The sequence below is a fragment of the Pseudonocardia thermophila genome, from assembly GCF_900142365.1.
Taxonomy (GTDB): Bacteria; Actinomycetota; Actinomycetes; order Mycobacteriales; family Pseudonocardiaceae; genus Pseudonocardia; species Pseudonocardia thermophila.
The window spans coordinates 115343-173013 of the sequence record NZ_FRAP01000005.1; the positions used below are offsets into that span (position 1 = coordinate 115343).

Below are 57671 nucleotides of genomic sequence, written 5' to 3' on the forward strand. Positions count from 1 at the left end.
CTCGACGACGGCGATGCGGCCGGTCGAGGGCTCCTCGGCCGCCGGAATGGGCTCGACGAGCGGGAGCTCACCGGTCTGGGCGGCCGGGTCGACGCCCGGCGGATCGAGCACGGGCAGCCCGGTCGTCACCGCCGCGACCGACACGGCGACCGTCTGGCCCGAGGGGGCGAAGAACTCGGCGCCCCGCACGCCCGCGTCGATCTCGGGCAGCCGGGCGTCCCAGGCGCGGTGCAGGCCGGTGTGGCCGGACGGGGCGAACAGGTCGCCGCCGGGCAGCACGGGCAGCGCGGCGGTGCGGTCGGTGTCCGCCTCGGGGGTGAACAGCGGAGCGGAGGCAACGGGGAGCTCGGAGGCGAGCGCGAGCCTCATGCGCGCCTCGTGTCGCCGGGCGCGCGCGGAGATGTCGACCACGCGTCGGTCCTGACCTCGTCGGGCCCGGGGCGGGGAGGAGCGGTCGTCGGGGAGCGCTCCCCACCCCGGCTGGTGATCACGGAACAGTAACGGGAAGTGACCGTCGTGACCGCGTGGCGACACACCGTTGTCGCCGAACGGCCCATCCGCTGGGCCGAACGCGCCACTGATTCATACGTCCGTGACGCTCTGCGCCGAGAAGCCGAAGACCCTCTGGGCTGTTCGGTTGACGGCATCCGCGATGCGCTCTTCGGTGGTTCCGCGCAGCTCGGCGAGCGCCCGGACCGTCCACGGCAGGCAGTAGGGCTCGTTGCCCTTGCCGCGGTGCGGATGCGGGGTGAGGAACGGGGCGTCGGTCTCGACGAGCAGCTGGTCGTCGGGCACCAGCACCGCAGCCTCCTGCAGCGCCTCGGCGTTGCGGAAGGTCACCGGACCGGCGAACGACAGCACGTAACCGGCGTCGACGCAGGTGCGAGCCATGGCGGCGTCGCCGGAGAAGCAGTGGAAGACCACCGTCTCCGGGGCGCCCTCCTCGTCCAGGATGCGCAGGACGTCGTCGTGCGCGTCCCGGTCGTGGATCATGAGCGGCTTGCCGAGCCGCTTCGCCAGCGCGATGTGCCGGCGGAACGAGTCCTGCTGATCGGCGGGCGGCGCGTAGTCCCAGTAGTAGTCCAGACCGGTCTCGCCGATCGCGACGACCCGCGGATCAGCCGCCAGCCGCGCGATCTCCTCGTGCTCGGCCTCGCCGATCCCGGCAGTGCGGGTCGGATGCAGCGCGACCGCCGCGACCACCCGCTCGTCCCAGTGGGCCGCCTGCACCACCCAGCGGGCCGAGGGGAGATCGTCGGCCACGGTGACCGCACCGACGATCCCCACCGCGGCCGCGCGGTCCATCGCCGCACGCACCCCCTCGGCGTCGGTGGCGCCGGTGGCGTCGAGGTGGGTGTGCGCGTCGATCGTCGGAGCGGTCAGCGGCTCGGGTGGCGGAGGCGGGGCGCCGCGGCCGTGGCTCACCGCTGGATCGGGGCCCACTCCGGGCCCGTCTCCGCCAGCTCCGGCTGCAGCTTCGCGATGATCGGGGTCGGCTTCCGCAGCGGCCTGCCGACCTCGATCGGGGTGGACTCCCAGCGCGCGGCCTCGGCCGAGTAGTCCCCGGTCAGCACCGGGTAGGCCGGGCCGTCGCCGAGGTCGTCGACCTCCTTGATCTCCGGCTGCGCCGCCCAGACCCCGGTGCCGCCCAACGCCTCGTGCACCTTCTGCGCCGCGTGCGGTAGGAACGGGGTGAGCAGCGTGTTCGCGTCCTGCACGACCTGCAGGGCGGTGTGCAGGATCGTGTCGCGGCGGTCGGGGTCGTCCTTGCGCTTCCACGGCTCCTGCTCGGACAGGTACCGGTTCGCCGAGGTCACGACCCGCATCGCCTCGGTGACGGCCTGCTTGAACCGGCTGCGGGCGAGCAGATCGCCGACCGTCGTGAACGCGGCCTTCGACGTCTCCAGGAGGGCGACGTCGGCCTCGGTCGGCGCGGTCGGCTTCGGGATCGCGCCGACGTTCTTGTGCGCCATCGAGATCGCCCGGTTGACCAGGTTGCCCCACTCGTTGGCGAGCTCGAAGTTCGTCCGGCGGACGAACTCCTCCCAGGTGAAGTCGGTGTCCTGGTTCTCCGGGCCGGCCACCGCGATGAAGTAGCGCAGCGCGTCCGGACCGAACTCGCGCAGGAAGTCGCCGACGTAGATGACGGTGCCGCGGCTGGTGGAGAACTTCGAGCCGCTCATCGTCAGGTACTCCGACGACACGATCTCGCTGGGCAGGTTGAGCGTGCCGAACGCCCCCGGCTCGCCGCCGTGGTCGCCCTGACCGTTCTGCCCGAGCAGCAGGGCGGGCCAGATCACCGAGTGGAAGACGATGTTGTCCTTGCCCATGAAGTAGAAGCTCTGGGCGTCCGGATCGCACCACCACTGCTTCCACGCGTCCGGGTCCGGCCCGCGGCGGGCCCACTCCACCGACGCCGACAGGTAGCCGATCACCGCGTCGAACCACACGTAGAGCCGCTTCATCGGCTGATCGCGCCATCCGTCGAGCGGGACCGGCACGCCCCAGTCGAGGTCGCGGGTGATCGCCCGCGGCTTGAGGTCTTCGACCAGGTTGGCGGCGAACTTGAGCACGTTCGGGCGCCAATCGGTGCGCGTCTGCAGCCACGCGCCGAGCGACTCGGCGAACGCCGGCAGGTCGAGGAAGAAGTGCTCGGTCTCGACGAACTTCGGCGTCTCCCCGTTGATCCGCGACTTCGGGTTGATCAGGTCGGCCGGATCGAGCTGGTTGCCGCAGTTGTCGCACTGGTCCCCGCGCGCCTGCGGGTAGTCGCAGATCGGGCAGGTGCCCTCGATGTAGCGGTCGGGCAGCGTGCGGCCGGTCGACGGGCTGATCGCGCCCATCTGGGTGCGCGGCACCACGTACCCGTTCTTGTGCAGCGCGAGGAACATCTGCTGCGTGACCTCGTAGTGGTTCGAGGTCGTGGTGCGGGTGAACAGGTCGTAGTTCAGCCCGAGGCCCTGGAGGTCCTCGACGATCACGCGGTTGTACTTGTCCGCGAGCTCACGCGCCGTGAGCCCCTCGGCCTCGGCCTGGACCTGGATCGGCGTGCCGTGCTCGTCGGTGCCGCTGACCATCAGCACCTGGTCCCCGATCATTCGGCGGTACCGGGAGAAGACGTCGGAGGGCACACCGAAGCCGGAGACGTGGCCGATGTGCCTCGGTCCGTTGGCGTAGGGCCACGCCACCGCGGTCAGCACGCGCGAACTCATGTGACCAGCCTAGAGAGGTCCGGCCACCCGGATTCGAGCGGTGCCGGTCAGGTGCGGGCCTCGCCGCCGACCCAGGACAGGACCACCTCGTCGCGCTCGGCCTGACCGTGGCGGCGGTGCACATCGAGCGGCGCGTGAAGCGCGTCGCGCATGAGGACCCGCATGCAGGTCAGCGCATCGGCAGGTGAGCGGCCCCGGTCCTAAGCTGACGATCCGCTGTCGAGGAGGACCTCCATGCCCCTGATGCTGCCGGCCGACTCGATGTTCCTCATCGGTGAGTCGCGGGAGCACCCGCTGCACGTGGGCGGGCTGCAGCTGTTCCGCAAACCGCCCGGGGCGGGCCCCGACTACGTGGGCGAGCTGTTCCGCGAGCTGCTCACCCACACCGACGTGCGGCCGCTGCTGCGCCGCCGCCCGGCCGACCCGGTGAGCATCGCCGGGCAGCTGTGGTGGACCGACGACCGCGACATCGATCTCGAGTACCACGTGCGGCTGTCCGCGCTGCCCCGGCCGGGCAAGGTGCGCCAGCTGCTCGAGCTGGTCTCGCGGCTGCACGGCACGCTGCTCGACCGGCACCGGCCGCTGTGGGAGTTCACCCTCATCGACGGGCTGGAGGGCGACCGGTTCGCCACCTACACGAAGGTGCACCACGCGATCGTCGACGGCGTGGCGGCGATGGCGCTGCTCGCCGAGATGATGTCGCCGGACCCGGACGTGCGCGGCATCCCGCCGGTGTGGGCGGACCGGCCGGAGCGCCGCTCGACCGGCGGCCGGTCGAAGGGGGTCGCCGAGCTGCTCGCCACCGCGGTGAAGGCGCTGCCGGACACGGCGCGCGACGTCGCCGGCGTGGCCGGCGCGGCGGCCACGCTGTTCGGGCGGGCGATCCAGCAGGACACGGCCGGGCTGCCGTTCCGGGCCCCGCGGACCATGCTGAACGTGCCGATCACCGGTGGGCGCCGGTTCGCCGCCGACTCGTGGCCGATCGAGCGGCTGCGCGCGGTCGGCGACGCCGTCGGCGCCACGATCAACGACGTCGTGCTCGCGATGTGCTCCGGGGCGCTGCGCCGCTACCTGGCCGAGCACCAGCAACTGCCGGACCGCTCGCTCGTCGCGGCGGTGCCGGTGTCGGTGCGCGCCGAGGGGACCGGCACCCGCGGCGGCAACTCCATCGGGATGGTGCTCTGCCCGCTCGCGTCGGACCTCACCGATCCGGTCGCCCGGCTGGTGTCGATCAACCGGACGATGACCGAGACCAAGGAACAGCTCGCCGGGCTCTCCCCCGTCCAGGTGCAGATGCTCGCCGCGACCCAGGCGATCGTGCCGCTGCTGGTGAACATGACGCCCGGCTCGAACCACCTCGTCGCACCGACGTTCAACCTGTTCATCTCGAACGTGCCCGGCCCGCGGGAGCGGCTGTACTGGAACGGTGCCGAGCTGCTCGGCACCTACCCGGTGTCGATCCCGTTCGAGAACCAAGCGCTCAACATCACCGTCACCAGCTACGCGGGCTCGATGGAGTTCGGGCTCGTCGGGTGCCGGCGCAGCGTGCCGCGCCTGCAGCGGCTGCTCGGGCACCTCGAGGACAGCCTCGCGGAGCTGGAGAAGGAAGTCCTGGTCGACTGACCGCGTACGACCTTCGATCGACGCGCCGGTCGGTCCGGCGTGCTGCAATGGCCGCGTGCGCACCAGTGGGCTGACGGGCCGGCCGTGGCTCGACGAGCTGCTGCGCGGCGCCGCGTTCGCCGTGCTCGGGCTGCTGCTGTGGTGGGCGGCGCCGGAGGTCGCGGTGAAGTGGCGGCCCGACACGACGGATCTACCGCCCGTCGGCACGGCGGCCACGATCGTCGCCGCGGCCGCGGGCGTGGTGCTGCGGCGACGGCATCCGATGCTCGGGCTCGCCGTGACCGTCGGGGCACTGGCGGTCGGGATCCTCGGTACCGGGCACACTCCGCTCGGCGTGCTGCTGTGCTTCTGCGACGCGCTGTACCACGCGGTGCGGCTGGGCTCCCCGCGGGCGTCGTGGACGGTGGCCGGCCTGGCCGCTGCGGTGGCGGGGGTGACGTCGCTGGTCAGCCTGGTCAACGCCGGGGGCAGGGCCGCGCTGGTCACGTTCCTCAACCTGGTGCTGCTCCTGGCGGTGCCGGTGTTCTGGGCGCTCGAGGTGCGCCGGCACGCCGAGACCGCCGAGGCCGAGCGGGAGCGCGCCGAGCAGGCGCGGCGGCTCGCCGAGCTGGACCGGGCGGCAGCCGTCGGGGCGGAGCGCGCCCGCATGGCGCGGGACCTGCACGACGTCATCGCCGGGAAGCTGTCGGCGATCGCGATCCAGTCCGAGGCGGTGCTGTCCGTGCCCGATCCCGATCCCCCGATCCTGCGGAAGGTGCTGACGTCCGTGCGTGAGGAGAGCGTCGCCGCGCTGACGGAGATGCGCGCGATGATCGGGCTGCTGCGCGCCGACGGCTCCGGCGACGCCGATCCGCGCACCGCCCCGGCCGGGCTGGACCGGCTCGACGACCTCCTCGCGACGGCACGGTCGACCGGGCTCACCGTCACCGTCGAGGACCGGCGGGACGGTGGTGAGCTGCCGGCTGCGGTCGATCTCGCCGCGTACCGGATCGTGCAGGAGGCGCTGACCAACGCGGCCAAGCACGCCCCTGGCAGCGCCGTGTCCGTCACGCTGGCGCGGACCGAGGGCGGGCTCGTCGTCGAGGTGGCGAACCCGCTGGTCGCGGACGCCCCGCCGGGTGGGGGCACCGGCACCGGGCTGCTCGGGCTGCGCGAACGCGCCGCCGCCGTCGGCGGGACCGTCGAGGCGGGTCCCGAGGGCGATCGCTGGCGGCTGCGGGCCGAGCTGCCGGTCGCGACGAAGGTGGGGAGCCGGTCGTGACGATCCGAGTCCTCGTCGCCGATGACCAGGCCGCCATCCGGGCGGGTCTGGCGATGATCCTCGACGCGGCCCCGGACATCGAGGTCGTCGCGCAGGCGGGCGACGGGCTGTCCGCGGTCGCGCTGGCCGCGGAGCACAAACCCGACGTCGTGCTCATGGACATCCGCATGCCCGGCATCGACGGCATCGAGGCGACCCGCCGCGTCGTCGCCGCGGGCGACTGCGACGTGCTGGTGTTGACGACGTTCGATCTCGACGACTACGTCGACGGCGCGCTCGCGGCGGGCGCGGCCGGGTTCCTGCTGAAGTCCGTCGACGCACCGGCGCTGCTCGATGCGGTGCGGGCGGTCGCGCGCGGGGACGGGGTGCTCGCGCCCGAGGTGACCCGCCGCGTGATCGCGCGGGTGGCGCAGCAGCCGGTGCGCCGGCCCGAGCTGCCCGCCGGATTGAGCGAGTTGACCCCGCGCGAGCGCGACGTGCTCGCCTGCCTGGGCCGCGGGATGTCCAACGCCGAGATCGCCGCCGAGCTGGTGATCACCGAGGCCACGACGAAGACGCACGTCTCCCGGGTGCTGGCGAAGCTCGGGCTGCGGTCGCGGGTGCAGGCGGCGATCGTGGCGCAGGACGCGGGGCTCGCACCGGACCGATGAGCGTGCGGCTCCGCGGAGGTCGGCACCGTCATGAGCTACGCACCCGGGAACGGCCTCGACGTCCTGCGTGGAACGCGGCACCGGTGAGCCGCTGGTGCTGCTGCGCGGCGGGCTGCTGACGATCGAGCTTGACGTTCGGGCCCGTGCTCGCCGCGCTGGCCGAGGACCGCCGTGTCATCGGGATCGAGCTGCAGGGGCACAGCGGCACCGCGGACGTCGATCGCGACGAGTTCACCATCGCCGATCTCGGCTCGGACGTCGTCGGTGTGCTCCTCGGGTCGGCGCAGGTGGACGTGGTCGGCTTCAGCCTCGGCGTCGCCGACCCCGGACCGGTTCGAGGAGACCTCCCGCAAGGTCCAGCGGGCGCTGTTCCCCGTGCCCGGCTGGACCGCCGATCAGCTGCGCGCGATCACGACGCCCGCGCTGCTCGTGTTCGGCGACCGCGACGTCGTCCCGCAGCACGCCTCGAGGTGCCCGAGCTGATCCCGGACTCGCAGCTCGCGGTCCTGCCCGATCACGTGCACCAGCAGGTGCCGCGATGGCCGTTGATCACGCCGGTCGTGCGGCGGTTCCTCGCGGGGCTGATCGATCTCACAGCCCGTCGGGCGCGGCGGTGTGGTGCAGTGGGTGACCGACCGAGGAGGGGCCCTGACCGCACTGGAGCAACTCGCCGTCGTGCTCGCCGGGTTCGGCGCCGGCATCCTGACCTCCAGCGTCGGGATCGCCTCGCTGCTGAGCTTCCCGGTGCTGCTCGCGGTCGGGATCCCGCCCGTCGTCGCGAACGTGTCGAACACGCTCGGGCTGATCCTGGGCGGCGTCGGCGGGGTGGTCGGCTACCGGGAGGAACTGCGCGAGGAACCGGCGCTGACCCGGCGGATCGTCATCCTGACCGGGATCGCGGGAGCGGTCGGGGCCGCGCTGCTGCTCGCGCTGCCGGAGTCGGTGTTCGTCGCGATCGTGCCCTGGTTGATCCTCGGCACCTGCGTCCTGGTGGGGGTGCAGCCGCGGCTGTCGCGGTGGCTCGCCGAGCGTCGGGGGGGCGGGCAGCGGACGACCTTGACCCCCACGACGACCGTGTTCGTGTTCCTCACGGGTGTGTACGGCGGGTACTTCGGCGCCGGGGCGGGCGTGCTCATGGTCGCGACGCTGGCGCTGGGCCTCGACGTCGCGTTCCGCATCGTCTCGGCGATCCGCACGACCTCGGTGCTGGCCGCCAACGCGGTCGCCGGCCTGATCTTCCTCGCGGTGGCCGAGGTCGACTGGCTCGCCGCCGCCCTCCTCGCCGTCGGCTCGATCGGGGGCGGTTACGTCGGGGCGCGGGTGGCCCGGCGCATGCCCGCCACCCTGCTGCGGATCCTCATCGTCGTCGCCGGGGTGGTGGCGGCGGTGCTGCTCTGGACGGACACGGTCTGACCCCGCGCGAGTTGCCCCGACCGAGCGCGCGAGTTGCCCCGAGCAACCCGGCGCGTTGTCCAGACCAGGGCGGCGAGTGGCCCCGCTCGAGGCGGCGAGTCGCGGGTTCCAGGCCGGCGAGCCGCGGATTCCCCACGGCGAATCGGGCTTTCCAGGACGGCCCGCCTCGCCCGACCTGGTCCGGCGAACTCACCGACCAGCCCGGGGCAACTCGCCGGGCCGGTCGGGGCAACTCGCCGCACCGAACGGCGAACTCGCCGGACGACCTGCTGGACTCGCCGTCCCGGAGATCCGCGACTACCGGCGCGCGAGCTCAGCCCGCGGCACCTGCCGCCGTCGTCAGGGCCCGCTTCGTGAGCACCCGGGCGAGGTGCCGGCGGTACTCGGCCGTGGCGGGGACGTCGGAGACCGGGTCGGTCGCCTGGTCCGCCAGCGCCGCCGCCTCCTCGATCGACGCCCCGTCGGCCAGCGCCGCCTCGGCGGCCGAGGCCCGCAGCGGCGTGGGGCCCATGTTGGCCAGCCCGATCCGCCCGTCCACGACGGCGACGGCGACGATCGCCCAGTCGTTGGCGCGCCGCACGAATTTCTCGTACGCCCACCCGGCGCCGCCGGTGCGCGGCACCCGGACCTCGACGATCACCTCGTCGGGATCGCGGACGGTCGAGAAGACGCCCGTGTAGAACCCGGTGATCGGCACCGTCCGCTGACCCCGCGGCGAGCGCAGCACGATCGTCCCGCCGAGCGCGAGCACGGCGGCCGGGAGGTCGGACGCCGGGTCGCCGTGGGCGAGCGAGCCGCCGATGGTGCCGCGGTGGCGCACCTGCGGGTCGCCGACGGTGTGCGCGGCGGCCGGCAGCAGCGGGCACTCCTTCGCCAAGAGCTCCGACGCCTCGAGCGCCCGGTGCTTGGTGCCCGCGCCGATCGCGATCTCGTCACCCTCGACGCGGATGTAGGACAGCTCGGACAGCCGCCCGATGTCGATCAGCACCTCGGGTGCGGCGAGCCGCAGCTTCATCACCGGCAGCAGGGAGTGGCCCCCGGCGAGGAGCGTGGCCTCCTCCCCGTGCTCGACGAGCAGCGAGATCGCCTCGTCGACGCTGGTCGCGCGCACGTACTCGAAGCCGACGGGGATCATTCCGCGCCTCCCGTGGAGAAGCCGGGAGCCGCCGCGACGCCGCCCGCCGGGGACCGCTCGACGCCCGGCCGCAGTGACGTGCCGGTGACCTCGTCGGGGTCCTGCCCGCTCGCGGCGATCACCGCCCGGACGATGTTGTGGTAGCCGGTGCAGCGGCAGAGGTTGCCCTCCAGCCCGTCCCGCACCTCGCGCTCGGTGGGCTTGGGGTTCTCCGACAGCAGTCCGACGGCGGCCATGACCATGCCGGGGGTGCAGAACCCGCACTGCAGCCCGTGCTCGGCGCGGAACGCCGCCGCGACCGGGTGCAGGTCGTCCGGCCCGGACGACAGCCCCTCCAGCGTGGTCACCGAGGATCCGTCGGCCTGGGCGGCGAGCACGGTGCACGACTTCACCGACTCGCCGTCGAGCAGCACCGTGCACGCCCCGCAGGACGTGGTGTCGCAGCCGATGTTGGTGGCCTTCAGCCCCAGCACGTCGCGCAGGTAGTGGACGAGCAGCAGCCGCGGTTCGACGTCGGCCGTCGTCTCCTGCCCGTTGACCGTGATCGCGACCTTCACGCGTCCCCCTTCGCGGCCTGGATGGCCTCCCACACGCGCAGCGGCGCGAGCGGCATGTCGATGTGTCGGATCCCGAGGTGGGAGAGCGCGTCGATCACCGCGCTCTGCACCGCGGGCGTGGCGCCGATCGTGCCGGCCTCACCGATCCCCTTGACGCCCAGCGGGTTCAGCGGCGTGGGGGTCGCCATGTCGACGAGGGTGAAGCTGGGCAGCTCGGCCGCCGACGGGAAGGCGTAGTCGGCGAACGTGGCTGTGATCGGGTTGCCCTCGTCGTCGTAGCGCACCTCCTCCAGCAGCGCCTGCGCGATGCCCTGGGCGATGCCGCCGTGCCGCTGGCCGTCGGCGAGCAGCGGGTTCAGCACGGGCCCGGCGTCGTCGACGGTGACGATCCGGTCGACGACCGCGCGCCCGGTCTCCAGGTCGACCTCGACGACGGCGACGTGCGCGCCGAACGGGAACGTCGGCGCCCCGCTGTCGAACTTGGTCTGCACCTTCAGCGGTTCCTTCTCCGCCAGCGCCGCCAGGGTGATCGACGTGGTGGTGCCGCGGACGTTGACCGCCCCTTCGGCCACCTCCAGGTCCTCGACGGAGGCCTCCAGCACCTCGGCGGCGCGCTGCTTGGCCAGCTCGACGAGCTCCCCGGCGGCCTGGTAGACGGCGACGCCACCGGTCTGCAGGCTGCGCGAGCCCATGGTGCCGGCACCGCGCGGGATCAGGTCGGTGTCGCCGTGCTTGACGGTGATCTTCTCGACGGGGACGCCGAGGTGCTCGCTCGCCAGCATGGCCCACGCGGTGGCGTGCCCCTGCCCGTGCGGCGACGTGCCGGTCAGGACCGTGACCGTGCCGTCGGGGTGCACCTCGATCGAGGCGTTCTCGGCGAACGCGCCCCCGCCGGTGATCTCCACGTAGGCGGAGACGCCGATGCCCAGCGCGACGGTGTCGCCGCGCTCGCGCCGCCGGGCCTGCTCGGCGCGCAGCCCGGCGTAGTCGGCGGCCTCCAGCGCCTTGTCGATCGCCTTCGCGTACTCGCCGGAGTCGTAGGTGGCGCCGCCCTTGGTCGTGAACGGGAACTTGTCCGGCGCGATGACGTTGCGCTTGCGCACCTCGGCCGGGTCCATGCCGATCTCGGCGGCGAACAGGTCCATGGCCCGCTCGATCGCCGCCGTCGCCTCCGGCCGGCCGGCGCCGCGGTAGGCGCCGATCGACGTCGTCGTGGTGACGACCGTGCGGGCGCGCGACTCGACCTTCGGGATGTCGTAGACGCCGGGCGCCATCTGCCGGGTGAAGTACGGCAGGAACATCCCCAGGCGCGGGTACGCACCGGCGTCGGCGAGGACGTCGAGCCGGTACGCCAGGACGTCGCCGTTGCGGTTGCCGCCGATCGTGATCGTCTGGATCTGCGCGCGGCCCTGCAGCATCCCGGTCATGTTCTCCGACCGGGTCTCGCTCCACCGCACGGCGCGGCCGGTGATCCTGGCCAGCTGCGCGACCAGCGCGAACTCCGGGTCGGCGCCGATCTTGGCGCCGAAGCCGCCGCCGACGTCCGGGGTGATCAGGTGGACGACGTCGCGCTCGACGCCGAGCCAGCCGGCCACCGCGTCGCGCGCGCTCTGCGCGTTCTGCGTGGACGCCCAGAGGGTGACCCGCCCGTCGTCGCCCCACACGGCCGCCGCGGCCCGGGTCTCCAGCGGCGCCGCGGCCACGCGCTGGTTCACCAGCTTCTGCGTGACCACGACCTCGCAGTCGTCGAACAGGTGCTCGTCGAACTCCTTGTCGAGACCGAATCCGCCGACGACGTTGGTGCCCAGGTCCTCGAACAGCAGGACCTCGCCCTTCAGCGCCTCCTCGGGATCGACGACCGCGGGCAGCGGGTCGTAGTCGATCTCCACGAGGTCGGCGGCGTCCTGGCCCTGGTACAGCTCCTCGGTGAGCACGGCGACCACCGGCTCACCGACGAAGCGCACCTTGTCGGTGGCCAGGAACGGGCGCGCGGTCTCCTTCGGCGCACCGCCCTGCAGGACGACGGGTTCGAGACCGATCTCGGCGCCGGTCACGACGGCCACCACGCCCGGTGCCTCGCGTGCGGCGGACACGTCGATCGACGTGATCCGCGCGTGCGCGACCGGGGACCGGACGAGGGTCAGGTGCAGTGCTCCGGCCAGCCGTTCGTCGACGAGGTCGTCGGTGTACACCGCTCCGCGCGTCAGGAACAGCGGGTCCTCGACCCGCTGCACGCGGGTACCCAAGATGCTCATCAACCCGGAGCGTAATCCCGCCGATCAGATCGCGCCGTCCCCGCCCCACCATCGGCGCACCGCCCACAGCGGGGACACCGGGCCGTGGCCGCGCCCGAGGTCGTACGAACGGCGCACCGACTCCGTGACGAACCGCTTGGCGGCGCCCACGGCCTCGGGGACGGGCAGCCCGCGGGCCAGACCAGCGGCGATCGCCGAGGCCATGGTGTCGCCGCCGCCGTGGGTGTTGCCGGTGACGATCCGCGGCCCGGGGAACTCGGTGAACGTGGTGCCGTCGAAGAGCAGGTCGACGCACTCGTCGACGTCCTCCTCGAGGTGCCCGCCCTTGACCAGCACCCACCGCGGGCCCATCGCGTGCAGCGCCTTCGCCGCGGCGTACTGGGCATCGCGGTCGTGCACGTCGATCCCGGTGAGCAGGCGGACTTCGGGCAGGTTCGGGGTGAGCACGGTGGCGCGCGGGAACAGCAGGGTGCGGAACGCGTCGAGCGCGTCGTCGGCGAGCAGCTGCTCCCCGCTCATCGACGCCGCCACCGGGTCGACGACGAACGGGGTCCGGCGCTCCGCCCCGATCCCGACCCGGTCGCACACCTCGGCGACCGCGGTGATGATGCCCGCGCTGGCGAGCATGCCGGTCTTGACCGCGTTCAGCCCGATGTCGGTGGCCACGACCTCGATCTGCGCGGCGACGGTCTCCGGCGGCAGCACGTGCACGCCGGTGACGGCCACTGAGTTCTGCACGGTCACCGCCGTGACCGCGACGCAGCCGTGCACGCCGCACGCCGCCAGGGCGCGCAGGTCTGCCGCGACGCCCGCCCCGCCGCCGGAGTCGGTGCCGGCGATCGTCATCACGCGTGGCGGCGTCTCGCCCACCGCCCGTTCAGCCATGCGCGCGACGGTAGCCCGGGAACAACCCGGCGCGCGCGCACGGTTGTAGCGATCATGCCGTTGACCGGAGAGTACGACCAGGGCACGCACGCCCCGTGGGCGCAGGAGCAGATCGAGAAGATCCTGGCCACCGGCACCACCGAGGGGCTGCACGTGAAGGACCGGCCGATCGTGCTGGTCACCTACCGCGGACGCAAGAGCGGCAAGCTGCGCCGGCTGCCGCTGATGCGCGTGGAGCACGACGGCGTCTACGCCGCCGTCGCCTCGAAGGGCGGGGCGCCCGAACACCCCGGCTGGTACTCGAGCCTGCGTGACGAACCGCTCGTGATGCTGCAGGACGGCACGGTGACCAAGGACTACCGTGCGCGCGAGGTGTCGGGCGCCGAGCGCGACCTGTGGTGGGAGCGGGCGGTGGCCGCATACCCGGACTACGCCGAGTACCAGAAGAAGACCTATCGGAAGATCCCGGTCTTCGTCCTGGAACCCGTGGACTGACGCGGCGTCAGTCGGCGACGCGGTCCTGCGCGACCGAGCGCAGCAGCGGCCTGCTCGCCGCCGACGCCGCCACGACCAGCAGCGCACCGATCACCACCACCGAGCCGAGCACGGTCAGCCCGGCCGGCTCCAGCACCGCCTGGGCGGACATGATCGGCGCTGCGCACACCAGGCCGGCGACCAGCGCGATCCCGCCGCACACCAGCAGCGGGCGCACGGTCTCGACGCGCTGCGCGGCGGCGAGCACCTGCATGGGTGTGCCGGCGAGGTTGAGCAGGCGCAGGGTGCGCCGCTGGTCCAGCACGCGGGCCGCCGCGGTGGTGCCGGCCGAGGTCGCGGCGACGAGGAACGTCGCGACCAGCACGATGAGGATGCCGCGGTAGATGTCGGCGGCCAGCACCGCGCTCGCGACGTCCCGCTCGGCGGAGGAGACGACCGGCTCCCCGGCGAGCGGGACGAGCGCGGTGCGCACCTCGTCGCGGTTCGTGCCGGGCGCCGGCTCCACCAGCGGTCCGCGCCGCGACGCGGTGACCGTTGCGGCCAGCCCGCGTTCCTGCAGCCGCGCCTGCACCTGCTCCACCGACACCGATTCGCCGACCCGCAGCGCGGCCGACTCCTCGGGATCGCCGCCGAGCGCTCCGCTGAACGGGGCGAGGAACCCGGCCACGAACACCGCCAGAGTGAGCCCGGCGAGCGGACGGAACGCACCGCGCGGATCGTCGAGCATCCGCCGGCCGGCCAGCAGCCGCGGCACCGACCGCGCCGACCGGGCCAACCGCGCCCCGACGAGCCGCACCACCCACGGGCCGACCAGCCACACGACCCCGAACATGGCCAGCACGGCCACCGCGATCACCAGTCCGACGACGGTGAACCCGCTCGTGCCCACCGCGGCCTGTGCGATCCCGAACACGATCAGCGCCGCGACCACCCCGAGCAGGTGCCACCAGCGCAGCCCGCGGGGAGCCTGTCGGCGGACCACCCCCAGGGGACCGACGACGACCGCGCGCATCCCCCGGGTCGCGGCCGCCGCGGCCAGCAGCGCCACCCCGGCGACGACGGCGAGCGCGACCAGCGGCGGCACCCGCAGATCGGACGCGTACCAGCCGCTGCCGCCCAGCGGGATCAGCGCCAGCGCGGGCGCGAGCAGCCATTCGGCGACGATGCCGGCGACGGCGGCCACGGCCGCCACCAGCGTCACCTCGGTGACCGCGACGACCGTCAGCTGCCGGGTCGACGCGCCGAGCAGCCGCAGGGTGGCCAGCCGTTCCGCGCGCCGCACCGCGGTCAGCCGCGCGGCCGCGCCGAGCAGCCCCAGCACCGGGAACAGCAGCAGCGCCACCGCGACGTAGGTGAGCTGCCGGTAACCCTCGATGATCGTGATCCCGGCCGACCGATCGAACTCGGCGATCGGCACCGCGCCCTCGACCGGGTCCGCGTGCCCGACGATCGCGACGAGCTCGCCGGGATCGCGCAGCCCGGTGTCGTCGATGGTCCCGGTGGGCGGCCCGGGGAAGCGGTCGGCGAGCTGGGCCGGCGGCAACGTGCGGATCAGCTCGGCGAGCGCAGGCGAGACCCACACCTCCCCCGGTGCCGGCACGCGCGGCAGGCCCGGCGGCGGCGCGGTGGAACCGGTGGCGCTCAGATCCACGACGTCCATGGGCCGGCCGGCGACGGAGTCGACCCGCACCCGCGCGGTCCCCACGGGCTCCGCGACCGCGGACCGCGCGACGGCGCTGTCGACGTCCACGCGCCAGCCCGTGCGGGCCTCGCGGGCGTCCCAGCCGTGCAGCGCGCCGAGCGTGACGGCGAGCAGCAGCGTCCCCATCGCCACCCCGGCCCCGACGAGCCCGGCCGCCAGGGCGGCCCGGCGCCCGCCGGCGAGCAGCAACCGGATGCTGAACCGGATCACGCGGCCACTCCCTGGACGATCGCGCCGTCGCGCAGCACCACCGTCCGCTGACAGCGGGCGGCGATCTCCTGGTCGTGCGTGACGACGACGAGGGCGGCCCCGGTGCGCGTGGTCAGCGCGGCCAGCGCCGAGAACACCTTCGCGCCCGTGGCGGAGTCCAGCGCGCCCGTCGGCTCGTCGGCGAAGACGACGGCGGGCTCGGTGACCAGTGCGCGGGCGATCGCGACCCGCTGCTCCTGGCCACCGGAGAGCTGGCCGGGCCGCCGCTGCTCCAGCCCGGCCAGGCCGAGCGGCGGGAACCACTCGGCCGCCGTCGCGACAGCGTCGCGGCGGCGCACGCCGGCGAGCATCAGCGGCACGGCGACGTTCTCCACCGCCGGCAGTTCGGGCAGGAGCGCACCGAACTGGAAGACGAACCCGAAGCGAGTGCCGCGCAGGGCGGTGCGGCGGGCCTCCGACCAGCGGTCGATCCGCTCCGCGCCGAGCCAGACCTCGCCCTCGGCCGGCGCGATGATGCCGGCGAGGCAGTGCAGCAGCGTCGACTTGCCCGAGCCCGACGGGCCGGTGACCGCCACGGTCTCCCCGGGGTGCACCGCGAGATCGACCTCGCGCAGCACGGTCGTGGCGCCGTACCGGTGGCCCAGCCCGATCGCGCGCAGCACCGGCGTCACCGGCGGCCCCCGAGCGCCTCGATCAGCGGCAGCGCCGCCATCACCACCAGCACGACGAGCCCGGCGACCCAGCCGGTCGTGCCGAGCACTGTCCAGATCATCTCCTGCATGCCGATGACGATCCCGCGATCACCGGCCCGCCACCTCGGCCGCGGGTCCGAACTCGCGGCCGGCCCCTCGTACTTCCGGACGATCTCCGCGGTCTCGACCGGGTGATCGACCGCCGGGTCGTACTTCCGGCCGAGGCCCGCCGCTTCGGCGGCGACCTAGGCTGCCCGCGTGGTCCGCCTCCTCCGCACGGCGTGGCGACACATCGGTCTTGCCCTCGAACTCGCCGGCTACGCGTTCTGGTACTTCATCGACCTCGTCGCCGCCGTGTCGAGCAACGGGGGGCTGAGCCTCGTCGCCGGTGCCGTCGTGCCCGCCATCGTGCTGCTGCGCCGCCGCCCCGGCACGTCGCTGACGACGATCGCCTCGGCCGCGCTCGGTGCGTCGCTGCTGTTCTCGGCGGCATCGGCGGCCATGCACCGGTTCGCGCCCGTCGAACCGATGTCGGTCATCGACCTGTCGTTCACCGAGGACCTGGCGCTGGCGATCCTGGTCATCCACGTGCTGCGCACGCTGGAGCTGCGCCGGGCGCTGGGGTTCGCGGCGATCGCCGCGCTGGCGATCATGGCGACCGCGGCCGCCCGGGTCCCCGACGGCACCGCGGCGTCGGGGCTGACCACCCTGTGCGCGCTCGGCTGGGGCGGCTCGGCGGCGATCGGCCTCGTGCTGCGAGAGGTCGACACCCGCCGCAGGGCGCTGCTGGAGGACGTGCGCGCCAACGAGCGCATGGAGCTGGCGCGGGAGCTGCACGACGTCGTCGCCCACCAGGTCACCGGCATCGTCGTGGCCGCGCAGGCGGCCGCCGTCGTCGCCCGCACGTCGCCGGACGAGGTCGACAAGGCGCTGGCCGCGATCGAGGCCGCCGGCACGGAGGCGCTGCAGGCGATGCGGCGCATGGTGGGCGTGCTGCGCGGCCAGGAGAGCGAGGGCGCCCGCACCCCGGGCGCCGCGCTGGCCGACGTCCCGGCGCTGGTGGAGCGGTTCGATCCCGAGGAACGGCTGGTCACCCTCACCATCGAGCCCGGGCTGGAGCACGCCGTACTCCCGGCGGGAGTGGCGGTGACGGGTTACCGGATCATCCAGGAGGCGTTGACCAATGTGCGCCGGCATGCGCCGGACGCCACGGTCGTCGAGGTCGATCTTCGGGTGCGGGAAGGGGCGCTGCTGGTGACGGTGCGCAACGACGGGAGCGGGAACCGGCCGGCCCCGCTCGGTGGTGTCGGCGGATTCGGGCTGGCCGGCATGGCCGAGCGGACGTCCGCGCTGGGCGGCGAGCTGGTCGCCGGCCCGGCCGGGCCCGGGGTGTGGGAGGTCAGCGCCAAGCTCCCGCTGAAGGCCGCGGCATGACGACGGTGCTGCTCGCCGACGACCAGGAGATGGTGCGCACCGGGTTCCGGCTGATCCTCTCGGCCGAGTCCGACATCGAGGTCGTCGGTGAGGCCGGGACCGGCGTGGACGCGGTGGCGAAGGCCCGCGAGCTCGCCCCCGACGTCGTGCTGATGGACATCCGCATGCCCGAGCTGGACGGGCTCGCCGCCACCCGTGCGCTGATGAGCGACCCGAACCCGCCGCGGATCGTCGTCGTCACCACCTTCGACCTCGACGAGTACGTCTACGGAGCGCTGCGCGCCGGGGCGTGCGGGTTCCTGCTCAAGGACGCCGGCCCGCGGCTGCTCGTGGAGGCCGTGCGGGCCGCGGCGAACGGCGACGCCCTCGTCTCGCCGTCGGTCACCGTGCGGCTGCTGGAGCACCTCACCACCCCGAAGCAGGCACCGGAGCTGCCCGAACCGCTGTCCCCGCGGGAGCTGGACGTGGTGCGGGCCGTGGCGCGCGGGAAGACGAACGCCGAGATCGCCGCGGAGCTGTTCGTGTCGCTCTCCACGGTGAAGACGCACCTCACGAACGTCCAGGCGAAGCTGTCGGCGCGCAACCGAGTCGAGATCGCCGCGTGGGCGTGGGAGCACGGGATCGTGCAGTGATTGGCCGACGAGCGCCGACCTACGACAGCTCCGTCGGCACCGCGACGACGTCGACCATGGCGCCGTTGCGCAGCACGGTGACCGGCAGCGGGCGGCCGATCGCGTCGGCGAACAGCTGGGACTGCACGCCCTGCGCGTCGTGGACCTGGCGGCGGCCCACGTCCAGCACCAGGTCGCCGGGGCGCAGCCCGGCCTTCGCCGCCGGGCTGCCGCTGATCACCTCGACCAGCCGCAGCCCGTCCTTGCGCCCGTAGCGGCGGGCGATGTCCGCCGGCACCGGAGCCGGGGTGCCGACCACGCCCAGGTACGCCCGGCGGACCCGGCCGTCCTCGAGCAGTGCGGCGAGGATCCGCCGGGTGGTCGCGTTGACCGGCACGGCCAGCCCGAGCCCGATCCCGGCGACGGCGGTGTTGATGCCGACGACGCGGGCCCGGTGATCGGCCAGCGCACCGCCGGAGTTGCCGGGGTTGAGCGGGGCGTCGGTCTGGATGACGTCCTCGACGACGCGCGCGGCGCGGCCGCTGCGGGTGGGCAGCGAGCGGCCCAGCGCGCTCACCACGCCCGCGGTGACCGAGCCGGCCAGGCCGAGCGGGTTGCCGACGGCGACGACCAGCTGCCCGACCACGAGCGAGTCGGCGTCGCCCAGCCGGACCGGCTCCGGCAGGTCGGCGGATCGGCGCGCGCGCAGCACGGCGAGGTCGGAGAGCTGATCGGTGCCGGCGACGACGAACTCCGCCTGCGTGCCGTCGGCGAAGTCGGCACGGCCCCGGCTCGCGTCGCCGACGACGTGCGCATTGGTGACGAGCACCCCTTCGCCGGTGACGACGGCCGAACCGGAGCCCCGCCCGACGCGGACCGCCGCGACCTTCCCGGTGATCTCCGCCGCCACCGCGGCGACCGTGCGCGAGTAGGAGTCGAGCTCGTCCACGGCGCTACCTCCGATTACACCGTTACACGTACAACGGTACCCGCGCGGGAGGGAGCGGGACGTTCGCCGAGAGCGAGAGCCGCGGACCGCGCCCCGCTGAGCACTACCGGAGGATGACCACCCGCTCGCGCGCGTCGACGACGGCGGAGGAGGCGCGCAGCGGCCCTCGGAGGAACGACGCGGGGGCCGCGAGCACCGATCCAGTGCAGAGCCGTCGTCGACACCAAGGCGCGCGAGCCGCGCCCTGCGACGAAGGAGCAGAGCGCGATCCAACGCAGAGCGGCTCTCCTGCGCCTCGGGACGAAACGCGCCCGAGCGGCGGCGCGCTGACGCCTAGACCTCTTCGGCCTTCTGCGACGCCGGATCCCAACGCAGCCCCGGAACGCCCCATCCCGCGCGCTTGATCGTCTTCAGCGCGGCGCGCCGGTTCCGCCCGATCAGCCGATCGACGTAGATGATCCCGTCGAGGTGGTCGGTCTCGTGCTGCAGGCAGCGGGCGAAGAACCCGCGGCCCTCGACCTCGACCGGTTGGCCCTTCTCGTCGAACCCGGTGACCTTGGCCCACTCGGCCCGGCCGGTCGGGAAGTGCTCGCCCGGGACGGAGAGGCAGCCCTCCTCGTCCTCGTCCGGGTCGGGCATGGTCTCGGGGCGCTCCGAGGTCTCCAGCACGGGGTTGACGACGACGCCGCGGCGGCGTTCCTTCCGCTCCAGGTCGGGGCAGTCGTACACGAAGACCCGCAGGTCGACGCCGATCTGGTTGGCCGCGAGCCCGACCCCCTCGGCGGCGGCCATGGTGTCGAACATGTCGGCGACGAGCTCGGCGAGCGCGCCGTCGAACTCGGTGACGGGGCGGGTCGGGTTGTGCAGGACGGGGTCCCCGATGATCACGATGGGTCGGACGGCCACGCGTGCGAGCCTACGCGTGTCGTCCGGCGCGTCCGGCCGCCCGTCGGCGCGCGGTGGCCGGTCGTCGATCACCCCATGGCGTGGCGCGTCCTGTCCCGGGTTCCGTCGGTGGTGCGTGGTTCAATGTCGTCCGCGAATCACACAAGTGTCATTCGCCGAAGGACTGTCCGACTGCGAAGTCTCGAGGAGCGCGATGGAGTCCGCCACCGAATCGACCGGGGCCCGGACCGCCGCGGGCGGGATGCGCGAGCTGAGCCGTCGTGAACGGGAGATCCTCGCTTTCGAAGGTCAGTGGTGGAAGTACGCGGGCGCCAAGGAGCAGGCGATCCGCGAGCTGTTCGACATGTCGGCCACGCGTTACTACCAGGTGCTGAACGCCCTCGTCGACAAGCCGGAGGCCCTGGCCGCCGATCCGCTCCTCGTCAAGCGCCTGCGCCGGCTGCGGGCAAGTCGACAGCGCACTCGTGCGGCGCGTCGCCTGGGAATCGAGCCCTGGTGACGCCACCATGACCGGAGACCGACCCGTCTCGGACGGGTGACGCGCCCGCTACGAGGAGCCCGATCGTGACCTCACCCGCACCTTCAGGAGGATCATCGCCGCTCCGGGTGGGCGGTCTGGCGCTCCTGGGTGTGGGCGCCGTGGCCGCGTTGATCGGAGTGGCGAGCCTCGTCGGCGGCGGTGGCAGCAGCGAATCGACCACCGCCGAGGGCCCCGCGCCCACGAGCGCCGCCGCGCCCGCTGCGCCGACGCCCGACGCCCCGCCGCAGGGGGCGACGTCCGGCGGCGAGGTGCCCGTCCCGTCGTTCGAGCCGACGCCGCACGCCGTGGCCGCCCCGAACGGCTCAGGTTCGACCGGATCCGGCGGTTCGAGCGGCTCCGGCGCGTCCGGGTCGGGCTCGGGGTCCGCGCCGTCGATCGCGAAGGTGCCGGTCCGCGTCTACAACAACTCCACGATCAAGGGTTTGGCCGCCCGCGCCGCCGAGGACGTCCGCGCGATGGGCTGGCCGGTCGAGACGGTCGACAACTACTCGCAGGGCATCATCCCGGTCAGCACGGTCTACTACCGGCCGGGCACCGGCGAGCAGTCGTCGGCGGAGGCGCTGGGCCGCGCACTGGGTGTGCGGGTGGAGCCGCGCTTCTCCGGGCTCGCCAACGCCTCCCCCGGCCTGATCTTCATCGTCACGAACAACTACACGGCCAAGAGCTGATCAGCGCTCGGCCCGCCGCTTGGCGTAGGCCTCCAGCTCAGCCAGCTGCACCGGGTCCAGGGACGGCGGCACGACCTTGCGTGCGGCGGCGATGTGCGCGTTCGTGACGTGGGCGGCGTCGAGCGACTCGCGCATCGCGGCGAGGGCGGCCTCGCGCAGCACCGCGGCGCAGTCGGCTGCCGAGTAGCCCTCCAGCTCCGCGCCGAGCGCCACCAGGTCGACCTCCGGCGCGAACGGGATGTTCCGCCCGGCGGCCTTGAGGATCTCGGTGCGCGCGGCGGCGTCCGGCGGCGGCACGTACACCAGCCGCTCCAGCCGGCCCGGCCGCAGCAGCGCAGGATCGATCAGCTCGGGCCGGTTCGTGGCGCCCACGACGACGACGTCGCGCAGCGGCTCGGTGCCGTCCAGCTCGGTGAGCAGCGCGGCGACGACGCGGTCGGCCACCCCGGAGTCGGTGGACTGGCCGCGCCGCGGGGCGAGCGCGTCGACCTCGTCGAGGAACACCAGCGCCGGGGCGGCGTCGCGGGCGCGGCGGAACAGCTCGCGCACGGCCCGCTCGGACTCACCGACGTACTTGTCGAGCAGCTCGGCGCCCTTCACCGCGATCACGTTCAGCTGACCGGTGCCGGCGAGCGCGCGCAGCAGGAACGTCTTGCCGCAGCCGGGCGGGCCGTAGACGAGCACTCCGCGCGGGGCCTCCACGCCGAGCCGGGCGAACGAGTCCGGGTACTGCAGCGGCCACAGGACGGCCTCGGTGAGCGCCTGCTTCGTCTCGACCATGTCGCCGACCTGGTCGAGGGTCACACCGCCGGTCTGCAGCGTCTCCGACGAGGACATCGAGATCGGCCGGACCGCGCCGACGGCGTCGAGCAGGTCCTGCTGGGTGATGACCGGGTCGTCGTCGCCGTTGTGCCGCAGCGCGGCGATGACGGCGCTCTCCCGCCGCACGGCCACGAGATCGGCCACGACGAAGCCGGGGGCGCGTTCGGCGATCGCCTTGAGGTCGACGTCTCCGGCCAGCGGCACCTCGGCGAGCAGTCGGCGCAGCAGCTCGGTGCGGGTGCGCAGGTCGGGCAGCGCGAGCCCCAGCTCGCGGTCGACGAGATCGGGAGCGCGCAGGCGCGGATCGATCCGCTCCGGCGCCGACGTGGTGACGACGAGGGCGAGCTTCGGGGTCGTGATCGCGCCGCGCAGGGCGTCGAGCACGACGGTGGACAGCGGCACGGGCTCGGCGGGCAGCAGCGCGTCGACGTCGGTGACGAGGAGGATCGTGCGGGTGCCGGCGAGCGCGGCGGACCGGGCCGCACCGACGATCTCGTGCACCCGCTGGGAGGCCACCCCGGCCTCCAGCGCAGCGACACCGGGGGCGACGAGCTCGACCACGCGGGCGTCGACGGCGGCGGCGACGCTGTGCACCAGCGCGCGCTTGCCCACGCCTTCCGGCCCCACGATCGCCACGCCGAGGCGGGCCGAGCCGCCGAGGCGTTCCAGCAGCTCGGGCCGGTCGAAGGTCAGCTCGAGCCATTCGACGAGGCGGCGGGCCTGGTCGGTGTTGCCGATCAGCTCCTCGACCGGCAGCACGTCCTCGGCGGGCGCCGGGGCCGGCCGCGGTGCGGACGAGTTCGCGGTGGGCGGCGGGGTGGCGGCCTGCCCGGTGGCGGGGCCGCCCTCCCACCCGACGACCGTGCTGGGCCGCACCGCGACCGCACCGGGCGGGTCGACGTCGGCCACGGTGAGCAGCTCGGTCGTCCAGGACGGGCCGAGTGCGCCCGCGACGAGGCGGCGGGCGTCGGCGGCGTTGCGGCCGGGCGCGATGTCCTGGGGCAGTAGGGACACGGCGTCGCCGCGGGTGAGGACCTTTCCGACGAGGGCCTGCCGCACGACCTCGGGGGTGAGCGCGGCGCGGGCCAGCCGCGACCCGGTCAGCCGCACGCTGCGGGCCGGTGCGACCTCGGCCGGGGCGACGACGACGGACGCACCGTCGGTGAGGCCGCAGTTGGACAGCGTGACGTCGTCGAGGGTGGCCTGGCCGGGTGGTCCGTCGCCGGGCGCGGCGAGCACGGTGGTGACCCGGGTCCCGGTGAGGGTGACGGCGTCCCACGAGCGCAGGCCGAGCGCGTCGAACACCTCGGGATGCAGGCGGACCACTCCGCGGCGGGCATCGGCGGCCGAGGCTGCGAGTCGGGCGACGAGGGTGATCGACACTGCCACCGGGACACGCTATCGGGCGCGATCCGCCTAGCGGCGACGGGCGCGGCGCAGACCGAGCCGCAGCCGGTTGCCGCGCTGTCCGTCCGGGCCGGTCCGGGGCATGCCGTTGCGGTCGACGCGCGGCAGGCCGGGATCAGTGTCGCCGAAGCGGCGGACCGCGCGGGCGACGGCGCTGGCCCCGCCGGCGACCCGGCGCCGCAGCGGCGGGCGCAGGCCCAGCCGGCGGGCGGAGCGGGCGGCGCGGGCGGCGGCGCGGCGTTCGCGCATCGGCACGTCCCAGGCCTCCGGGTGCTTGGCGAGCCACCGGTACCGGTAGCCGGTGTAGGGGATGAGCAGCAGGTACCCGCACCCGACGAGGGCCAGCCCCAAGAACGGCACGGTCACCAGGAACGCGGCCGCGATCCCCACGACGACCAGCAGCGGGGCGACGGCACGCGGCGGCACCCGCACGGCCTTCAGCGACAGCGTGGGCAGCCGCGACACCATGAGCCCGGCCACGACCAGCGCCCACGCTCCGACCACGACCTGGTGGGACCACCAGCCCTCGCCGAAGTGCAGCGTCAGGTACAGCGGGATGCCCGCGGACAGCGCCGCCGCGGGAGCGGGCACACCGGTGAAGAACTCCTTGGCGAACGGGTAGCGGTGCTCGATGTCGAGCAGGGTGTTGAAGCGGGCCAGGCGCAGCGCCATGCAGACCGCGAACACCAGCGCCACGATCCAGCCGAACCGGCTGCCCTCCAGCGCCCACAGGTACAGCACGAGGGCGGGGCCGACGCCGAACGCGACGAGGTCGGAGAGGGAGTCCAGCTCGGCGCCGATGCGGCTGGTGGCGTCGAGGAGGCGGGCGAGCCGGCCGTCGAGCGCGTCGCAGATCGCGGCGAAGCCGGTCGCCGCGATGCACAGCCCCCACTGGGCGGCGAGGGCGAAGTAGACGGAGGACAGGCCGGCGCAGAGCGCGAGCACCGTGACCGCGTTGGGGAGCAGCCGGATGCCCGCCGCGTACGCGGGCGGGACGGACATCAGTGTTCCTCGGGTAGGAGGGCCAGCACTGTCTCACCACCGATGGTGCGCTGTCCGACGGCGACCTGGATGCGCGCGTCGGCGGGGAGGTAGACGTCGACGCGGGAGCCGAAGCGGATCAGGCCGTAGGTCTCCCCCGCAGCGACTTCGTTGCCCGGGACGACGTCGCACACGATGCGCCGGGCGAGCAGGCCCGCGATCTGGACGACGCCGATCTGCGCGCCGCTCGGGGTGCGCAGCAGCACCGAGTTCCGCTCGTTCTCCTCGCTGGCCTTGTCCAGGTCGGCGGACAGGAACTTGCCGGGGTGGTGAGCCACCTGCTCGACGCGTCCGTCGACGGGGATGCGCTGCACGTGCACGTCGAGGACGGAGAGGAAGACGCTCACCCGCGGCCGCGGCTCGCCCGGCAGCTTCAGCTCCGGCGGGGGCAGCGCTTCGCCGATGCTCGCGACGGTGCCGTCGGCGGCGGCGAGGACGGCGTTCTCGATCGGCGGCGCGACCCGCTTCGGCGCTCGGAAGAACAGCGCCGTGGCTGCGGTGGCGAGCACCCCGAGCCCGGCACCGCGCCCGGTCACGAGCCTGATCAGCCCGGCGGCAGCCGCCACGGCCGCGACGACCGGCCGTCCTCCCGGGTGCATGGGCGGGATCGCCTCCCGTACCAGTCCCACCACGTGCGAGAGGGAGAAACCGGACGGATCGTTCGCCGTGGTGGCCGGCGCCGGCCGTGATGGGGTGGGGGCGGTCATGGGCGCGTGTTCGCTCCTGCTGACGGATCGTCGGCCCCGGGCGGGGCCATGGTCGCGGCGGTTACGGTACGCGGCCGTGCGGGCACCTTAGCGAGCCGACGGTGGGAAAGATCCTCCACCCGTCACCCGCCCGCACGCGACCCCCACCCGAACCTCACCGCCCCGTCCCCGGCCAGCACCGGACGAGCGACCCGCCGGCGGGCGAAGACCGAGTCCGACCGTGCCGCTCGCCACCTGCACGCAAACCTCACGCAACCGGACGCAGAACTCGCCGGCCGAAACGCAGGACTCGTCGCCACTCAGCTCGCCGACTCGCAGGGCCGCGAGCCGCCGCGCCGAAGGCGCGGTAATCCAACACAGAGCCGGGGCCGTCGTCCCCCGAGACGACGACCCCGGCTGTGGAACCGCTCGTCCGCTCCCCAGCGACGGGCGGTAGGTCTGTGCTGCTAGTGGATACCGCTGCTAGTGGATACCCACGTCGCGCTTCAAGTATTCCCGCTGACGCGTTCGATCGTCCAGCACACTTCCTGAGGAAGCACGGAGAGTGCACCGATCGGCCGAACTTTCACCTGTAGGACGCCATCGGGGTGCCGATTGTTGCATCTGGAAGGTGTGACGTACACCACTTACACCCGAAAGCGTCAACGGTGCAGGTCCCAGACCTCCACCTGGGTGCCCTCCGGGACGTGGGTGACCGACTCCGGGAGCAGGATGAAGCAGTCGGCGCGAGCCAGGGCAGCGAGCCGGTGGGAGGCGGCGGTGCCGATCTCCCGGACGGTGTCGGGCCCGGCGTAGACGCCGCGGCGGTACTGACGCTTGCCGGCGGGCGAGGTGAGGCGCTCGGCGAGGGTCGCGGTGCGGACGGGCCGGTGCGGCTCGGGGTGGCCGAGGGCGGTGCGCAGCGCGGGGCGGACGAACACCTCGAAGGACACCTGGGAGCTGACGGGGTTGCCGGGCAGGGTCACGACGGGGACGTCGCCGAGCTCGGGCACCCGACCGGCGCCCTGGGGTCCGCCGGGCTGCATGGCGACCTTGGTGAACTCGACGCCGCGGCCGGTGAGCGCGTCCTTGACGACCTCGTAGGCGCCTGCGCTGACGCCGCCGGAGGTGAGGACGAGGTCGACGGCGCTCTCGCGGACGCGGCCGGCGAGGGTCGTGAGGAACTGGTCGACGTCGTCGGGCACGAACCGCAGCAGCTCGGCCTCGCCGCCCGCGTCCTCGACGGCGGCGGTGAGCATGGGACCGTTGGACTCGTAGATCTGGCCGCGCCGCAGGGGCGTGCCGGGCGCGACGAGCTCGGACCCGGTGGACAGGACGAGCACGCGGGGGCGGCGGCGCACCTCGAGGGTGGCGGCGCCGACGGCGGCGGCGAGGCCGATGTGGGCGGGGCCGAGCACGGTGCCCGCGGTGAGGACGACGTCGCCGGCGAAGGTGTCCTCCCCGACCCGGCGCACGTACGCGCCCGCGGCGGGCTGCACCCGCAGCCGCACCCGCTCGGTGCCGGCGTCGGTCTGCTCGACCGGCACGATCGCGTCGGCACCCTCCGGCACGGGCGCGCCGGTCATGATCCGCGCGGCGGTGCCGGGGGCCAGGGGCGGCACGTCGGTGCGCCCGGCCGGGATGTCGGCCGACACCGGGAGCTCGACGGGGTTGTCCTCGGATGCGCCGGCGAGGTCGGCGGCGCGGACCGCGTAGCCGTCCATGGACGAGTTGTCGAACGACGGCAGCGACACCGCGGCGACGAGATCGCGGGCGAGCACCCGGCCGCGCGCCGCACCGATCGGCACGCTCTCCGGTTCCATGGGCGGAAGGAGCTCCGCCACGATCTTGGCGTGCTCCTCGACGGTCCTGGTCCGCTGCGTCTCCACGTGCAGCATCGTGCCGCATCAGGGCCGGTAGGAGGCACTGCGGTCGCTTGCACTCGGCCATGCCGAGTGCTAAAACCGGCTCTGGCACTCAGCACTGTAGAGTGCTAGTGGTCGAGCGGGTGAGACCGGCTCAGGGTTGCCGGTCGTCCGTCGCGGGCGCCGCGTTCGACGCACCTGACCTCGTGTCATCCCAATCGGAGGACCACACCCACATGGCGAAGATGATCGCTTTCGACGAGGAGGCGCGCCGCGGACTCGAGCGTGGCATGAACACCCTCGCCGACGCCGTCCGGGTGACGCTCGGCCCGCGTGGCCGCAACGTCGTTCTGGAGAAGAAGTGGGGCGCGCCCACCATCACCAACGATGGTGTGTCGATCGCCAAGGAGATCGAGCTCGAGGACCCGTGGGAGAAGATCGGGGCGGAGCTCGTCAAGGAAGTCGCCAAGAAGACCGACGACATCGCGGGTGACGGCACCACGACCGCCACCGTGCTGGCGCAGGCGCTGGTGCGCGAGGGTCTGCGGAACGTGGCCGCCGGCGCGAACCCGATGGCGCTGAAGCGGGGCATCGAGAAGGCCGTCGAGGCGGTCTGCGAGGCGCTGCTGAAGTCCGCCAAGGAGGTCGAGACCAAGGAGCAGATCGCTGCCACGGCCTCCATCTCCGCCGCCGACACCTCGATCGGCGAGCTGATCGCCGAGGCGATGGACAAGGTCGGCAAGGAAGGCGTCATCACCGTCGAGGAGTCGCAGACCTTCGGGCTGGAGCTCGAGCTGACCGAGGGTATGCGGTTCGACAAGGGCTACATCTCGCCCTACTTCGTGACCGACGCCGAGCGCATGGAGGCCGTGCTGGAGGACCCGTACATCCTCCTGGTCTCCTCCAAGATCTCGACCGTCAAGGACCTGCTCCCGCTGCTGGAGAAGGTCATGCAGGCCGGCAAGCCGCTCTGCGTCATCGCCGAGGACGTCGAGGGCGAGGCCCTGGCCACCCTGGTCGTCAACAAGATCCGCGGCACCTTCAAGTCCGTCGCCGTCAAGGCTCCGGGCTTCGGTGACCGCCGCGAGGCGATGCTGGCCGACATGGCCTACCTGACCGGCGGTGAGGTCATCTCCGAGAAGGTCGGCCTCAAGCTGGAGAACGCCGACCTGTCGCTGCTGGGCACCGCTCGCAAGGTCGTCGTCACCAAGGACGAGACCACGATCGTCGACGGCAACGGCGACCCGGAGCAGATCCAGGGCCGGGTCAACCAGATCCGCCGCGAGATCGAGAACACCGACTCCGACTACGACCGCGAGAAGCTGCAGGAGCGCCTGGCCAAGCTGGCCGGCGGTGTCGCGGTCATCAAGGCCGGTGCGGCCACCGAGGTGGAGCTGAAGGAGCGCAAGCACCGCATCGAGGACGCCGTCCGCAACGCGAAGGCGGCCGTGGAGGAGGGCATCGTCGCCGGAGGTGGCGTTGCGCTGATCCAGGCGGGCGCGGGCGTCTTCGAGGACCTCGGCCTCGAGGGCGACGAGGCCACCGGTGCGAACATCGTCAAGGTCGCGCTGGAGGCTCCGCTCAAGCAGATCGCCGTGAACGCCGGCCTCGAGGGCGGCGTCGTGGCGGAGAAGGTCCGCAACCTGCCGGCCGGCCACGGCCTCAACGCGGCCACCGGTGAGTACGTGGACCTGATCGAGGCGGGCATCATCGACCCGGCCAAGGTCACTCGCTCGGCGCTGCAGAACGCCGCCTCCATCGCGGCGCTCTTCCTCACCACCGAGGCGGTCATCGCCGACAAGCCGGAGAAGGAGAAGGCCGGCGCCGCCGACCCGACCGGCGGCATGGGCGGCATGGACTTCTGAGTCCACGATCCCGTACTACTTCCTCCGTTGCTCCGTGAACGGGGCGGCACCGCACCGGGTGCCGCCCCGTTCTTCTTCCCGGCTAGGCGCCCAGGAGCCGGAAGAGTCCGTACGTCCCGGCGATGAGCAGCACAGGCGGGGCGCCGACCAGTGCGAACACGATCGCGGTCTCGAGCGGGGAGCGGCGGGCGCGGGTGGCGGCGGCGAACAGGAACGGCCCGGCCAGGCACCACGTCCCCACCACGAGCGGCGGCACGGCGGCCGTGCCCGCACCGAGGAACCCCGGACCCCGGCTCATCAGGGCGATCAGTACGACGCAGGCGGCCAGCACCTGACCGGACACGCCGATCGTGCGGTACCGGCAGGTCGCCCGGTGATGTCCGGTCGTCGTCACCGCAGGCCCAGCGCCCAGACGATCACGAACGGGGCCGGACCGCAGCCGAGGAACGCGAGCACCGTCCACGCGACCGACCCGGTGGCGCGGGTGATCAGCGCGTAGAGGAACGGGCCGGCGAGGAACCACACGGCGAGCGCGGCGAGCAGCGCGATCACCCCGGCGACCACCGGAGCCGGGGCGGCGAGCACGAACGCCACCCCGACCAGCAGCGGGCCCGTCGCCAGCACAGCCAGCAGCGCCTGCAGCACGATGCCCGCGATGCGCAGGCCGGCGACGGTGGTGGAGCGCGCCGGGGCGGACGAGGGCGCCATGGCGTGCGGGAACGTCATGGCAGCCATCGTCGCCGCAGCCGCGGGCCAGCACCTCCGCACAACTACGGGTCGGCCCCCAGCGCGGCCGCCGTGGCCGCCGCCCGCTGCGCCAGCTCAGCCCGCAGCTCGTCGGGCGCGCGGATCTCGACGTCGGGCAGCCACGACCAGAGGATCGCCGCGGCGTGCGCGAGATCGCCGAACTCCACCTCCAGCTCGTCGCCGTCCTCGCGCACCGACCACGCGGCCGCGAGGAACTCGGCCCGCCGCTCCGGGCGCACCCGCAGCCGGGCGAGGAGGGCGGGGCCGGACAGGAACCGGTCGCGGCGGGCCCGCCACAGCTCCTCGAGATCGACGTCGGCGGGCCGCTCGGCCGGTTCGGCGAGCACCTCGGCGGCGTGGACGCGGGAGAGCCGGTAGGTGCGATCGGCCCCGTCGCGGGTGGCGAGCAGGTACCAGACCGAACGAGCCAGGACCAGCCCGATCGGGTCGATCGTGCGCCAGCCCGACTCGCCGTCCTTGGGGGTGTAGTGGATGCGCAGCCGCCTGCCGGCGAACACCGCCTCCCGGGCGGCGGCGAGCACGTCCTCGTCGGTCGCTTCATCCGCGGGCGGGCGCCGCCGCCAGCCCTCGGTGCGCACGAGCACACGGCTCGCGGCGTCGGTGGCGCTCTCCCGCTGCGGTCCGGGGAGCGCGGCCACGACCTTGCGCATCGCCGAGGCCAGCTCCGGTCCCAGCCCGGGCGCGGATCCGGCCACGAGCAGCGCGCGGGCCTCGTCGAGGGTGAGCCCGGTCAGGTCCGTGGTGTAGCCGGGTACCAGCGCGAAGCCGCCGCCCCGGCCGCGCTCGGCGTAGACGGGGACCCCGGCTGCGGACAGCGCGTCCATGTCGCGCAGCACCGTTCGCCGCGACACCTCCAGCTCGGCGGCCAGCTGGGCGGCCGACATCCGGCCGCGGTGCTGCAGCAGCAGGAGGATCGCGAGGAGCCGGTCGGCGCGCACGATCCGGATCCTCCCAGAAATATGTGACAGTGGATGGCACTTTATGAGCGCGACAGTGTTGCCATGACCGTTCGGACCAGCCAGATCACCGATCCCCGCCCGCTCGTCGCCGACGCCCTCACCTGGGTGCACGGCCTGCTCACCGGCGTGCGCGCCGACCAGCTCGACGCGCCGACGCCCTGCCCGGAGTTCGACGTGCGCACCCTCGCCGGGCACCTCGTCGCGTCGCTCGGCAAGGCCCGGCTCGCCGGCGAGGGCGGCGATCCGCGCACGGCCCCGGCGGTGGCGGCCGGCATCCCCGACGACGGGTACGCCGCTGCGTACGCCGCGGCCGCCGGACGCGTGTGGGAGGTCTGGGGCAGCCCGCAGGGCGACCCACTGCTCGACCGCGAGCTCACCGCGCCCTTCGGCACGGTGGCGGGCCGGGTCGCGCTGCTGGCCTACCTGAACGAGGCGCTCGTGCACGGTTGGGACCTCGCCGTCGCGACCGGGCAGCCCGCGGAGGCGCCGCGGGAGACCGCCGAGGCGGCGCTGGCCGCCGTCCAGCAGGTGCTGCCGGAGCAGCCGCGCGGCGGGCCGATCCCGTTCGCCCCGCCCGTCACCCCGGCCCCGGACGCCGGCCCGACCGAGCGGCTGGCGAACTGGTGCGGCCGCTCCCGCACCTGACCGGGAGCCGGCGCTGATCACCTTCCGCGCCCGCGGAGGACAGCACCGCCGAAGAACCCACCGCCCGAAGGCAACGAACGGCACTCTCGTCCACTCGGAGTGGACGAGAGTGCCGTTCGTTGCGTCAGGACCGGGGTTCCCCACCACTGCGCGCCCCGGGGGCGTCAGCCGGCGATGGTGAGGTGGTGGCCCATGCGCTCCTGCTTGGTGCGCAGGTAGCGGCGGTTGTGCGGGTTCTCGACCGTGGGCAGCGCGAGCCTGCCGACGATCTCCAGGCCGTGGCCGTCGAGCCCGCCGTACTTCGCCGGGTTGTTCGTGATCAGCCGCAGCCGGGTGACCCCGAGGTCGCCGAGGATCTGCGCGCCGACGCCGTAGCTGCGCGAGTCGACCGGCAGGCCCTGGGCGAGGTTGGCGTCCACCGTGTCGAGCCCGGTCTCCTGGAGCGCGTAGGCGCGGATCTTGTGGCCGAGACCGATCCCGCGGCCCTCGTGGCCGCGCAGGTAGACGACGACGCCGCAGCCCTCCTCGGCGATCACCCGCAGCGCCTGTTCCAGCTGCGCGCCGCAGTCGCAGCGCAGCGAGCCGAGGATGTCGCCGGTCAGGCACTCGCTGTGCACCCGCACGAGCGCCCCCTGCTGGGTGCGGCCGGCCGCGGCGACGTCGCCGAGCACGAGGGCCAGGTGCTCGGTCCCGTCCAGCGTGCTGCGGTAGGCGACGGCCCGGAACTCGCCGAACACCGTCGGCATGCTCGCCGTGGCGACGTGCTCCACCAGGCGCTCGGTGGCTGAGCGGTACCGCACGAGATCGGCGATCGCGAGGATCGGCAGCCCGTGCTCCTCGGCGAAGGCGCGCAGCTGCGGACCGCGGGCCATGGATCCGTCCGGGGCGACGATCTCGCCGATCACCGCGACGGGTTCCTGGCCGGCCAGGCGCATGAGGTCCACCGCGGCCTCGGTGTGGCCTGCGCGTACGAGCACCCCGCCTTCGCGGGCGCGCAGCGGGAAGACGTGCCCGGGCCTGCGCAGCTGCTCGGGCCGCGTCGCCGGGTCGGCCAGCGCGTTGAGCGTGCGGCACCGGTCGGCGGCCGAGACCCCGGTGCCGGTGTCGACGTGGTCGACGCTCACCGTGAACGCGGTGGCGTGCCGGTCGGTGTTCTCCGCGACCATCTGCGGCAGCCGCAGCGCGTCCACCCGGTCCGCGGTCATCGGGGCGCACACGATCCCCGTCGTGTGCCGCACGAGGAACGCGATCTGCTCCTCGGTGACGAGCCCGGCCGCGACGACGAGGTCGCCCTCGTCCTCGCGGTCGGCGTCGTCGGTCACCACCACCATGCGGCCCTCGGCGAGCGCGGCGACGGCGTGCTGCACCGCGATCGCTCCCCTGATGCCACCCGACTGTCGCCGCATCGCCCACCTCCGTCGTGTCGCCACGGACGCTAGGGAGCCCGCGGCGCGGCGGACTATCCGCACGCGGCGCGCGGCTAGCCGGTTTCCGCAGGGCCTGCGGGGATCGGCGCTCCGCGGATGTCCGGCGGCCGCGCGCGGATAGTCCGGGCAGGTGGGCCGACCTAGCGTCCGGTGACGTGCACGACGACACCCTCACGGAGACCACGACCCGTCCCGGCGCCCTGTCCGGCGTGCGCGTCCTCGAGCTCGGCACGCTCATCGCGGGCCCGTTCTGCGGCCGGCTCCTCGCCGACCACGGCGCCGATGTGATCAAGGTGGAGGCGCCGGACCGCCCCGATCCGCTGCGCGAGTGGGGCCAGGCCGAGCAGGACGGCCACCACTTCTTCTGGACCGTGCACGCCCGCAACAAGCGCTGCATCACCCTCGACCTGCGCAAGCCGCGCGGCCGGGACGTCTTCCTCCGGCTCGTCGAGACCGCCGACGTCGTGGTGGAGAGCTTCCGCCCGGGCACCCTGGAGCGCTGGGGCCTGGGCTACAGCGTGCTCTCCGCGCGCAACCCGGGCGTGGTGCTCGCGCGCGTCTCCGGCTACGGCCAGACCGGGCCGTGGGCGGGCAAGCCCGGGTACGCATCGGTGGCGGAGGCCGTCAGCGGCATGCGCCACCTCAACGGCTTCCCGGGCGGGCCGCCGCCGCGCACCGCGTTGTCGATCGGCGACTCCCTGGCGGGCATGTTCGCCGTGCAGGGGGTGCTCGCCGCGCTGCTCGCCCGGGAGGACCGGGACGGCCCGAACGCCGGCCGGGGCCAGGTCGTCGACGTCGCCCTCTCCGAGTCGTGCCTGGCCCTGCTCGAGTCGACGATCCCCGACTACGACCGGACGGGGCTGATCCGCGGCCCCTCCGGCACCCGCCTGTCCGGGATCGCCCCGTCGAACATCTACCGCAGCGCCGACGGTCAGTGGGTGGTGATCGCGGCGAACCAGGACACCGTCTTCGCCCGCTTCTGCGCCGCGATCGACCGGCCCGAGCTGGCCACCGATCCGCGCTTCGCCACCCACGTCGCGCGCGGCGAGCACGAAGACGAGCTGGACGCGATCGTCGGCGAGTGGGCGGCCGCCCGCGACGCCGCCGCGATCACCGCGGTGCTCGACGCAGCGGGCGTGCCGGTCGCGCCGGTCAACACCGTCGCCGAGGTGGTGCGCGACCCCCAGTTCCGGGCCCGCCACATGCTCGTGCCCCACCACGACCTGCGCATCGGCGAGGACGTGCTCGGGCCCGGAGTGGTGCCGGTGATGAGCGGGACGCCCGGATCCGTGCGCTGGGCGGGGCCGCCCCGGCCCGGCTTCCACAACGACGAGGTCTACGCGGAGCTCGGCATCGACGAGGCGGAGCTCGCCGAGCTCGCCACCGACGGCGTGATCTGAAGGAGTTGTCGTGGTGCTCAACCTGCCTGCCGAGGTCGACGTGCGCGAGGTCGGCATGCGCGACGGCCTCCAGCTGGAGGCCCCGGTGCCGCTCGAGACCAAGCTCGCGTTGCTCGACGCCCTGGTCGCCACCGGGGTGCGCCGCATCGAGGCGACCTCGTTCGTCTCGCCCGCCGCGGTGCCGGCGCTGGCCGACGCCGCGCAGGTGGCGGCCGCGCTGGACCAGTGGCCGGGGGTCCGGTTCTCCGCGCTCGTGGCCGGGGTGGGCGGGGCGCGCCGCGCGGTGGCGGCGGGGATGACCGATCTCGAGTACGTGGTCTCGGCCGCCGACGGGCACAGCCTCGCCAACGCCCGCCGCACCACGGACGAGGCCACGGCCGCGACGGCCGAGGTGGCCCGGCTGGCGCACGAGGCGGGCGGGCGGTGCGAGGTGATCATCGCGGTCGCCTGGGACTGCCCGTTCGACGGGCCCACGCCCCCGGAGCGGACGGTCGCGGTGGCCCGCCGCGCCGTCGAGGCCGGGGCGGACGAGATCTGCCTCGGCGACACGATCGGGACGGTCGTCCCCGGACGGCTGGTGGCGCTGGTCGACGCGGTCCGCGAGGCCTGCGCCGGTGTGCCGATCGGGGTGCACCTGCACAACACCCGCGGTGCGGGCCTGGCCTGCGCGCTGGCCGCGGTGCAGGCCGGGGTGACCCGGCTGGATGCCTCGATCGGCGGGCTGGGCGGCTGCCCGTTCGCTCCGGGCGCCAGCGGCAACATCGCCACCGAGGAGCTGGTCTACCTGCTGGAGGACTCCGGCGTGCGCACGGGCATCGATCTCGCCGCGGCGCTGCGGGCGGCCGCGGTGGCCGAGCAGGCCGTGGGCCACCCGCTGCCCAGCGGGCTCTACCGGGCCGGCGGGCGCTCGCGCCCGGTCCCCCGTCCGGCACCGTCGCCCGGCAGGCCGTAGCCGCCGCGGTAGAACAGCAGCGGGGCCCGGCCCTGTCCGGCCCCCAGGTGCTCCACCCGGCCCACGACGATCGTGTGGTCGCCGCCGTCGTACTCGGCCCACAGCGTGCAGTCGATCCACGCGCAGACTCCGTCGAGCACCGGTGAGCCGGTGGGCGATGGCTGCCAGGACACCCCGGCGAACTTGTCGGAGCCGGAGCGGGCGAACCCGGCGCTGAGGTGCTCGTGGTCGGCGGCCAGCACGTTCACGCAGAACCGGCCGATCTCGCGGATGCGCGGCCAGGTCTTCGACGTGCGCGCCGGGGCGAAGCTGACCAGCGGCGGATCGAGCGAGAGCGACGCGAACGACTGGCAGGTGAACCCGAGCGGCTCCGCCGGGCCGGCCGCGGTGACGACCACGACGCCGGAGGCGAAGTGCCCGAGCACGCTGCGCATGGTCGCGGGATCGACTTCTGCAGGGGCGCTCATGCAGCACAGGTTCACCGCCCGCGACCGGCGGCTCCATCCCCGCAGCGCGCCGGCTTGTCCACTTCCCGCACGGCGCGCTCAGCGGATACCCGACGCGCACTGAACGGATAGCTCGCTGCGAGCCGCGGATAGTACGCAGATCGATCGCTTGGCTAGCCTCGCTGTCGCTGAAGCACCGCTGACCAGCGGAAGACTGGCACGAGGAGGTGTCCTTGTCCGCTCAGCAGAGCCTCGATGTCGACCGGCCGCTCCCGTTGTCGCAGTTCCCCGTCCTGGACACGGGTAGCCTCGAGGAGGCCCGCGACGCCGTGACGCGCGTGTACCTGCCGCACGAGCTCACCGCGCCGCGCGACCGGTTGAGCATGACGCTCAACGCGGTCACGGATCGCCACTTCACCTTCGGCTACCTCACGTACCAGACCTCGGCGGAGCTGAACATGCCGCCGACCGAGACCTGCTACCACATCAACCTCACGATCCGCGGTACGACCGACGCCGACCGGTCCGACGGCGACCGGGCGCGCACGGCGGCGGACCGCAGCGGGGTGGTCCTCTCCCCGAAGCAGCGCAACACCGTGCGCTGGTCCCCGGACGCCGAGCAGCTCATCCTCAAGATCCCGCGCACGAGCCTGGAGAGCCACCTCGGCGACCTGCTCGGACGGCCCGTGGGCGAGGTCGTCGACTTCGATTTCGGGCTCGACCTGACCACCCCGACCGGGCAGAGCCTGCTCAACTCGGCGAAGTTCCTCGCCCAGGAGCTGAACCGGCCCGGCGGGCTGGCCGAGATGCCGCTCGCCCGTGAACAGCTCGAGGCGTTCGTGATGACCCAGCTGCTGCACGCCGGCCGGCATCAGTTCACCGACGAGCTCAACGCGCCGGCTGAATCGGTCAAGTACGGCCGGCTCGCCCCGGTCGTGGCGTACATGGAGGAGCACGCCGACGAGCCGCTCAGCCCGCAGGAGCTGGCCCGGGTGGGCTGCATGAGCGTGCGCACCCTGCACGTGTCGTTCCAGAAGACGTTCGGCGAGTCGCCGATGAGCTACCTGCGCCGGATCCGGCTCGACCACGTCCGCGCCGAGCTGCTGCGCAGCGACCCCAACCAGGTGCGGGTCATCGACGTGGCAATGAAGTGGGGCTTCTTCCACCAGAGCCGCTTCGCCCAGCAGTACAAGGAGCGGTTCGGCGAGCTGCCCAGCGCCACCCTGCGCCGCTGAGCCGCAGCTCTGCACTCATCGGCCACAGCGGCGCCGTCTGCGGATAGCCGGTGGCCGAGGCGGGCTCATAGCGTCACCGATCGATCCCCACCTGCAGAAACACTCAAGGCGAACGCTAAGGAGCAGGTCGATGACGTCCTCCCCCTCCGGCCTGGAGCAGTTCAAGCTCTTCATCAACGGCGAGTCCGTCGACGCGCGGTCCGGCCGGACCTTCGAGTCGCTCAACCCCTACACCGGCAAGCCGTGGGCGATCGTCGCCGACGGCGGCCCCGAGGACGTCGACGACGCCGTGGCCGCCGCCCGCGCCGCCTTCGACGGCGAGTGGGGCGCGCTGACCGGCTTCCAACGCGCAGCGATCATGCGCAAGTGCGCCGACGCGATCGCGGCGAACGCGGACCGGCTGGCCCGGCTGGAGGTCAACGACTCCGGCAAGCTGCTGCGGGAGATGCACGGCCAGCTGGTCAGCCTGCCGAACTGGTACCACTACTTCGCGGGCCTGGCCGACAAGCTCGAGGGCCGCACGGTGCCGCCGGTCAACCCGAACTACTTCGGCTACACCACCCGCGAGCCGGTCGGCGTCGTCGGTGCGATCACCCCGTGGAACTCGCCGCTCCTGCTGCTCACCTTCAAGCTCGCCCCGGCGCTGGCGGCCGGCTGCACGATGGTCGTCAAGCCCTCGGAGCACTCCCCCGCATCGACCGTGGCCTTCGCCGAGGTCCTGCACGAGGCCGGGCTGCCCGCCGGCGTGCTGAACGTCGTCACCGGTTGGGACCGGGCCACCGGCGAGGCGCTCGCCGGTCACCGCGGCGTCGACAAGGTCGCGTTCACCGGGTCGTCGGCCACTGGTGCGAAGGTCGCCGCCGCGGCCGGGGCGAACCTCAACCGCGTGACGCTGGAGCTGGGCGGCAAGAGCCCGCAGGTCGTGTTCCCCGACGCCGATCTCGATGCCGCCGCGAACGGCCTGGTCGCCGGTGTCTTCGCGGCCACCGGCCAGACGTGCATGGCGGGCTCGCGGCTGATCGTGCACGCCGACGTCCACGACGCGCTGATCGAGAAGGTCGTCGAGCGGGCCAACGCGATCAAGCTCGGCGACCCGACCGAGGCGGAGACCGAGATGGGCCCGGTCGCCAACGTCCCGCAGTACGAGAAGGTGCTCTCCTACCTGCGCGGCGCCGCCGCGGAGGGCGCCACGTTCGCGTGCGGCGGCGAACCGGACACCGAGCGCGGCGGGCTGTTCGTGAAACCGACCGTCGTCACGAACGTGACTCCGCAGAACACGATCGTCAAGGAGGAGGTGTTCGGCCCGGTCCTGGCCGCCTGCACCTTCACCGACGAAGAGGAGGCGATCAAGCTCGCCAACGACACCCCGTACGGGCTGGCCGGCGCGGTCTGGACCAAGGACGTGCACCGCGCCCACCGGGTGGCGGCGAAGCTGCGCGCCGGGACGGTCTGGATCAACGCCTACCGCGTGATCGCGCCCAACATGCCGTTCGGCGGCTTCGGGGCGAGCGGCATCGGCCGCGAGAACGGCATCGAGGCGATCAACGAGTACACGGAGACGAAGTCGGTGTTCGTCGAGCTGACCGGCGGAACGCGCGACCCGTTCAAGCTCGGCTGACCGCCGCGACCGGTCCGGGGGCCGACCTGCGCCACGATCGCGGGTCGGCCCTTTCGCGCTGGTCACAGGGTGCGGCGAGGTCTGCGCTGGGCGGCCGTCGCGCTGCGCTTCGCGGCTGTGGAGGCCCGCGGCGCGCCCATAGCGTCGCTGGCGTGGCGAGCGGGCCGTCTGCGGCCCCGACACCTCTTCTCCCTCGCCAGATCCCCCCGTGTTGAAGGAGACATCCATGACCCAGACCGCCAGCCAGCTCCTCGGCCTCGCCCCGACCGAGCCGCGGCCGCCGGCCGAGACGCAGCCGGTGGCCGACCGGCGGACCACCAACCCGCTGCTGGGCGACCAGAAGATGAAGCTGGGGCTGTTCGGCACCAACTGCTCGTACGGGCTGATCATGTCCCACGCGCCGTCGACCTACGAGGTGAGCTGGGCGCACACCAAGGAGATCGCCCAGCGCGCCGACGAGCTCGGCCTCGAGGCGCTGGTCCCCATCGCCCGCTGGAAGGGCTTCGGCGGCTCGACGAACTTCAACGGCAACTGCTTCGAGACCTACACGTGGGCGGCTGGCATCGCCGAGGCCACCGAGCGGATCGCCATCACGGCGACCTCGCACCTGCCCACCGTGCACCCGATCGTCGCCGCGAAGGCCGCCACCACGATCGACCGCATCTCCGGTGGCCGGTTCGTCCTCAACCTCGTCATGGGCTGGGTGACCCCGGAGATGGAGATGTTCGGCGGCAAGCAGCGCGAGCACGACGAGCGCTACGCGTTCGGCCAGGAGTGGATCGACTACGTCACCAAGCTGTGGACCGAGCCGGGCTCGTTCGACTTCGAGGGCAAGTACTTCTCCGGCCGCGAGGTCGAGGCCTACCCGAAGCCGCACCAGGGCCCGCGGCCGGTGCTGCTGAACGCCGGCAACTCGCCGGCGGGCATCGACTTCTCCGCCCGCAACGTGGACATCAACTTCGCGTCGCTGGACACACTGGAGAACATCAAGGCCTACACGACGGCGATCCGCAAGAAGGCCCGTGAGGAGTACAACCGCGACATCTCCGTCATGACCTACGGACTGGTGGTCTGCCGCGACACCGAGGACGAGGCGAAGCGGGCGTTCCAGCAGGTCGTGGACGAGGGCGACTGGGGCGCGGCCGGCAACGTCATCAAGATCGCCGGCTCCGGCTCCAGCCAGTCGTTCGACCACGCGGTCAAGGAGTTCCAGGAGCGGTTCATCGCCGGCTGGGGCGGCTACCCGATCGTCGGCACGCCCGAGCAGGTCACCGAGGAGCTCGGCAAGCTCAACGAGGCCGGCATGGACGGCATGATCATGGGCCTGATCGACTACAACGAGGAACTGAAGTACCTCGGCGAGACGGTCCTGCCGCTCATGCGCGAGGCGGGCCTGCGGAAGTAGCGATCCCGACGCTGAGGGGGCATCGCGGGGTCGGCCGCGGTGCCCCCTTTCGCGTCGAGGACGACGTCGACGTGACCGAGAAGCCCCGTTGATCACGGCAGCATCGTGCTCGACGGGGTCCCCCGCTCACAGCGTGGTCGGGGTGGGCGCGTCCGTGGCGGTCTCGGCGGACGTCGCGGGCTCGGCGGGCTTCGGGTCCTCCACCGGCGCGAGCGCCCAGATCGCGACGTAGAGCACGGCGGCGACGCCGGCGCCGAGCACGGTCAGGACGACGAAGGCGATCCGCAGCAGCGCGGTGTCGACGCCGAGCGACTGCGCGAGGCCGCCGCAGACCCCGCCCAGCATCTTGTCGGTGTTGCTGCGGCGGATGCGGAACTGGTTCAGGTTCTCCATGGCTTCGATCCTGTCCGCGGGCGGCGGCCGCGGCATCGGGGTCGATCCCCGACCTCTCCCCGAGACGACCCTGGACCAGCCCTGTCGACCGGCCCTGACCTGCAGAATCATTGCCATAACTAAGGACTCATATTGAGACATCACATTGGTTCGGTAGACACGGCTAACGTAAAGTTGTGTCGTGGCTCCTGCGAGGTGTCTGGTCGCCCTCCTGGCCGTGCTGCTCCTCGCCGCGTGCGGGGGCGCGCAGCCGGCCGGCTCGACGGCCGGAGACGACGAGCGCCCGCTCGTGCTCACCACGTTCACGGTCCTGGCCGACATCGCCCGCGCGGTCGCCGGGCCGCACCTGCGCGTCGAGTCGATCACCAAGGTCGGGGCGGAGATCCACGGCTACGAGCCGACGCCCGGCGACATCCGCCGCGCCGCCGACGCCGACCTGATCCTCGACAACGGGCTGAACCTCGAGGCCTGGTTCGAGCAGTTCGTCGCCGATGCCGACGTGCCGCACGTCGTGGTCAGCGAGGGGGTCACGCCGATCCCCATCGCCGGTGACGCCTACGCGGGCAAGCCCAACCCGCACGCCTGGATGTCGCCGCTGAACGTGCAGATCTACGTGCGCAACATCGTGGCCGCGTTCAGCAGGCTCGACCCGGCCAACGCCGCGGCGTTCCAGGCCAACGGGGAGGCCTACAGCAAGGAGCTGCAGAAGGTCCACGACGAGCTGGTCACCCGGCTCGGCACGCTGCCCCCGCAGCAGCGCGCGCTGGTGACCTGCGAAGGGGCGTTCTCCTACCTGGCCCGCGACGCCGGGCTGACCGAGCGCTACATCTGGCCGGTCAACGCCGAGCAGCAGGCCACCCCGCAGCAGATCGGCGCGGTGATCGACTTCGTGCGGGCCGACCAGGTGCCGGCGGTGTTCTGCGAGTCCACCGTCTCGGACGCCCCGATGCAGCGCGTCGTCGAGGCGACCGGCACCGCGTTCGGCGGCACGCTCTACGTCGACTCGCTCTCCGAACCGGACGGTCCCGTGCCGACCTACCTGGACCTGATCCGCCACGACACGCGCACGATCATCGCCGGACTGACGAGGGGTGCCGCATGAACGCGATCGAGGTGGACGACCTCACGGTCCGCTACGGCGACGTGGTCGCTCTCGACGGCGCCAGCCTGCACGTCGGAGCCGGGCGGGTGTGCGGGCTGATCGGCATGAACGGCTCGGGCAAGTCCACGCTGTTCAAGTCGATCATCGGGCTGGTCCGCCCGGCGAGCGGGAGCATCCGGGTCGCCGGCGTCGACCCGGCCACCGCGCGGCGCAGGGCCGTGATCGGGTACGTGCCGCAGTCGGAGGAGGTCGACTGGCAGTTCCCGATCTCCGTGCGCGACGTCGTAATGACCGGCCGCTACGCCGCGATGGGCACGATGCGCCGCCCGCGGGCCGCCGACCACGACGCCGTCGACGAGGCACTGGCCCGGGTGGAGCTGACCGATCTCGCCGACCGGCAGATCGGGCGGCTGTCCGGCGGGCAGCGCAAGCGGGCGTTCGTCGCGCGCGGGATCGCCCAGGGCGCCACCGTGCTGCTGCTCGACGAGCCGTTCGCGGGCGTCGACAAGCGCTCGGAGGCCACGATCGTGCGGCTGCTGCGCGAGCTCGCCGACGACGGCGCGACCGTGCTCATCTCCACCCACGACCTGAGCTCGCTGCCCACGCTCGCCGACGAGGCCGCACTGCTGATGCGCCGGGTGCTGCACCACGGCCCGCCCGCGGAGGTGCTCGCGCCCGAGCGGCTCGCCACGGCCTTCGGCGTCGACCTGGCGGTGCAACCGTGACCCTGCTCGACCTGCTGCTGGACCCGCTGCGCTACGAGTTCATGGTCCGCGCGCTGGCCACCGCGGTGGTAGCGGCCGTGGTGTGCGCGGTGCTGTCCTGCTGGCTGGTGCTCATCGGCTGGTCACTGATGGGCGACGCGGTCTCGCACGCCGTGCTGCCCGGGGTGGTGCTGGCCTACATCCTGGGCGCGCCGTTCGCGATCGGCGCGATCGTGTTCGGGTTCCTCGCCGTCGCGCTGATCGGCACGGTCCGCTCCACCAGCCGGATCAAGGAGGACGCCGCGATCGGCATCGTCTTCACGACGCTGTTCGCGCTGGGCCTGGTGCTGATCTCGGTGACGCCGAGCCAGACCGATCTCAACCACATCGTGTTCGGCAACCTGCTCGGGGTGAGCGCGGGCGACCTGGTGCAGGTGCTGATCATCTCTGCGGTGGTGCTGGCCGTGCTCGTGGTCAAGCGCCGCGACTTCACCCTCTACGCGTTCGACCCCACCCACGCGTTCGCCATCGGGTTGAACACCCGGCTGCTGGGCGCGGGCCTGCTCGCGCTGCTGGCGCTGACCGCGGTGGTGGCCCTGCAGGCGGTCGGCGTGGTGCTCGTCGTCGCCATGCTGATCATCCCGGGCGCGACGGCGTACCTGCTCACCGACCGCTTCGGCAGGATGCTCGTGATCGCCCCGGTGGCCTCGGCCCTGTGCGCGATCGCCGGGATCTACCTCAGCTACCACCTCGACACCGCGCCCGGCGGCACGATCGTCGTGGTGCAGGGCGCGCTGTTCACGCTGGTCTACCTGTTCGCGCCGCGCGAGGGCGTGCTGGCCAAGCGGACCGCGGCTCGCCGGCACCGGGGTGCGGCCCCCGTGGCCTGAGCGACCGCGCCGCGCCGGGCTCGCTCCTGGACGACGACGCCGCGGCGCCTGCGGGCCCGGAGGAGTGCCGGAGCCCGGTCGCCGCGCACGGACCGTCGGTGGGCCCTGCCACGATCGGTGCCATGAGCCGCCACGTGCAGGTCACGATCGACGCCCGCGATCCGCGAGCGCTCGCCCGCTTCTGGGCAGAGGTCCTCGGCTACGTCGTGCCCGCGCCGCCCGGCGTCGAGCTCGGCCCGGCCGACGACCCGTTCCGGGCGTGGGAGGAGTTCCTCGCCCGGATCGGCGTGCCCGAGCAGGCGCGCAACTCGCGCGCGGCGATCGAGGACCCGCAGGGCCACGGCCCGCGCGTGTTCTTCCAGCAGGTGCCGCTGGAGAAGGCCGGCAAGAACCGCGTCCACCTCGACGTGCGCGCCGCACCCGGCCTCGCGGGCGAGGAGCGGATGGCCGCGCTGGAGGCCGAGTGCGCCCGGCTCGTCGCGCTGGGGGCCACCCGGCTGGCCCGGCACGAGCCGCAGCCACCGCTCGACGCCGGACACATCGTGCTGGCCGATCCGGAGGGCAACGAGTTCTGCCTCGACTGACGCCGAGTCAGAGCAGCCCGGCCTCGCTCGCCTTGCCGATCGCCTCCACGCGGTTGCGGGCGCCGAGCTTGTGCAGCGCACCCTGCAGGTAGGTCTTCACGGTGTTGCGGGCGAGCCCGGTGAACTCGGCGATCTCCGGGTTGGTGCGACCCTGCGCGGCCAGCCGCAGCACCTCGTACTCACGGCGGGTGAGGCCGCTGCGGGCCAGCGCGGCCGGGTCGCCCGCCGCCCGCGGCGCGATCCGCGGATCGGTCACCCGCTCCCCGCGCAGCACCCGGCGCAGGGCGGCCACGAGATCGGTCGCGGCGGCGTCCTTCAGCAGCGCCCCGTGCGCGCCCGCCTCCATCGCGGCCGCCACCCCGGCGTGGTCGCCGTGCGCGGTGAACACCACGACCTTCGCAGCCGGCACCACCGCCCGCAGCTCGGCCACCACCTCGGGGGCGAGCATGTCCGGCAGCCGCAGGTCCAGCAGCACGATGTCCGGTGCCAGCTCCGGGGCCCGCTCGATCGCGGCCCGCCCGCTCTCCGCCGACCCGACGACGACCAGCGCGGGCTCGGACCGCAGCAGCAGCACCACACCGTCCCGGACGACCGGATGGTCGTCGACCACCATCACCCGCGCAGCCGTCATCCGTTCTCCCGCTGTCCCGTCCGCGGCGTGGGCAGCACCATCCGCAGCGTCGTGCCGCCGTCCTCGTCGTGCACGAGGCTCACCCGCCCGCCGAGCCGGGCCGCCTTCTCCGCGAGCATCCGCACCCCCAACCCGGTCCCGTTCGGCTCACCCGGCTCGCGGACCTGTCCGTCGTCGGCCACCGCGACGCCGACCCCGTCGTCGTGCTCACCGAGGCTGACCACGACGGTGCTGGCCTCGGCGTGCTTCTCGACGTTGAGCAGGCCCTCGCGCACAGCCGCGATCAGCAGGGAGGTGCGCTCCTGGTCCAGCGGCTCGACCTCGCCGAGCTGCACGAACCGGCACGGCACCCCGGTGCGCGCCTCGAAGCTGCGGCAGTGCTCGGCCAGCTCGATGGGCAGCGCCCGCTCCGGTGTGGTGCCGGACAGCGACAGCAGCGCCTCGCGCAGCGCCCGCGCGGCCGCCGACACATCCAGCTCCAGCCGGCCCAGCCGACTCGCGAGCACCGGGTTGTCCGGCAGCAGCGCCTTCAGGTCCCGCACCTGAGCGCCGATGGAGAACAGCATCGCACCCACCGAGTCGTGCAGCGACGCCTGCATGCGGGCCCGCTCCGCGGCGACCGCGGTCTCCCGGTCGGCGGCCGCGCGTTCGGCCAGGCGCAGCGCGCGGGCGGCGTCGGTGGCCACCCGCTCCATCGCCACCACCGCGTCGTCACCGAACTGGCCCTCGCCGCGCAGCGCCGCGTACGCCACCGCCACCGTGCGCCCGCGGTCCAGGATCGGGACGGCGAGCATCGCGCCCATCGCCTCCTGCCGCACGATGCCGTCGAAGTGGTGGGTGATCGTCGAGGAGGTGACGTAGTCGGGCACCCGCACCGGCGCTCCGGTGGCCAGCACCCGGCCGCCGACCCCCTGCCCGCGCGGGACGACGAGGTCCTGCAGCCCGCTCGTGCGGTTACCGGCCAGCCAGCGGATCACCGCCCGGTCGGGCGACTCGATGTCGGCGACGAACCCCGCGTCGGCACCCGCCGCGTCCCGGATCAGCCGGGCGGTGCCGCCCAGCGCCAGCACCCTGTCGAGCACGGCGAGGAGCCCGTCGCGCTCGACGAGCAACGACGAGAGCAGCTGCTCCTGCTCGGCGGCCCGGTCGAGAGCCCGCCGCTCGCTGGACCCCACGCGTCGGACCCTGGCACACGGACGGGGTCTTCGGCACACCCGGATGGCGGGGACTACGTCCTCACCTGCGCCGGCCCAACCGCAGCCGCATCCGCGTGCCGGAGGGTGGTGCCTCGTCGTCGACCGGGACGTGGCGCGTCCTGGGCACCGAGGGCCCCTCGTCGCCGGACCGCGGCACCTGCTTGTCGCGCTGCGCGACCGCGCGTCCGATCACGACGGCGACGACCGCGGCGGCCACGAACCACGCCGCGCCGCCGACGATCCACCACCAGGCCATGGCCGAGATTGTCCCGTCCTCACTTCCTCCCCCACCGGGCAGGATCGCGCACCGCGGACGGTCACGCACGGCAGACCACTCGGTAGCGCAGGGTGCTGGGCCGTTCAGGGGACCTCGGGGAGCGCCGGTCCGAGCAGATCGTCAGCATCCACGATCCGGTAGGCGTAACCCTGCTCGGCGAGGAACCGCTGCCGGTGAGCCGCGTAGTCGGTGTCGAGCGTGTCGCGGGAGACCACCGAGTAGAAGTGCGCCTGCCGGCCATCGCCCTTGGGCCGCAGCAGCCGGCCGAGCCGCTGCGCCTCCTCCTGACGGGACCCGAACGTCCCGGAGACCTGCACCGCGACGCTCGCCTCCGGCAGGTCGATGGAGAAGTTCGCCACCTTCGACACGACGAGCACCGGGATCTCCCCGGCTCGGAACCGGTCGAACAGCGCCTCCCGCTCCTTGTTCTTCGTCGATCCCTGGATGACGGGGGCGTCCAGCTCGCGGCCGAGCTCCTCCAGCTGCTCCAGGTAGGCGCCGATCACCAGGGCCGGCTCCCCCTTGTGCCGCTCCAGGATCGCCTTCACCACGGCGATCTTGGTGTGGGCGCTGGCCGCCAGCCGGTAGCGCTCCTCGGGATCGGCGACCGCGTAGCCCATGCGCTCGCTCTCGGTCATGGTCACGCGGATCTCGGTGCACTCGGCGGGGGCGATCCAGCCCTGCTCCTCGATGTCGCGCCACGGCGCGTCGTAGCGCTTCGGCCCGATCAGGGAGAAGACGTCGCCCTCGCGCCCGTCCTCGCGCACCAGCGTCGCGGTGAGCCCGAGCCGCCGGCGCGACTGCAGGTCCGCCGTCATGCGGAACACCGGTGCCGGCAACAGGTGCACTTCGTCGTAGATGATCAGGCCCCAGTCGCGCGAGTCGAACAGCTCCAGGTGCTTGTACTCACCGCGGGTCTTGCGGGTGATGACCTGGTAAGTCGCGATCGTGACCGGCCGGATCTCCTTCTTCTCCCCGGAGTACTCGCCGATCTCGTCCTCGGTGAGCGACGTGCGCGCCACCAGCTCGCGCTTCCACTGCCGCCCCGCCACGGTGTTCGTGACCAGGATCAGCGTCGTGGCCTTGGCCTGCGCCATCGCCGCCGCACCGACCAGGGTCTTGCCGGCCCCGCAGGGCAGCACGACCACGCCGGAGCCGCCCGCCCAGAAGCCCTCGACGGCTTCCCGCTGGTAGTCCCGAAGCGACCAGCCGTCTTCGACCAGCGAGATCGGGTGCGCCTCCCCGTCGACGTAGCCCGCGAGGTCCTCGGCGGGCCAGCCGATCTTCAGCAGGGCCTGCTTGAGGTGCCCGCGCTCGGACGGGTGGACGACGACCGTGTCCTCGTCGATGCGCGCCCCGAGCATCGGCGCGATCTTCTTCTGGCGCAGCACCTCCTCCAGCACCGCGCGGTCGTTCGCGACCATGACCAGGCCGTGCGCAGGCGAGTTCGTCAGCTGCAGGCGGCCGTAGCGGCCCATCGTGTCGACGATGTCGACCAGCAGCGGCTGCGGCACCGCGTACCGGGAGAACCGCATCAGCGCGTCGACGACCTGCTCCGCGTCATGACCGGCGGCCCTGGCGTTCCACAGCGCGAGCGGCGTGATGCGGTAGGTGTGCATGTGCTCCGGGGCGCGCTCCAGCTCGGCGAACGGAGCGATCGCCATCCGGGCCTCCGCCGCGGCCGGGTGGTCGACGTCGAGCAGAAGGGTCTTGTCGCTCTGCACGATCAAGGGGCCGTCGGTCATGCACCCCATCATCGCAGTGTTCGAGGTGGCGGCCCTGCTCGACGGCAGTGGACGCGCCCGCGCACCGCGAGCCGTGCTACCCACGGTCTCCGGACGATCACAGCAGGTACGGCCCCCGATCGTCGACTTCCAGCACCGGGGCGGGCGCGAGAAGATCGGCCGCGATGCGCTCCCCACCTGTCCGGCCACCGCTCCGGAACGCCCTGCCGCGGGAATCACACCCGGGTGTCCGGTGTGCTCGACACCCCGCCCGGCGCGGGCGCCGCCGGGCTGCAGCGGGCGAAGGAACGCATCCGCTAGCCCGATCGGGTCAATGGATACGCTCGGGAACCATTGACCGCTTCTGACCCGGACGCTCGCCGCGCGCCGACACCGCGTCGGGTGACGGTAGTGACATGGGGCGTGACCGCCCGGCTACCGCACGTCGCTGTTCAGCGACACCGGTAGGGGCGAGACGTTGTCAGCGCCGTCAGCGGCATGGCTAGACTTCAGGCCGCACGAGCCCCGACCGACACGAGGAACTCTGATCGTATCGGCATGCGGCGCGGCGGTCCCGGTCCGGGGACCACCGGCGTGTCGCAGGCCGGAGACCGCCTGGTGCACCGGCCCTCCCCCGAAGGGTCGCACCGAGCCCGACCGCACGGACCCCGACGTGAAGCTTCCCGCCCCACACCGGCCCCTGGTCGGGTGCCACCGTGCCCCAGGCCGTGACTTGGAGATGTCGCTGTGACAATGCCCGACGGGCCCGAAACCCCACCCAAGACTGCGTGGTGGCAGCCGCAGAACTGGAGTCTCCGGGTCAAGCTCGGCGTCGTGGTGCTCGTACCCGTCGTGGTGGCTCTGGTCCTCGGTGTGCTGCGGATCGCCGACCAGGCCCGCGCCGCCAACGACCTGGCCCAGGTCGACCGGGTCGCCACCGCCCAGGGACAGGTGTCCGAGCTGCTGCGCCAGCTGGAGACCGAGCGCGAGCTCGCCACTGTGTACGTGGCCGCCGACCGCGCCGGTGATCCGACCCGGTTCGACCAGCAGGCCGCCGCCGTCGACGGCGCCGCGGGCCCGCTCGAGCAGGTCGTCGCCGAGATCGGGGACGCGACCGCCAGCCAGGCCGGCACCACCGCGGCCAGCGCCCTCGGCGCGCTCGGGGAGATCCGGGCGCAGGTCCGCGCGGGCGACGTGCCCGCCTCGGTGATCGCCACCCGCTACAGCGAGGTGATCAACCCGCTGCTGCGCCTGACGGACAGCCTCAACCGCCTCGTGGTCGAGCCCGAGGTGGCCGGTCTGGGCACGGCCGTCCGCGCGCTCGTGACGGCCCGCAACGAGGCTTCGCTCCAGCAGTCGCTGATCATCGCCGCGACCACCCGGCCGGTGCCGAACCGCACCGAGGTCGCCGCCGTCCAGGGTGCCGACGCGCGGTACCTGGAGGCGCTCAACCAGTACCGGGGCGCCCTGACCGCCGAGCAGCTCTCGACCTTCGGGCAGTTCACCGGCGGCCCGGCCGAGGACGCCCGCACCGCGCTCATCACGCAGCTGGCCAACCTGCCGGACGCGCCGCCGATCGACCGCGGCCAGCTCGAGCGCACCTTCACCGACATCATCGGCCAGCTCGACAAGGCGGAGCGCGAGGTGCGCGCCGACCTGCAGGCCACCGGGCTCGCCCTGCAGAACTCGGCGAGCAACGCGGCCGGCATCAGCTCGGTCGTCCTGCTGCTCTCCCTGCTGCTGGCGGCCCTGATCGTCGTCCTGGTCGCGCGCATGCTGGTGCGCTCGCTGCGCACCCTGCGCGCCGCCGCCCTCGACGTCGCGAACCGACGGCTGCCCGAGTCGGTCGCCGCGATCCGCGCCGGCGACGGGGCCCGGCCCACGATCGTCCCGGTCCCGATCCACACCAACGACGAGATCGGCCAGGTGGCCCGCGCGTTCGACGCGGTGCACGGACAGGCGGTGGCGCTCGCCTCCGAGCAGGCCGCGCTGCAGGCGAACGTCAGCTCGATGTTCGTCAACCTCTCCCGGCGCAGCCAGGCGCTCGTCGAACGGCAGCTGCAGCTGATCGAGCAGCTGGAGTCGAACGAGCAGGACGCCGACCAGCTGTCGAACCTGTTCCAGCTGGACCACCTGGCGACCCGTATGCGGCGCAACAGCGAGAACCTGCTAGTTCTCGCCGGCACCAACCTGGCCCGGCGCAACACCGCTCCGGTGCCCCTGGTCGACGTGCTGCGCGCCGCGGTGTCGGAGATCGAGCAGTACCAGCGCATCGTCGTCCAGACCCCGCCGAACGCGACGGTCCAGGGCCGCGTCGCGAGCGACGTCGTCCACCTGCTGGCCGAGCTGCTCGACAACGCCACGAACTTCTCGCCGCCGTCGTCGCAGGTCGTCATGTCCACGACCCGCACGAACGAGGGCGCGATCGTCGTCGAGATCGTCGACCGCGGTGTCGGCATGGTCCCGAACGAGCTCGCCGAGGCGAACGCGCAGCTGTCCGGTCCGGCCTCGGTCGACCTGAACGTCTCCCGCCGCATGGGCCTGTTCGTGGTCGGCCGTCTGGCCAGCCGCCACGGCATCACCGTCCGGCTGTCGCAGAGCAGCGGCGGCGGCCTCGACACCGGTATCACCGCGACCGTCACGCTGCCGCCGGAGATCATCCCGTCGAGCGAGCCGGCCGAGTCCACCCCGCGCCCCGCGCCGCGGCCCGCCCCCGCGCCGGAGACCAACGGCGTCCAGCAGCACGCGGGCACCAACGGCACCAGCGTCGCGGGGTCGCTGTCGTCGCTGGTGGCGGGCAACGACGGCACGTCGAGCGAGTCGCTGTTCGCGACGTCGTCACCGGCCGTCAACGGGAGCAGCTCGGCCCCGCCGCTGCCCACCCGCCAGCCCGGTTCCACGCTGAACCCGGACGGCCCGCCGCGCACGGCCGACGATCCGGCCGCGCAGGCCGCCGCCGACCAGGCCGCCGCCCGGGAGGCAGAGGAGCGGCTGCGCGCCGAGCGCGAAGGCGCGCCCACGCCCGCCGCCAAGGCCGGCACCGAGAGCTCGGCGCAGCCCGCCGACCAGCCGAAGAACGGGACCGCCTCGGCGGCCACCGCGTTCGGCGCCGCCGCCGCGTTCCGCGCAGCGAGCGAGAAGGCCGCCGAGCAGCGCGCTGAACAGGCCGGCAAGGCCGCCGACGGGCTCTCGGAGAACGCGGCGGAGGCGGCGTCGGCCGAGCCGGCCGACGCCGCGGAGACGACCGAGGAAGAGAAGGCCGACCCCGCCCCCGCCGAGCCGGCGACCGAGGCAACCGCGGAGGAGGCCGCCGACCGCGACGGCGGTGCGGCCGAGGACGAGGCCCGCCCGGCCGACGCGCCGCCGCGCCGCACCCCGGGTGCCGGCCCGACACTGGCGGAGCAGTACGGCATGGGCCGCACCGCGCCGGCCCGCCCGGACCAGGCCCAGGGCGTCACCCCGGCAGGGCTGCCGCAGCGCACGCCGCGGCCCGCCCAGCCCGCGCAGCAGCCGGGTCCGGCGTTCGCCGGTGGCCCCGGCCAGCGTCCTGCGCAGTTCCTCTCGGGGCTGTACGGCACCGGCCGACCGACCAGCACTCCGGCGGACAAGGAGGCCGACCGCCCGGCGCCTGCCCAGGCGGAGGCGGCTCCGGCCGTCACCATGCCGCTGCCGGTGGTCCGGCAGGGGCAGCAGTCGGGCCAGGACGCTCAGCAGAGCGAGTCGGGCGCTGCCGCCGAGGAGCGCCCGACCGCCGCGACCGACGCCGCCCAGGCCGAAGCGCCGCAGCGCGAGGCCCCGAAGGTCGAGACGGCCCAGACCGAGGCGGGAGAACCGGAGACCGCGGAGCAGCAGCCCGCCGCCGAGCAGGCTGAATCCCCGGGCGCCGAGAGCGCCCCGGCGCCGGCCCGTCCGGCCGAGGCGGTTCCGGCCACCAAGGCGCTGCCGGTCGCAGGCGGCCAGCAGGCCGTCTCCGCCCAGGCGGCGTCGAACGGGGCTGCCGCGCCCGCAGCTTCCGGGGAGAACACGACCGGCGGGGCGTCCCCGTCCGGCACGGCGCTGTTCGCCGCCGCGAACCCGGCGGCCGCGCCCTCGGCCACGCAGTCTCCGACCCCGGCCGCGCCGCAGCAGCAGGCCCCGTCGGCAGACGACGGCGACGGGCTCGGCGAAACCACGCCGATCTTCGAGGAGATCGCGTCGGCGTGGTTCCGGTCGAACCGCTCGGTGCCGGTCACGTGGGACACCGACCCGGCACCCGCGCCGCCTGCCCCTGCAGGCAACGGCGTGCCGTGGCAGCCGCCGCAGCCGAAGCCGACGCCGCGCCCGGCGAGCAGCTTCGGTCCGCTGCCGCAACCGGGCGCCGCGGTGCGCCCGCCGCAGCCGGCCGTCCCGGCGCAGCAGCAGGGCCCGGCGCAGCCCCCGTTCGCGCCCCCGCCGCAGCCGTTGCAGCCGTTGCAGCAGCCGCAGCCGGTGCCCGACGCCGGGTTCGCCAGTGCTGCGGACGAGGGCTGGCGGCGTGCCGAGGGCGTCGCGAACGAGCAGCCGGAGGAGATGACGCCCGCCGGGCTGCCCAAGCGTCGTCCGCGGGCCCGGCTGGTGCCGGGCAGCGCGGGTTCGGCGGTCCTCGCCGCTCCGCCCTCGGCCGCGCGCAGCGCCGAGAACATCCGTGGCCGGCTGTCGGCCTACCAGCGCGGTGTGCAACGAGGCCGGGTCAGCCAGAACCGGCCCGATGCCTACCCCGGCCCGAAGACCACGGGCGATCACGATGAGGAGTCGTCATGACCACCCCCCGCACTCAGCCGAGCGATCTCGGTTGGGCCATCACGAAGTTCACCAGGGACACGCCCGGGGTGGCGCACGCGATCGTCGTCTCCGCCGACGGGCTACTGCTGACCGCGTCGGACCGGCTGCCGCGTGACCGCGCCGACCAGCTCGCCGCGGTCGCGTCGGGTCTGGTCAGCCTCACCCAGGGCGCGGCCCGCTGCTTCGAGGCGGGCCAGGTCCGCGAGACGATGGTCGTCATGGACGGCGGCACCGTGCTGCTGATGTCGATCAGCGACGGGTCGAGCCTCGCGGTGCTCGCGTCCCGCGACTGCGACCTGGGGCTCGTCGGGTTCGAGATGGCGAACCTGGTGGGCCGGCTGGGCGCTCTGCTCACCCCGGAGCTGAGGTCGGAGCTGCAGGGCACGATGGGCTACTAGCCTCGAAGATCGCCCCGCGTGTACCCGACCGCATGAGACCGGCAGAAGGAAGGTGACGTCCGATGACCCCCGGTTCCGACGACGACCGGTCTGGCACGGAGCCGACTTTCGCCGACATCATGAACGGTTTCAGCTTCGACGCCGGCCGCTCTCCGCGCCGTCGGCGTTGGGGCCGTCGCCGGGAGGCGGAGGAACCCGCCCGTGACACCGGCGCCGTGCCCGTCCCGGCACCTGCACCGGCGCCCGACCCGGCTTCCGACCCGATCCCCCACCCCCGCACCGAGGAGACCAGCGTGACGACGGCAGGTCCGCCGACCACTCCGCTGGTGATCCCCGTGGTGGAGGACAACGAGCCGGCCCAGCCGTCGGCCGTGCGCCCGTACACGTGGACGCGTGGGCGCACCAAGTCCGGCATGGACCTGGAGATCGAGACGCTCGTCTCGACCAGCCAGCGCGGCCGGGACCAGATCGGTCTGTTGCAGGTGGAGCACCGCGCAGTCGCCGAGCTGTGCACAGAGACCCGGTCCGTTGCCGAGGTCGCCGCTCTCCTGAAGTTGCCGCTCGGTGTCGCCCGCGTCCTGCTGGGTGACATGGCAGGGCTGGGCGTCGTCACCGTGCACCAGACCACCGGCAGTACCGGCAGCACGCCGGACTTGGCCCTGATGGAAAGGGTGTTGAGTGGACTCCGTCGACTCTAGTTATCCGATGCGCGTGGGTCCGCCGCGCGAGATCGCGACGCAGGCCACGATATCGGCGAAGATCGTCGTTGCCGGTGGGTTCGGCGTCGGGAAGACGACGTTCGTCGGCTCCGTCTCGGAGATCATGCCGCTGACCACGGAAGCGGTGATGACCGAGGCGAGCGCGGCGCACGACGACCTCTCTGCGACCCCCAACAAGCGCACCACCACGGTCGCGATGGACTTCGGCCGGGTGTCGCTGGACGCCGATCTGATCCTGTACCTGTTCGGCACCCCGGGCCAGCACCGCTTCTGGTTCATGTGGGACGACCTGGTGCGGGGCGCGATCGGCGCCGTGGTCCTCGTGGACACCCGTCGCCTGGCCGACTCGTTCGCCGCGATCGACTTCTTCGAGGACCGCGGGCTGCCCTACATCGTCGGCCTCAACTGCTTCGACGGCATCCTGCACCACCGCATCGAAGACGTCCGCGAGGCGATGTCGATCGACGAGTCGATCCCGATCGTCAAGTGCGACGCCCGCCAGCGGGAGTCGACCAAGCAGACTCTGATCACGCTGGTCGAGCACGCTATGCAGGCCCGCATGGCGGCCGGCGCCCGCTGACGGCCACCGAGCCCGGACGCAACGAACGGCACTTTCGTCCACTCCGGGTGGACGAAAGTGCCGTTCGTTGCGTTCGGGGACTAATCTGCGGGTCGTCAACCTCGCGTGTGGAGGACCCGACATGGCGTACACCGTGGGCTTCACGAACGTCTCGACCGTCGGCCTGGAGTCCTCTCCCGTCGCGGAGGCTCTGGCCGGCCTGCGCGCGAACGAGGCCCGCTACTTCAAGAACAAGTACGGCCACGTCTTCACCACCCGCCCAGCGAGCGAGGCCGAGTACGTCGTCGACTGGGTGCACAAGATCCTTCAGGAGGAGCGCGGCATCACCATCTCCTCGCCACCGCTCGAAGCGACGGAGTTCCAGGTCGAGAACACCCGCTGGGCCTACGTGTTCTACGAGAACGGCCTGTCGGTGAACGTGCTGTACGCGCTCGACGACGGCGGCAAACGCGCCGTCGGCTTCAAGCTGTCCGACGGCATGGAGGTGCCGGCCGAGCTGGCGGACTTCAGGTTCGCCCGGCAGAAGTCGAAGCTGGCGGGGACGATCCGCGGGTCGTTCTTCGTGATCAAGAACGAGTACTGACCGGCGCCGGGCGCTGCTCCAGAGCCGATCCGGGGAGGCACCCCGTCCCCGGGCCCTCGCCGGAGTCCTGCTCCGGACCCGAGTCTCCCTCGGGTGGAGCCTTCGCTTCGCTCAGCTCCCCCTGGGCGCTGCTGGCACACGCATTGGTACGGGATACGGATACGTGCCGATCTTGACGAAAAAACCATTTGCCCGCCAGGAAATAGCAGCACAGCAACTTTCCAGAAACCCTCATCACCGTCCACCACTGCCGCTCCCGCGCCCGCCCAAAATTGTCGGTACCCGTTCCTGCACTCCGAACATGAACGCCGACCGAACGCAATCCCGCTTCGCCTTGGTTACATCCCTGACTGCCGAGATCAACACCAAACACGCCGAACTCGCCACCGCGTTACGCATGCCACCAAGACCGGCTCACCGCGATCACTCCAGCCCCACGGGCCAGTCGAGTCCCACCGCATCGTGCGGCTCCGCACCGAGATCTCCACCGGCTCGCTGCCCGCCGGCAGCGTCGTGCTCCGCCTCCGCCCCACACGCGCCACGGACCAGCGATGCCTGAGCCTGACCCTCGAGCGCCACGGGAAGAGCCCCCTCACCGCGTGGACTCGGGTCCCGGGGTGAGGGACCCAGCGGGTCAGGCTGGGGCGTTTGCCTGGCCACGGACTGCTTCGGCGACACCGTGCGCGTTGCGCCCTCTGCTCCCATTCGTCGTGTCGATCAGGGCCTGTCAGCGGCAGGCGAGCAGCCAGGCGCGATGAGTCGGGTCGTTTCCGCAGTGGCGCCGACCGGTACCTGGGTGTCGTAGGCGGTGCCGCATGGAGCGAGTCGAGGTGCACGTGGACTCGGCGACCGCCGCCTACCTGCGGGATGACGCCCGTCGACGCGGTGCGTCGGTCGCTGACGCCGCGGCGCACCGGCTGCGCGACCTGGCCCTGGCCGACTCGGTGCGCCTGCACGCTGAGCGCCTTCCAGAGCAGTTCTGGCAGGACGCGGTGGCCGAGTCCGCAACCGCATCCAGCACCTGACACGATCACCGCGTACGCCGCGGCGAAGTCTGGACCTACCGACCGGTCCCTGAGCGGCCGGACCCGTCCCGACTCCGGTTGATCGTCTCCAACGACGCATCAACCGCGACGAGCCACTGCCAACCGTGCGTGGCCGGCACGTCCTCGAGATCGATCCCGGTGGCCTGCTCAGCGTCCGCCTCAGGGTCCTACGGCTGGACGTCTGCCATGACCTCCGAACTCGTGCTGCGGTCGCGGCTGGGCGAGCCGGTGGGCACCGCGACCGCCGAGGAGGTGGAAAGCGGTCGAGGTCGCGCCCGCCGCCGTGTACGGTCTGCCCCGCTGACCCGGGGCGGGCAAGTCGCGTTCCGCGCTGCGCGCATCGCAGGGGCAGCGCGCCCTGCGACGCGGAGCGCTCACCCGGGCGAACCTGACTGAACGGGGAGAGGCGGCAGCAGCCCGCGCTCCCGGCGGGCGCCTACCCAGTTCGGCCTGCGGTACCGGTAGCGATCGGCAGGCGCTCAGGCGCGCTGCGCCCCGGGGGCGGCCTCATTACCCCGACAGCGTTGTTTCCGGGGATTTCCGGGTTTCGAATGCCTCCCGCGGAGCTTCCGCACGAAACACTTCACCCCCTTCGCAGCACGCCGACCTCGAACGCTTCGGCCCGTAAATCAGCAGCGATCCCCACCAGGTCAGCCCAGCAGATGACCTGCTCAACCGCGCTGCCGAGGACACCATCGCCGGCGTCCGTGCCCACAGCGCACGAGCGCGCACCGATAATTCGAGCACAGCGCCGAACACCCCTCGATACCGCGAGGAATGAGCGCCACCGTCGCTCGCCGCTCACGACGCGGCGCAGAGACAGGGATGTGGAAACGCTTTTCTCGGCGCAGCGGGCGAGTGACGGTGGCGCTGCCCGGCCACCCGAGCGAGCTCCGAGGTCCGGGTGAAGCCCCAGCGGAAGGAGGCCGGGGCGAAGCCCCGGCCGATCACACCGACTCGTCCACCAACGAGATCGACGTGATCCGGTGCAACGGCACCCGATGCACCCCACCGTGCACCGAGTCCCACCCCTCGACGACGCCACCGCCGACGCTCGTCGGCTCCAGCACCCGCTCCCCCGCGACGCCGTGCCCGTCGACGAAGCCGATCCACACCCGCCGCCGTTCGGCGGCGGCGTGCCGCAGCAGATCGATCGTCGATCCGTTGGCGTACGCCTCCGCCGCCCGGCGCATCCCGACGAGTGCCTCCCCCGCCCGCATGCGCGAGATGAGCGAGGCGATCTGCTCGTCCCCGAGCTCCCGCGGCGCGCGGTCCCCGGGGCGCCGGCGAGGTGCCGTCCGCCGCCCGCGTTCGGTGAGGTCGAGCACGACCCCACCGGTGTCCTCCGCGGTCGGTGTGAAGCCGGCTTCCTTGAGCCCGTTCATCACCTCGACGAGCGGCAGCGAGCTCACGGCCACCGTCGGCGCGATCCGCCGCAGCTCCAGGTCCTCCGCCACCGGACTGTTCATGACCTCGGCGATGAGGATCTCGTCCTCGGACCGCAGGAACGACGCAGCGGTGCCTGCCCGGAGCCGGCCGTGCCGCCGCGCCACGTCGTCGATCAGGTAGGTGAGCCCCTGCGGAACCGGGGTGGCCGACCGCGTGGCTAGCAGTTCGTGCAGCTCCTCACGGGTCCGTCCGGCGTCGAGGGCCCGGCGGATGGTGTCCTCGGTGAACCGGAAGACGGTGGCCCCGCCGGACGACTCGACCTGGGCGACGAGCTCCAGTTCGTGGGCGAGATCGGTCGCGAGCGGCCCGGGCGCGACCGCGGTGAGGTCCGCCTGCAGCAGTACGTGGTCGACGGGTTCTGGCAGCACCGAGCGGACGGCGGGGATCAGTCGGGCGTCGCCGTCGAGCAGAGCCCGGCCGGGCGTGGAGAGCGCATCGTGGGCGACGATGCCGAGCACGGTGGCCTCGGAGAGCGCCCAGTGCACTACGTCGTCGCGCAGCCGGCCGCCGCGCCGGGGTGCCCGCCAAGCCAGGAGCCGGGCCAGCGCCTCTGGCGAGCCAGGGGCGGTGCCGGGCGGGAGCTCGGCGAGCCCGGCCAGCACCCGGCGGCGGTCCCGGGGCGCGGTGGGGCGCCGCACGCCGTCGGAGAGCACGCCGATCGGTCTGCCCTGGTCGTCCTTGGTACCGGCCAGGCCGGGCTGGCGGGGCAGGTCCAGCCACGCCTTGGCGAGCGCGGCCCAGCGCATCTCGGGGCCGCCGAGCGCCCATTCGTCGACGACGGTGGTGGGCACCCACTCGGGAGTGATCGAGTCGGTCGGGGCGATCAGGTCGGCGCCGACCGCCACCTCGATGAGC

At 73.2% G+C, this 57671-nt stretch carries 52 protein-coding genes (2 of these 52 running past the window's edge); 26 read left to right on the plus strand and 26 right to left on the minus strand.

From position 1 onward, the window contains the following. The 3 genes from BUE41_RS08350 to metG all read right to left on the minus strand — a co-directional run. Positions 1–369: the 5' portion of a transglycosylase family protein gene (locus tag BUE41_RS08350; RefSeq protein ID WP_143172041.1), read on the minus strand. The gene continues 1206 nt to the left of window position 1, outside the view; the window shows 369 of its 1575 coding nt (coding positions 1–369); its start codon is at positions 367–369; its stop codon lies beyond the left edge, outside the window. Positions 370–582: 213 nt separating this feature from the next. Further along, a complete protein-coding gene (locus BUE41_RS08355) occupies positions 583–1425 on the minus strand; it encodes a TatD family hydrolase (RefSeq protein WP_143172042.1) in 843 nt (280 codons plus the stop codon). Beyond that, positions 1422–3212: a methionine--tRNA ligase gene (gene metG / locus BUE41_RS08360; protein WP_073456429.1), complete on the minus strand. Its 1791-nt coding sequence runs from the start codon at positions 3210–3212 to the stop codon at positions 1422–1424. Before metG ends, BUE41_RS08355 begins: the two co-directional genes overlap by 4 nt. 234 nt (positions 3213–3446) lie before the next feature. Here metG and BUE41_RS08365 point away from each other — a divergent pair, with 234 nt between their 5' ends. The 4 genes from BUE41_RS08365 (at position 3447) to BUE41_RS08385 (ending at position 8159) form a co-directional block, all read left to right on the plus strand. Beyond that, the gene (locus tag BUE41_RS08365; protein ID WP_084754593.1) at positions 3447–4835 is read left to right on the plus strand and encodes a WS/DGAT/MGAT family O-acyltransferase; all 1389 of its coding nucleotides are present in this window, start codon (positions 3447–3449) and stop codon (positions 4833–4835) included. A 55-nt stretch (positions 4836–4890) separates the two neighbouring features. Continuing rightward, the gene (locus tag BUE41_RS08370; RefSeq protein ID WP_073456431.1) at positions 4891–6096 is read left to right on the plus strand and encodes a sensor histidine kinase; all 1206 of its coding nucleotides are present in this window, start codon (positions 4891–4893) and stop codon (positions 6094–6096) included. After that, the gene (locus BUE41_RS08375; protein ID WP_073456432.1) at positions 6093–6746 is read left to right on the plus strand and encodes a response regulator transcription factor; all 654 of its coding nucleotides are present in this window, start codon (positions 6093–6095) and stop codon (positions 6744–6746) included. Before BUE41_RS08370 ends, BUE41_RS08375 begins: the two co-directional genes overlap by 4 nt. Positions 6747–7373: 627 nt before the next feature. Beyond that, positions 7374–8159, plus strand: coding sequence for a sulfite exporter TauE/SafE family protein (locus BUE41_RS08385; protein ID WP_200803815.1), 786 nt, complete (start codon positions 7374–7376; stop codon positions 8157–8159). A gap of 313 nt (positions 8160–8472) precedes the next feature. Here the strand turns inward: BUE41_RS08385 and BUE41_RS08390 are convergent, their stop codons facing one another. From BUE41_RS08390 to thiD, 4 genes are read right to left on the minus strand one after another with little or no spacing between them, the layout of a single operon-like run. Further along, on the minus strand, positions 8473–9294 hold the full coding sequence (locus BUE41_RS08390) for an FAD binding domain-containing protein (protein ID WP_073456434.1): 822 nt from the start codon (positions 9292–9294) through the stop codon (positions 8473–8475). Next, complete coding sequence (locus tag BUE41_RS08395) at positions 9291–9851, minus strand: (2Fe-2S)-binding protein (protein ID WP_073456435.1); 561 nt, start codon at positions 9849–9851, stop codon at positions 9291–9293. The genes BUE41_RS08390 and BUE41_RS08395 overlap by 4 nt, the downstream gene beginning before the upstream one ends. Then, complete coding sequence (locus tag BUE41_RS08400) at positions 9848–12106, minus strand: xanthine dehydrogenase family protein molybdopterin-binding subunit (protein ID WP_073456436.1); 2259 nt, start codon at positions 12104–12106, stop codon at positions 9848–9850. The genes BUE41_RS08395 and BUE41_RS08400 overlap by 4 nt, the downstream gene beginning before the upstream one ends. A 24-nt stretch (positions 12107–12130) precedes the next feature. Beyond that, positions 12131–12991, minus strand: a complete 861-nt coding sequence (gene thiD, locus BUE41_RS08405; protein WP_073456437.1) for a bifunctional hydroxymethylpyrimidine kinase/phosphomethylpyrimidine kinase — start codon at positions 12989–12991, stop codon at positions 12131–12133. 54 nt (positions 12992–13045) lie between these two features. Here thiD and BUE41_RS08410 point away from each other — a divergent pair, with 54 nt between their 5' ends. Then, the gene (locus tag BUE41_RS08410; protein WP_073456438.1) at positions 13046–13486 is read left to right on the plus strand and encodes a nitroreductase family deazaflavin-dependent oxidoreductase; all 441 of its coding nucleotides are present in this window, start codon (positions 13046–13048) and stop codon (positions 13484–13486) included. 7 nt (positions 13487–13493) lie between these two features. On the opposite strand, the gene BUE41_RS08415 is transcribed toward BUE41_RS08410, so the two are convergent. Next, positions 13494–15398: an FtsX-like permease family protein gene (locus BUE41_RS08415; protein ID WP_084754594.1), complete on the minus strand. Its 1905-nt coding sequence runs from the start codon at positions 15396–15398 to the stop codon at positions 13494–13496. Further along, positions 15395–16060: an ABC transporter ATP-binding protein gene (locus BUE41_RS08420; protein WP_200803816.1), complete on the minus strand. Its 666-nt coding sequence runs from the start codon at positions 16058–16060 to the stop codon at positions 15395–15397. The genes BUE41_RS08415 and BUE41_RS08420 overlap by 4 nt, the downstream gene beginning before the upstream one ends. 288 nt (positions 16061–16348) lie before the next feature. Between BUE41_RS08420 and BUE41_RS08425 the strand changes: the two genes are divergently transcribed. Further along, positions 16349–17524 carry a sensor histidine kinase gene (locus BUE41_RS08425; RefSeq protein ID WP_073456440.1) on the plus strand — a complete coding sequence of 392 codons (1176 nt, stop codon included), beginning with the start codon at positions 16349–16351 and terminating at the stop codon, positions 17522–17524. Further along, positions 17521–18156 (plus strand): response regulator, encoded by a 636-nt coding sequence (locus BUE41_RS08430; RefSeq protein ID WP_073456441.1) that lies wholly within the window; start codon positions 17521–17523, stop codon positions 18154–18156. Before BUE41_RS08425 ends, BUE41_RS08430 begins: the two co-directional genes overlap by 4 nt. Before the next feature lie 19 nt (positions 18157–18175). On the opposite strand, the gene BUE41_RS08435 is transcribed toward BUE41_RS08430, so the two are convergent. Both BUE41_RS08435 and BUE41_RS08440 read right to left on the minus strand, forming a co-directional pair. Beyond that, positions 18176–19084, minus strand: a complete 909-nt coding sequence (locus BUE41_RS08435; protein WP_073456442.1) for a S1C family serine protease — start codon at positions 19082–19084, stop codon at positions 18176–18178. Between the two features lie 333 nt (positions 19085–19417). Then, positions 19418–19990, minus strand: coding sequence for a peptide deformylase (locus BUE41_RS08440; protein WP_073456600.1), 573 nt, complete (start codon positions 19988–19990; stop codon positions 19418–19420). 193 nt (positions 19991–20183) lie between these two features. On the opposite strand from BUE41_RS08440, the gene BUE41_RS08445 reads away from it, so the two are divergent. Further along, entirely contained in the window at positions 20184–20489 is a 306-nt protein-coding gene (locus tag BUE41_RS08445) for a DUF3263 domain-containing protein (protein WP_073456443.1), read from the plus strand. A 140-nt stretch (positions 20490–20629) separates the two neighbouring features. Further along, positions 20630–21199 (plus strand): LytR C-terminal domain-containing protein, encoded by a 570-nt coding sequence (locus BUE41_RS08450; RefSeq protein ID WP_234997073.1) that lies wholly within the window; start codon positions 20630–20632, stop codon positions 21197–21199. Here the strand turns inward: BUE41_RS08450 and BUE41_RS08455 are convergent, their stop codons facing one another. The 4 genes from BUE41_RS08455 to moeA form a co-directional block, all read right to left on the minus strand. After that, positions 21200–23410 carry an AAA family ATPase gene (locus BUE41_RS08455; protein ID WP_143172043.1) on the minus strand — a complete coding sequence of 737 codons (2211 nt, stop codon included), beginning with the start codon at positions 23408–23410 and terminating at the stop codon, positions 21200–21202. A 27-nt stretch (positions 23411–23437) separates the two neighbouring features. After that, positions 23438–24430 carry a CDP-alcohol phosphatidyltransferase family protein gene (locus BUE41_RS08460; protein ID WP_073456446.1) on the minus strand — a complete coding sequence of 331 codons (993 nt, stop codon included), beginning with the start codon at positions 24428–24430 and terminating at the stop codon, positions 23438–23440. Further along, positions 24430–25176, minus strand: coding sequence for a phosphatidylserine decarboxylase (locus BUE41_RS08465; protein ID WP_073456447.1), 747 nt, complete (start codon positions 25174–25176; stop codon positions 24430–24432). Before BUE41_RS08465 ends, BUE41_RS08460 begins: the two co-directional genes overlap by 1 nt. Positions 25177–25817: 641 nt before the next feature. Further along, positions 25818–27053 carry a molybdopterin molybdotransferase MoeA gene (moeA, locus tag BUE41_RS08470; protein WP_073456448.1) on the minus strand — a complete coding sequence of 412 codons (1236 nt, stop codon included), beginning with the start codon at positions 27051–27053 and terminating at the stop codon, positions 25818–25820. A 203-nt stretch (positions 27054–27256) separates the two neighbouring features. Between moeA and groL the strand changes: the two genes are divergently transcribed. Further along, on the plus strand, positions 27257–28885 hold the full coding sequence (groL, locus tag BUE41_RS08475) for a chaperonin GroEL (protein ID WP_073456449.1): 1629 nt from the start codon (positions 27257–27259) through the stop codon (positions 28883–28885). Positions 28886–28967: 82 nt separating this feature from the next. Here groL and BUE41_RS08480 read toward each other — a convergent pair whose 3' ends face one another. The 3 genes from BUE41_RS08480 to BUE41_RS08490 are packed head-to-tail and all read right to left on the minus strand — an operon-like array spanning position 28968 to position 30591. After that, the gene (locus BUE41_RS08480; RefSeq protein ID WP_073456450.1) at positions 28968–29279 is read right to left on the minus strand and encodes a hypothetical protein; all 312 of its coding nucleotides are present in this window, start codon (positions 29277–29279) and stop codon (positions 28968–28970) included. Beyond that, positions 29276–29611, minus strand: a complete 336-nt coding sequence (locus tag BUE41_RS08485; RefSeq protein WP_073456451.1) for a hypothetical protein — start codon at positions 29609–29611, stop codon at positions 29276–29278. The genes BUE41_RS08480 and BUE41_RS08485 overlap by 4 nt, the downstream gene beginning before the upstream one ends. A gap of 44 nt (positions 29612–29655) precedes the next feature. After that, positions 29656–30591, minus strand: a complete 936-nt coding sequence (locus tag BUE41_RS08490; RefSeq protein WP_073456452.1) for a helix-turn-helix transcriptional regulator — start codon at positions 30589–30591, stop codon at positions 29656–29658. A gap of 63 nt (positions 30592–30654) precedes the next feature. Between BUE41_RS08490 and BUE41_RS08495 the strand changes: the two genes are divergently transcribed. After that, complete coding sequence (locus BUE41_RS08495; RefSeq protein ID WP_073456453.1) at positions 30655–31257, plus strand: TIGR03086 family metal-binding protein; 603 nt, start codon at positions 30655–30657, stop codon at positions 31255–31257. 164 nt (positions 31258–31421) lie between these two features. Here BUE41_RS08495 and BUE41_RS08500 read toward each other — a convergent pair whose 3' ends face one another. Continuing rightward, the gene (locus BUE41_RS08500) at positions 31422–32624 is read right to left on the minus strand and encodes a bifunctional 3,4-dihydroxy-2-butanone-4-phosphate synthase/GTP cyclohydrolase II (RefSeq protein WP_327194750.1); all 1203 of its coding nucleotides are present in this window, start codon (positions 32622–32624) and stop codon (positions 31422–31424) included. Positions 32625–32839: 215 nt separating this feature from the next. Here BUE41_RS08500 and BUE41_RS08505 point away from each other — a divergent pair, with 215 nt between their 5' ends. Both BUE41_RS08505 and BUE41_RS08510 read left to right on the plus strand, forming a co-directional pair. Further along, positions 32840–34084, plus strand: a complete 1245-nt coding sequence (locus BUE41_RS08505) for a CaiB/BaiF CoA transferase family protein (protein ID WP_073456455.1) — start codon at positions 32840–32842, stop codon at positions 34082–34084. A gap of 10 nt (positions 34085–34094) precedes the next feature. Next, positions 34095–35036, plus strand: a complete 942-nt coding sequence (locus tag BUE41_RS08510; protein ID WP_200803817.1) for a hydroxymethylglutaryl-CoA lyase — start codon at positions 34095–34097, stop codon at positions 35034–35036. Here the strand turns inward: BUE41_RS08510 and BUE41_RS08515 are convergent. Continuing rightward, positions 34973–35503 (minus strand): flavin reductase family protein, encoded by a 531-nt coding sequence (locus tag BUE41_RS08515; RefSeq protein WP_073456456.1) that lies wholly within the window; start codon positions 35501–35503, stop codon positions 34973–34975. The two genes, BUE41_RS08510 and BUE41_RS08515, sit on opposite strands and share 64 nt — an antisense overlap. Positions 35504–35715: 212 nt before the next feature. Between BUE41_RS08515 and BUE41_RS08520 the strand changes: the two genes are divergently transcribed. The 3 genes from BUE41_RS08520 to BUE41_RS08530 all read left to right on the plus strand — a co-directional run bounded on the left by BUE41_RS08520 (position 35716) and on the right by BUE41_RS08530 (position 39740). Then, on the plus strand, positions 35716–36717 hold the full coding sequence (locus tag BUE41_RS08520) for an AraC family transcriptional regulator (protein WP_143172044.1): 1002 nt from the start codon (positions 35716–35718) through the stop codon (positions 36715–36717). Positions 36718–36847: 130 nt separating this feature from the next. Next, positions 36848–38335: an aldehyde dehydrogenase gene (locus BUE41_RS08525; RefSeq protein WP_073456458.1), complete on the plus strand. Its 1488-nt coding sequence runs from the start codon at positions 36848–36850 to the stop codon at positions 38333–38335. A 226-nt stretch (positions 38336–38561) separates the two neighbouring features. Continuing rightward, complete coding sequence (locus tag BUE41_RS08530; protein WP_084754595.1) at positions 38562–39740, plus strand: LLM class flavin-dependent oxidoreductase; 1179 nt, start codon at positions 38562–38564, stop codon at positions 39738–39740. 126 nt (positions 39741–39866) lie between these two features. On the opposite strand, the gene BUE41_RS08535 is transcribed toward BUE41_RS08530, so the two are convergent. Next, the gene (locus BUE41_RS08535; RefSeq protein ID WP_073456459.1) at positions 39867–40133 is read right to left on the minus strand and encodes a PspC domain-containing protein; all 267 of its coding nucleotides are present in this window, start codon (positions 40131–40133) and stop codon (positions 39867–39869) included. A gap of 181 nt (positions 40134–40314) precedes the next feature. On the opposite strand from BUE41_RS08535, the gene BUE41_RS08540 reads away from it, so the two are divergent. From BUE41_RS08540 to BUE41_RS08555, 4 genes are all read left to right on the plus strand, one after another. After that, positions 40315–41235, plus strand: a complete 921-nt coding sequence (locus BUE41_RS08540; RefSeq protein WP_073456460.1) for a metal ABC transporter substrate-binding protein — start codon at positions 40315–40317, stop codon at positions 41233–41235. Beyond that, positions 41232–41960 (plus strand): metal ABC transporter ATP-binding protein, encoded by a 729-nt coding sequence (locus tag BUE41_RS08545; RefSeq protein ID WP_073456461.1) that lies wholly within the window; start codon positions 41232–41234, stop codon positions 41958–41960. The genes BUE41_RS08540 and BUE41_RS08545 overlap by 4 nt, the downstream gene beginning before the upstream one ends. Then, the gene (locus BUE41_RS08550) at positions 41957–42829 is read left to right on the plus strand and encodes a metal ABC transporter permease (RefSeq protein ID WP_143172045.1); all 873 of its coding nucleotides are present in this window, start codon (positions 41957–41959) and stop codon (positions 42827–42829) included. Before BUE41_RS08545 ends, BUE41_RS08550 begins: the two co-directional genes overlap by 4 nt. Positions 42830–42951: 122 nt before the next feature. Then, positions 42952–43413, plus strand: a complete 462-nt coding sequence (locus tag BUE41_RS08555; protein ID WP_073456462.1) for a VOC family protein — start codon at positions 42952–42954, stop codon at positions 43411–43413. A gap of 7 nt (positions 43414–43420) precedes the next feature. On the opposite strand, the gene BUE41_RS08560 is transcribed toward BUE41_RS08555, so the two are convergent. From BUE41_RS08560 to BUE41_RS08575, 4 genes are all read right to left on the minus strand, one after another. Then, on the minus strand, positions 43421–44044 hold the full coding sequence (locus BUE41_RS08560) for a response regulator (RefSeq protein WP_073456463.1): 624 nt from the start codon (positions 44042–44044) through the stop codon (positions 43421–43423). Beyond that, entirely contained in the window at positions 44041–45219 is a 1179-nt protein-coding gene (locus BUE41_RS08565) for a GAF domain-containing sensor histidine kinase (RefSeq protein WP_073456464.1), read from the minus strand. The genes BUE41_RS08560 and BUE41_RS08565 overlap by 4 nt, the downstream gene beginning before the upstream one ends. A gap of 61 nt (positions 45220–45280) precedes the next feature. Beyond that, positions 45281–45496 carry a hypothetical protein gene (locus BUE41_RS08570; protein WP_073456465.1) on the minus strand — a complete coding sequence of 72 codons (216 nt, stop codon included), beginning with the start codon at positions 45494–45496 and terminating at the stop codon, positions 45281–45283. Between the two features lie 104 nt (positions 45497–45600). Beyond that, positions 45601–47262: a DNA repair helicase XPB gene (locus BUE41_RS08575; RefSeq protein ID WP_073456466.1), complete on the minus strand. Its 1662-nt coding sequence runs from the start codon at positions 47260–47262 to the stop codon at positions 45601–45603. Positions 47263–48075: 813 nt separating this feature from the next. Here BUE41_RS08575 and BUE41_RS08580 point away from each other — a divergent pair. The 6 genes from BUE41_RS08580 (at position 48076) to BUE41_RS08605 (ending at position 55346) form a co-directional block, all read left to right on the plus strand. Further along, positions 48076–52020, plus strand: a complete 3945-nt coding sequence (locus BUE41_RS08580) for a sensor histidine kinase (protein ID WP_073456467.1) — start codon at positions 48076–48078, stop codon at positions 52018–52020. Continuing rightward, positions 52017–52439, plus strand: a complete 423-nt coding sequence (locus BUE41_RS08585; RefSeq protein WP_073456468.1) for a roadblock/LC7 domain-containing protein — start codon at positions 52017–52019, stop codon at positions 52437–52439. The genes BUE41_RS08580 and BUE41_RS08585 overlap by 4 nt, the downstream gene beginning before the upstream one ends. Positions 52440–52732: 293 nt before the next feature. Next, positions 52733–53137, plus strand: a complete 405-nt coding sequence (locus BUE41_RS31765; RefSeq protein WP_234997075.1) for a DUF742 domain-containing protein — start codon at positions 52733–52735, stop codon at positions 53135–53137. A 7-nt stretch (positions 53138–53144) separates the two neighbouring features. Beyond that, entirely contained in the window at positions 53145–53738 is a 594-nt protein-coding gene (locus BUE41_RS08595) for a GTP-binding protein (protein ID WP_073456469.1), read from the plus strand. Positions 53739–53859: 121 nt separating this feature from the next. Continuing rightward, positions 53860–54321: a phage tail protein gene (locus tag BUE41_RS08600; RefSeq protein WP_073456470.1), complete on the plus strand. Its 462-nt coding sequence runs from the start codon at positions 53860–53862 to the stop codon at positions 54319–54321. Positions 54322–55136: 815 nt separating this feature from the next. Beyond that, on the plus strand, positions 55137–55346 hold the full coding sequence (locus BUE41_RS08605; protein ID WP_073456471.1) for a hypothetical protein: 210 nt from the start codon (positions 55137–55139) through the stop codon (positions 55344–55346). A 968-nt stretch (positions 55347–56314) separates the two neighbouring features. Here BUE41_RS08605 and BUE41_RS08610 read toward each other — a convergent pair. Continuing rightward, positions 56315–57671, minus strand: the 3' portion of a protein-coding gene (locus BUE41_RS08610) for a helicase-associated domain-containing protein (protein ID WP_073456605.1). Its footprint extends 863 nt past the window's final position; only the last 1357 of its 2220 coding nucleotides appear in the window; the start codon falls outside the window, past its right edge — the gene reads right to left on this strand; it ends in the stop codon at positions 56315–56317.

Bases quoted from the DNA above. Each gene is read 5' to 3' on its own strand.
- metG (WP_073456429.1), bottom strand. From the start codon at position 3,212: ATGAGTTCGCGCGTGCTGACCGCGGTGGCGTGGCCCTACGCCAACGGA.
- BUE41_RS08365 (WP_084754593.1), top strand. From the start codon at position 3,447: ATGCCCCTGATGCTGCCGGCCGACTCGATGTTCCTCATCGGTGAGTCG.
- BUE41_RS08390 (WP_073456434.1), bottom strand. From the start codon at position 9,294: ATGATCCCCGTCGGCTTCGAGTACGTGCGCGCGACCAGCGTCGACGAG.
- BUE41_RS08400 (WP_073456436.1), bottom strand. From the start codon at position 12,106: ATGAGCATCTTGGGTACCCGCGTGCAGCGGGTCGAGGACCCGCTGTTC.
- thiD (WP_073456437.1), bottom strand. From the start codon at position 12,991: ATGGCTGAACGGGCGGTGGGCGAGACGCCGCCACGCGTGATGACGATC.
- BUE41_RS08410 (WP_073456438.1), top strand. From the start codon at position 13,046: ATGCCGTTGACCGGAGAGTACGACCAGGGCACGCACGCCCCGTGGGCG.
- BUE41_RS08430 (WP_073456441.1), top strand. From the start codon at position 17,521: ATGACGACGGTGCTGCTCGCCGACGACCAGGAGATGGTGCGCACCGGG.
- BUE41_RS08445 (WP_073456443.1), top strand. From the start codon at position 20,184: ATGGAGTCCGCCACCGAATCGACCGGGGCCCGGACCGCCGCGGGCGGG.
- BUE41_RS08460 (WP_073456446.1), bottom strand. From the start codon at position 24,430: ATGTCCGTCCCGCCCGCGTACGCGGCGGGCATCCGGCTGCTCCCCAAC.
- BUE41_RS08465 (WP_073456447.1), bottom strand. From the start codon at position 25,176: ATGACCGCCCCCACCCCATCACGGCCGGCGCCGGCCACCACGGCGAAC.
- moeA (WP_073456448.1), bottom strand. From the start codon at position 27,053: ATGCTGCACGTGGAGACGCAGCGGACCAGGACCGTCGAGGAGCACGCC.
- groL (WP_073456449.1), top strand. From the start codon at position 27,257: ATGGCGAAGATGATCGCTTTCGACGAGGAGGCGCGCCGCGGACTCGAG.
- BUE41_RS08485 (WP_073456451.1), bottom strand. From the start codon at position 29,611: ATGACGTTCCCGCACGCCATGGCGCCCTCGTCCGCCCCGGCGCGCTCC.
- BUE41_RS08495 (WP_073456453.1), top strand. From the start codon at position 30,655: ATGACCGTTCGGACCAGCCAGATCACCGATCCCCGCCCGCTCGTCGCC.
- BUE41_RS08515 (WP_073456456.1), bottom strand. From the start codon at position 35,503: ATGAGCGCCCCTGCAGAAGTCGATCCCGCGACCATGCGCAGCGTGCTC.
- BUE41_RS08525 (WP_073456458.1), top strand. From the start codon at position 36,848: ATGACGTCCTCCCCCTCCGGCCTGGAGCAGTTCAAGCTCTTCATCAAC.
- BUE41_RS08530 (WP_084754595.1), top strand. From the start codon at position 38,562: ATGACCCAGACCGCCAGCCAGCTCCTCGGCCTCGCCCCGACCGAGCCG.
- BUE41_RS08535 (WP_073456459.1), bottom strand. From the start codon at position 40,133: ATGGAGAACCTGAACCAGTTCCGCATCCGCCGCAGCAACACCGACAAG.
- BUE41_RS08545 (WP_073456461.1), top strand. From the start codon at position 41,232: ATGAACGCGATCGAGGTGGACGACCTCACGGTCCGCTACGGCGACGTG.
- BUE41_RS08555 (WP_073456462.1), top strand. From the start codon at position 42,952: ATGAGCCGCCACGTGCAGGTCACGATCGACGCCCGCGATCCGCGAGCG.
- BUE41_RS08560 (WP_073456463.1), bottom strand. From the start codon at position 44,044: ATGACGGCTGCGCGGGTGATGGTGGTCGACGACCATCCGGTCGTCCGG.
- BUE41_RS08570 (WP_073456465.1), bottom strand. From the start codon at position 45,496: ATGGCCTGGTGGTGGATCGTCGGCGGCGCGGCGTGGTTCGTGGCCGCC.
- BUE41_RS08575 (WP_073456466.1), bottom strand. From the start codon at position 47,262: ATGACCGACGGCCCCTTGATCGTGCAGAGCGACAAGACCCTTCTGCTC.
- BUE41_RS08585 (WP_073456468.1), top strand. From the start codon at position 52,017: ATGACCACCCCCCGCACTCAGCCGAGCGATCTCGGTTGGGCCATCACG.
- BUE41_RS08595 (WP_073456469.1), top strand. From the start codon at position 53,145: ATGCGCGTGGGTCCGCCGCGCGAGATCGCGACGCAGGCCACGATATCG.
- BUE41_RS08600 (WP_073456470.1), top strand. From the start codon at position 53,860: ATGGCGTACACCGTGGGCTTCACGAACGTCTCGACCGTCGGCCTGGAG.
- BUE41_RS08605 (WP_073456471.1), top strand. From the start codon at position 55,137: ATGGAGCGAGTCGAGGTGCACGTGGACTCGGCGACCGCCGCCTACCTG.